Annotated in this window: 55 protein-coding genes and 3 tRNA genes (2 of these 58 cut by a window edge); 32 read left to right on the top strand and 26 right to left on the bottom strand. The window is 39.6% G+C overall.

Going from position 1 to position 57,671, the window contains the following annotated elements; genetic code table 11:
* Window positions 1-1,317, top strand: the 3' portion of a protein-coding gene (locus tag ACX0HA_RS02495; RefSeq protein WP_458843694.1) for a L,D-transpeptidase family protein. It extends 261 nt beyond the left edge of the window; only the last 1,317 of its 1,578 coding nucleotides appear in the window; its start codon lies off the left edge, out of view; its stop codon occupies window positions 1,315-1,317.
* A gap of 172 nt (window positions 1,318-1,489) precedes the next feature.
* On the opposite strand, the gene ACX0HA_RS02500 is transcribed toward ACX0HA_RS02495, so the two are convergent.
* Complete coding sequence (locus tag ACX0HA_RS02500) at window positions 1,490-1,801, bottom strand: winged helix-turn-helix transcriptional regulator (protein ID WP_458843695.1); 312 nt, start codon at window positions 1,799-1,801, stop codon at window positions 1,490-1,492.
* A 139-nt stretch (window positions 1,802-1,940) separates the two neighbouring features.
* Between ACX0HA_RS02500 and ACX0HA_RS02505 the strand changes: the two genes are divergently transcribed.
* Window positions 1,941-2,684, top strand: coding sequence for an SDR family oxidoreductase (locus tag ACX0HA_RS02505; RefSeq protein ID WP_458843696.1), 744 nt, complete (start codon window positions 1,941-1,943; stop codon window positions 2,682-2,684).
* An 83-nt stretch (window positions 2,685-2,767) separates the two neighbouring features.
* Here ACX0HA_RS02505 and ACX0HA_RS02510 read toward each other — a convergent pair whose 3' ends face one another.
* The 3 genes from ACX0HA_RS02510 to ACX0HA_RS02520 all read right to left on the bottom strand — a co-directional run bounded on the left by ACX0HA_RS02510 (window position 2,768) and on the right by ACX0HA_RS02520 (window position 4,313).
* Window positions 2,768-3,295: a C40 family peptidase gene (locus ACX0HA_RS02510; protein ID WP_458843697.1), complete on the bottom strand. Its 528-nt coding sequence runs from the start codon at window positions 3,293-3,295 to the stop codon at window positions 2,768-2,770.
* A gap of 135 nt (window positions 3,296-3,430) precedes the next feature.
* Window positions 3,431-3,718: a putative quinol monooxygenase gene (locus ACX0HA_RS02515; protein ID WP_458843698.1), complete on the bottom strand. Its 288-nt coding sequence runs from the start codon at window positions 3,716-3,718 to the stop codon at window positions 3,431-3,433.
* Window positions 3,708-4,313: an NAD(P)H-dependent oxidoreductase gene (locus ACX0HA_RS02520; protein ID WP_458843699.1), complete on the bottom strand. Its 606-nt coding sequence runs from the start codon at window positions 4,311-4,313 to the stop codon at window positions 3,708-3,710. Before ACX0HA_RS02520 ends, ACX0HA_RS02515 begins: the two co-directional genes overlap by 11 nt.
* A 102-nt stretch (window positions 4,314-4,415) precedes the next feature.
* On the opposite strand from ACX0HA_RS02520, the gene ACX0HA_RS02525 reads away from it, so the two are divergent.
* The 8 genes from ACX0HA_RS02525 to ACX0HA_RS02560 all read left to right on the top strand — a co-directional run bounded on the left by ACX0HA_RS02525 (window position 4,416) and on the right by ACX0HA_RS02560 (window position 11,758).
* Window positions 4,416-5,327 carry a LysR family transcriptional regulator gene (locus tag ACX0HA_RS02525; protein WP_458843700.1) on the top strand — a complete coding sequence of 304 codons (912 nt, stop codon included), beginning with the start codon at window positions 4,416-4,418 and terminating at the stop codon, window positions 5,325-5,327.
* A 67-nt stretch (window positions 5,328-5,394) separates the two neighbouring features.
* Window positions 5,395-5,826 carry an SRPBCC family protein gene (locus tag ACX0HA_RS02530; protein WP_458843701.1) on the top strand — a complete coding sequence of 144 codons (432 nt, stop codon included), beginning with the start codon at window positions 5,395-5,397 and terminating at the stop codon, window positions 5,824-5,826.
* Window positions 5,827-6,072: 246 nt separating this feature from the next.
* On the top strand, window positions 6,073-6,867 hold the full coding sequence (locus tag ACX0HA_RS02535) for a HipA family kinase (protein ID WP_458843702.1): 795 nt from the start codon (window positions 6,073-6,075) through the stop codon (window positions 6,865-6,867).
* Window positions 6,845-7,228 (top strand): DUF3037 domain-containing protein, encoded by a 384-nt coding sequence (locus tag ACX0HA_RS02540; protein WP_458843703.1) that lies wholly within the window; start codon window positions 6,845-6,847, stop codon window positions 7,226-7,228. The genes ACX0HA_RS02535 and ACX0HA_RS02540 overlap by 23 nt, the downstream gene beginning before the upstream one ends.
* A gap of 281 nt (window positions 7,229-7,509) precedes the next feature.
* On the top strand, window positions 7,510-8,064 hold the full coding sequence (locus tag ACX0HA_RS02545) for a helix-turn-helix domain-containing protein (protein ID WP_458843704.1): 555 nt from the start codon (window positions 7,510-7,512) through the stop codon (window positions 8,062-8,064).
* A 23-nt stretch (window positions 8,065-8,087) separates the two neighbouring features.
* Complete coding sequence (locus tag ACX0HA_RS02550) at window positions 8,088-8,534, top strand: response regulator (RefSeq protein ID WP_458843705.1); 447 nt, start codon at window positions 8,088-8,090, stop codon at window positions 8,532-8,534.
* Window positions 8,535-8,887: 353 nt separating this feature from the next.
* Window positions 8,888-9,487 carry a biliverdin-producing heme oxygenase gene (locus tag ACX0HA_RS02555; protein WP_458843706.1) on the top strand — a complete coding sequence of 200 codons (600 nt, stop codon included), beginning with the start codon at window positions 8,888-8,890 and terminating at the stop codon, window positions 9,485-9,487.
* 3 nt (window positions 9,488-9,490) lie between these two features.
* On the top strand, window positions 9,491-11,758 hold the full coding sequence (locus tag ACX0HA_RS02560; RefSeq protein WP_458843707.1) for an ATP-binding protein: 2,268 nt from the start codon (window positions 9,491-9,493) through the stop codon (window positions 11,756-11,758).
* A 68-nt stretch (window positions 11,759-11,826) separates the two neighbouring features.
* On the opposite strand, the gene ACX0HA_RS02565 is transcribed toward ACX0HA_RS02560, so the two are convergent.
* Complete coding sequence (locus ACX0HA_RS02565; protein ID WP_458843708.1) at window positions 11,827-11,988, bottom strand: hypothetical protein; 162 nt, start codon at window positions 11,986-11,988, stop codon at window positions 11,827-11,829.
* A 217-nt stretch (window positions 11,989-12,205) separates the two neighbouring features.
* Between ACX0HA_RS02565 and fumC the strand changes: the two genes are divergently transcribed.
* Complete coding sequence (gene fumC, locus ACX0HA_RS02570) at window positions 12,206-13,603, top strand: class II fumarate hydratase (protein ID WP_458843709.1); 1,398 nt, start codon at window positions 12,206-12,208, stop codon at window positions 13,601-13,603.
* A 171-nt stretch (window positions 13,604-13,774) separates the two neighbouring features.
* A complete protein-coding gene (locus ACX0HA_RS02575) occupies window positions 13,775-14,272 on the top strand; it encodes an N-acetyltransferase family protein (protein ID WP_458843710.1) in 498 nt (165 codons plus the stop codon).
* On the opposite strand, the gene ACX0HA_RS02580 is transcribed toward ACX0HA_RS02575, so the two are convergent.
* A complete protein-coding gene (locus ACX0HA_RS02580) occupies window positions 14,273-14,965 on the bottom strand; it encodes a DUF1003 domain-containing protein (RefSeq protein ID WP_458843711.1) in 693 nt (230 codons plus the stop codon).
* Window position 14,966: 1 nt separating this feature from the next.
* Window positions 14,967-16,049 (bottom strand): magnesium/cobalt transporter CorA, encoded by a 1,083-nt coding sequence (gene corA, locus ACX0HA_RS02585; protein WP_458843712.1) that lies wholly within the window; start codon window positions 16,047-16,049, stop codon window positions 14,967-14,969.
* 73 nt (window positions 16,050-16,122) lie between these two features.
* Here corA and hutI point away from each other — a divergent pair, with 73 nt between their 5' ends.
* Entirely contained in the window at window positions 16,123-17,358 is a 1,236-nt protein-coding gene (gene hutI / locus ACX0HA_RS02590) for an imidazolonepropionase (protein ID WP_458843713.1), read from the top strand.
* 118 nt (window positions 17,359-17,476) lie between these two features.
* Here the strand turns inward: hutI and ACX0HA_RS02595 are convergent, their stop codons facing one another.
* Both ACX0HA_RS02595 and ACX0HA_RS02600 read right to left on the bottom strand, forming a co-directional pair.
* A complete protein-coding gene (locus tag ACX0HA_RS02595) occupies window positions 17,477-18,922 on the bottom strand; it encodes a glycosyltransferase family 2 protein (protein WP_458843714.1) in 1,446 nt (481 codons plus the stop codon).
* Between the two features lie 260 nt (window positions 18,923-19,182).
* The gene (locus ACX0HA_RS02600; protein WP_458843715.1) at window positions 19,183-20,058 is read right to left on the bottom strand and encodes a hypothetical protein; all 876 of its coding nucleotides are present in this window, start codon (window positions 20,056-20,058) and stop codon (window positions 19,183-19,185) included.
* 102 nt (window positions 20,059-20,160) lie between these two features.
* Here ACX0HA_RS02600 and ACX0HA_RS02605 point away from each other — a divergent pair, with 102 nt between their 5' ends.
* Window positions 20,161-21,195 carry a formimidoylglutamase gene (locus tag ACX0HA_RS02605; protein WP_458843716.1) on the top strand — a complete coding sequence of 345 codons (1,035 nt, stop codon included), beginning with the start codon at window positions 20,161-20,163 and terminating at the stop codon, window positions 21,193-21,195.
* Between the two features lie 83 nt (window positions 21,196-21,278).
* On the opposite strand, the gene ACX0HA_RS02610 is transcribed toward ACX0HA_RS02605, so the two are convergent.
* Window positions 21,279-22,160 (bottom strand): cation diffusion facilitator family transporter, encoded by an 882-nt coding sequence (locus ACX0HA_RS02610; RefSeq protein ID WP_458843717.1) that lies wholly within the window; start codon window positions 22,158-22,160, stop codon window positions 21,279-21,281.
* Between the two features lie 144 nt (window positions 22,161-22,304).
* Here ACX0HA_RS02610 and ACX0HA_RS02615 point away from each other — a divergent pair, with 144 nt between their 5' ends.
* From ACX0HA_RS02615 to ACX0HA_RS02635, 5 genes are all read left to right on the top strand, one after another.
* Window positions 22,305-23,567: a DEAD/DEAH box helicase gene (locus ACX0HA_RS02615; RefSeq protein WP_458843718.1), complete on the top strand. Its 1,263-nt coding sequence runs from the start codon at window positions 22,305-22,307 to the stop codon at window positions 23,565-23,567.
* Between the two features lie 47 nt (window positions 23,568-23,614).
* Window positions 23,615-24,316, top strand: coding sequence for a hypothetical protein (locus tag ACX0HA_RS02620; RefSeq protein WP_458843719.1), 702 nt, complete (start codon window positions 23,615-23,617; stop codon window positions 24,314-24,316).
* Window positions 24,317-24,388: 72 nt separating this feature from the next.
* The gene (locus ACX0HA_RS02625; RefSeq protein ID WP_458843720.1) at window positions 24,389-24,955 is read left to right on the top strand and encodes a hypothetical protein; all 567 of its coding nucleotides are present in this window, start codon (window positions 24,389-24,391) and stop codon (window positions 24,953-24,955) included.
* 388 nt (window positions 24,956-25,343) lie between these two features.
* Complete coding sequence (locus tag ACX0HA_RS02630; protein WP_458843721.1) at window positions 25,344-26,015, top strand: ATP-binding cassette domain-containing protein; 672 nt, start codon at window positions 25,344-25,346, stop codon at window positions 26,013-26,015.
* A 63-nt stretch (window positions 26,016-26,078) separates the two neighbouring features.
* Window positions 26,079-26,678 (top strand): hypothetical protein, encoded by a 600-nt coding sequence (locus ACX0HA_RS02635; RefSeq protein ID WP_458843722.1) that lies wholly within the window; start codon window positions 26,079-26,081, stop codon window positions 26,676-26,678.
* Between the two features lie 59 nt (window positions 26,679-26,737).
* On the opposite strand, the gene ACX0HA_RS02640 is transcribed toward ACX0HA_RS02635, so the two are convergent.
* The 10 genes from ACX0HA_RS02640 to ACX0HA_RS02685 all read right to left on the bottom strand — a co-directional run bounded on the left by ACX0HA_RS02640 (window position 26,738) and on the right by ACX0HA_RS02685 (window position 37,245).
* Window positions 26,738-27,166 (bottom strand): protease complex subunit PrcB family protein, encoded by a 429-nt coding sequence (locus tag ACX0HA_RS02640; protein ID WP_458843723.1) that lies wholly within the window; start codon window positions 27,164-27,166, stop codon window positions 26,738-26,740.
* Between the two features lie 70 nt (window positions 27,167-27,236).
* The gene (gene bshA, locus ACX0HA_RS02645; RefSeq protein WP_458843724.1) at window positions 27,237-28,373 is read right to left on the bottom strand and encodes an N-acetyl-alpha-D-glucosaminyl L-malate synthase BshA; all 1,137 of its coding nucleotides are present in this window, start codon (window positions 28,371-28,373) and stop codon (window positions 27,237-27,239) included.
* 94 nt (window positions 28,374-28,467) lie between these two features.
* Complete coding sequence (locus ACX0HA_RS02650) at window positions 28,468-28,923, bottom strand: DUF1801 domain-containing protein (protein ID WP_458843725.1); 456 nt, start codon at window positions 28,921-28,923, stop codon at window positions 28,468-28,470.
* A gap of 68 nt (window positions 28,924-28,991) precedes the next feature.
* On the bottom strand, window positions 28,992-31,898 hold the full coding sequence (locus ACX0HA_RS02655; RefSeq protein WP_458843726.1) for a glycoside hydrolase family 3 N-terminal domain-containing protein: 2,907 nt from the start codon (window positions 31,896-31,898) through the stop codon (window positions 28,992-28,994).
* Window positions 31,899-31,983: 85 nt separating this feature from the next.
* On the bottom strand, window positions 31,984-32,466 hold the full coding sequence (locus tag ACX0HA_RS02660; RefSeq protein WP_458843727.1) for an ABC transporter ATPase: 483 nt from the start codon (window positions 32,464-32,466) through the stop codon (window positions 31,984-31,986).
* 2 nt (window positions 32,467-32,468) lie between these two features.
* Window positions 32,469-33,260: a (Fe-S)-binding protein gene (locus ACX0HA_RS02665; RefSeq protein WP_458843728.1), complete on the bottom strand. Its 792-nt coding sequence runs from the start codon at window positions 33,258-33,260 to the stop codon at window positions 32,469-32,471.
* Between the two features lie 8 nt (window positions 33,261-33,268).
* Window positions 33,269-33,715: an LNS2 domain-containing protein gene (locus ACX0HA_RS02670; protein ID WP_458843729.1), complete on the bottom strand. Its 447-nt coding sequence runs from the start codon at window positions 33,713-33,715 to the stop codon at window positions 33,269-33,271.
* Complete coding sequence (locus ACX0HA_RS02675) at window positions 33,715-35,046, bottom strand: 4Fe-4S dicluster domain-containing protein (RefSeq protein WP_458843730.1); 1,332 nt, start codon at window positions 35,044-35,046, stop codon at window positions 33,715-33,717. Before ACX0HA_RS02675 ends, ACX0HA_RS02670 begins: the two co-directional genes overlap by 1 nt.
* A gap of 30 nt (window positions 35,047-35,076) precedes the next feature.
* Window positions 35,077-36,033, bottom strand: a complete 957-nt coding sequence (locus ACX0HA_RS02680) for an MlaD family protein (protein ID WP_458843731.1) — start codon at window positions 36,031-36,033, stop codon at window positions 35,077-35,079.
* 72 nt (window positions 36,034-36,105) lie between these two features.
* Window positions 36,106-37,245, bottom strand: a complete 1,140-nt coding sequence (locus ACX0HA_RS02685; RefSeq protein WP_458843732.1) for an N-acetylmuramoyl-L-alanine amidase family protein — start codon at window positions 37,243-37,245, stop codon at window positions 36,106-36,108.
* 134 nt (window positions 37,246-37,379) lie between these two features.
* Between ACX0HA_RS02685 and ACX0HA_RS02690 the strand changes: the two genes are divergently transcribed.
* Both ACX0HA_RS02690 and ACX0HA_RS02695 read left to right on the top strand, forming a co-directional pair.
* A complete protein-coding gene (locus tag ACX0HA_RS02690; protein WP_458843733.1) occupies window positions 37,380-40,085 on the top strand; it encodes a putative LPS assembly protein LptD in 2,706 nt (901 codons plus the stop codon).
* A 22-nt stretch (window positions 40,086-40,107) separates the two neighbouring features.
* Window positions 40,108-40,488, top strand: coding sequence for a RidA family protein (locus ACX0HA_RS02695; RefSeq protein WP_458843734.1), 381 nt, complete (start codon window positions 40,108-40,110; stop codon window positions 40,486-40,488).
* Here the strand turns inward: ACX0HA_RS02695 and ACX0HA_RS02700 are convergent.
* The 5 genes from ACX0HA_RS02700 to ACX0HA_RS02720 all read right to left on the bottom strand — a co-directional run bounded on the left by ACX0HA_RS02700 (window position 40,469) and on the right by ACX0HA_RS02720 (window position 48,535).
* The gene (locus ACX0HA_RS02700) at window positions 40,469-40,843 is read right to left on the bottom strand and encodes a methylglyoxal synthase (RefSeq protein ID WP_458843735.1); all 375 of its coding nucleotides are present in this window, start codon (window positions 40,841-40,843) and stop codon (window positions 40,469-40,471) included. The genes ACX0HA_RS02695 and ACX0HA_RS02700 overlap by 20 nt on opposite strands.
* 4 nt (window positions 40,844-40,847) lie before the next feature.
* Window positions 40,848-41,699 (bottom strand): BadF/BadG/BcrA/BcrD ATPase family protein, encoded by an 852-nt coding sequence (locus tag ACX0HA_RS02705; RefSeq protein ID WP_458843736.1) that lies wholly within the window; start codon window positions 41,697-41,699, stop codon window positions 40,848-40,850.
* Window positions 41,700-41,851: 152 nt separating this feature from the next.
* A complete protein-coding gene (gene gap, locus ACX0HA_RS02710; protein WP_458843737.1) occupies window positions 41,852-42,853 on the bottom strand; it encodes a type I glyceraldehyde-3-phosphate dehydrogenase in 1,002 nt (333 codons plus the stop codon).
* A gap of 50 nt (window positions 42,854-42,903) precedes the next feature.
* Complete coding sequence (gene pfkA / locus ACX0HA_RS02715; RefSeq protein ID WP_458843738.1) at window positions 42,904-43,890, bottom strand: 6-phosphofructokinase; 987 nt, start codon at window positions 43,888-43,890, stop codon at window positions 42,904-42,906.
* Between the two features lie 208 nt (window positions 43,891-44,098).
* Window positions 44,099-48,535 carry a translocation/assembly module TamB domain-containing protein gene (locus ACX0HA_RS02720; protein WP_458843739.1) on the bottom strand — a complete coding sequence of 1,479 codons (4,437 nt, stop codon included), beginning with the start codon at window positions 48,533-48,535 and terminating at the stop codon, window positions 44,099-44,101.
* 200 nt (window positions 48,536-48,735) lie between these two features.
* Here ACX0HA_RS02720 and tsaD point away from each other — a divergent pair, with 200 nt between their 5' ends.
* The 6 genes from tsaD to ACX0HA_RS02750 all read left to right on the top strand — a co-directional run bounded on the left by tsaD (window position 48,736) and on the right by ACX0HA_RS02750 (window position 54,060).
* Window positions 48,736-49,758, top strand: a complete 1,023-nt coding sequence (gene tsaD, locus ACX0HA_RS02725; RefSeq protein ID WP_458843740.1) for a tRNA (adenosine(37)-N6)-threonylcarbamoyltransferase complex transferase subunit TsaD — start codon at window positions 48,736-48,738, stop codon at window positions 49,756-49,758.
* A 1-nt stretch (window position 49,759) separates the two neighbouring features.
* Complete coding sequence (locus ACX0HA_RS02730) at window positions 49,760-50,464, top strand: 16S rRNA (uracil(1498)-N(3))-methyltransferase (RefSeq protein ID WP_458843741.1); 705 nt, start codon at window positions 49,760-49,762, stop codon at window positions 50,462-50,464.
* 102 nt (window positions 50,465-50,566) lie between these two features.
* Entirely contained in the window at window positions 50,567-50,926 is a 360-nt protein-coding gene (locus tag ACX0HA_RS02735) for a DUF2200 domain-containing protein (RefSeq protein WP_458843742.1), read from the top strand.
* A 131-nt stretch (window positions 50,927-51,057) separates the two neighbouring features.
* On the top strand, window positions 51,058-51,696 hold the full coding sequence (locus tag ACX0HA_RS02740) for a DUF4159 domain-containing protein (RefSeq protein WP_458843743.1): 639 nt from the start codon (window positions 51,058-51,060) through the stop codon (window positions 51,694-51,696).
* A gap of 94 nt (window positions 51,697-51,790) precedes the next feature.
* Complete coding sequence (locus ACX0HA_RS02745; protein ID WP_458843744.1) at window positions 51,791-52,882, top strand: AI-2E family transporter; 1,092 nt, start codon at window positions 51,791-51,793, stop codon at window positions 52,880-52,882.
* A 2-nt stretch (window positions 52,883-52,884) separates the two neighbouring features.
* Entirely contained in the window at window positions 52,885-54,060 is a 1,176-nt protein-coding gene (locus ACX0HA_RS02750) for a THUMP-like domain-containing protein (protein WP_458843745.1), read from the top strand.
* 108 nt (window positions 54,061-54,168) lie between these two features.
* Here ACX0HA_RS02750 and ACX0HA_RS02755 read toward each other — a convergent pair whose 3' ends face one another.
* Window positions 54,169-55,584 (bottom strand): PQQ-dependent sugar dehydrogenase, encoded by a 1,416-nt coding sequence (locus tag ACX0HA_RS02755; protein ID WP_458843746.1) that lies wholly within the window; start codon window positions 55,582-55,584, stop codon window positions 54,169-54,171.
* Window positions 55,585-55,718: 134 nt separating this feature from the next.
* Between ACX0HA_RS02755 and ACX0HA_RS02760 the strand changes: the two genes are divergently transcribed.
* From ACX0HA_RS02760 to ACX0HA_RS02780, 5 genes are all read left to right on the top strand, one after another.
* Window positions 55,719-56,291, top strand: coding sequence for a hypothetical protein (locus tag ACX0HA_RS02760; protein WP_458843747.1), 573 nt, complete (start codon window positions 55,719-55,721; stop codon window positions 56,289-56,291).
* Between the two features lie 159 nt (window positions 56,292-56,450).
* Window positions 56,451-56,534, top strand: a tRNA-Ser gene (locus ACX0HA_RS02765).
* Between the two features lie 7 nt (window positions 56,535-56,541).
* Window positions 56,542-56,616: transfer RNA gene (locus tag ACX0HA_RS02770), tRNA-Pro, on the top strand.
* Between the two features lie 30 nt (window positions 56,617-56,646).
* A tRNA-Arg gene (locus ACX0HA_RS02775) sits at window positions 56,647-56,720 on the top strand.
* A gap of 628 nt (window positions 56,721-57,348) precedes the next feature.
* Window positions 57,349-57,671: the beginning of a hypothetical protein gene (locus ACX0HA_RS02780; RefSeq protein WP_458843748.1), read on the top strand. Its footprint extends 2,461 nt past the window's final position; only the first 323 of its 2,784 coding nucleotides appear in the window; it begins with the start codon at window positions 57,349-57,351; the stop codon falls past the right edge of the window.

Below are 57,671 nucleotides of genomic sequence, written 5' to 3' on the forward strand. Positions count from 1 at the left end.
TTTGCCGATGTAATCCATAACAGGGTGAATCAGCTGGACAGTGAAGGCCTTGAATTAAAGATACCTTATAAAGAAGAGCTGAACGCTGTATTTGACGACCCATCAGGCAAGCCCGACACCAACAGCGAATTACTGATAAGCTCAATGTACTTTTACTATGCTAAAAATGTGCTTGAAGGGCTTGATACCAGCAAGAGCCAGGAAGTTGGCTGGTACCTGCCACGTCAAAGGGTAGATTATGTTGCTTATCTTGATTCGCTTATGCTGGACCCTAAACTTATCAAGAGGGATGAGTCGGAATTATTCAGTCAATATTACAACCTTAAGAAAGGACTTAAAAAATACCGCGAAATAGAGAAAAAAGGAAGCTGGGGCACTATCGCCCTTGATGAAGGCGTAAAATCGCTTAAAGAAGGTGATTCTGCTACTGCCATAGTGCAGATACGTAAACGTCTGGCACTAGAGGGCTACCTGAAAAATGATTCAGGGAAAGCTGTATATGACAGTGAGCTGCTTGGCGGACTTAAAGCGTATGAAGAGAAACATAACCGTGTTTTCGACGGTAAAATTGGTCCTGCGATAGTAAGGGAAATGAATGTATCCATAAGCCAGCTTATCAAGACCATATCAGTAAATATGGAACGCTGCCGATGGATATCTCCCAATATGGACAAAGCACCTGAAGTAATTGCTGTAAATATACCTTCATACCGATTGGTATATTTCAAAAAAGGAAAACCGGTATTTACTTCAAGGGTTGTAGTTGGTAAGGAACTGAATAAGACCGTTGTATTCAGCGGTATGATGAGCTACCTTAATTTTGCCCCTTACTGGAATGTACCAACCAGTATATTAAATAAAGAGATCAAGCCGGGTATTGCTAAGGACCCTAATTACTTAGCAAAACATAATATGGAATGGCAAAACGGACGCGTGCGCCAAAAACCGGGAGGACAAAACTCTTTGGGTAAAGTAAAATTCATGTTCCCTAACAGCAATAATATTTACCTGCACGATACTCCTGCAAAAAGCCTGTTTAATCAGGATGACAGGGCGTTTAGCCATGGATGTGTACGTGTAGAAAAAGCCCGTGACCTTGCTATAATGATCACAAAAGAAGATGGCAATTGGACCGAAGCCAAAGTAGATAAAGCAATGAATGCCGGAAAAGAAAGTACTTATGTACTGAAAAAGAAAATACCGGTATACATCGCTTACTTTACAGCCTGGGCCGATGAGAATGGTAACATCGCTTTCTTTGAAGATATTTATAAGCGTGACGAAAGGCTGGCAGGACTGCTGTATGCCGCAAAATAGTTAGCTGAATTATCAGGTTATTGAGTTTATGTGTTACATTCAATAATCAAGTTTAAAATATAAAACAGGTTATTCCGGGATGCGAAAAGCATTGGGTTTAACCTGTTTTGCTTTTATATATTTAGCAATACAGCATCTTGTCTGTACCTAACATATTAAATTTTGACACCAATTACCTTTCGCCAATTATTATCTCCCTGTGTTTTGTCCCCCAGGCGGCAAGATCATGAATAATGTCTTGTAGCGACCAGCCATATTCTGTTAAATTGTAATTTACAGTTACCGGCTGTGTATCCATCACAGTACGCTTTATCAGCTTGTTCAGCTCCAGTTCTTTTAGCTCCTTGCTTAGCTGTTTATTAGAAATTCCGTTAAGATCATTCAGCATCTCCGAAAATCGTCTTTCGTTATAATAGCACATGGACGATATGATGGAAATTTTCCATTTCCCACTTAATACATCCATTGCATCATGTATTGCCATGATGCTTTTTTTATGGCACATAGTTTCTGTCATAAGTTACCTGGTTACCCAAAAGTTACTGTTACTTTTAGTTATTAAGTTGCAAAAATAAATCAAATAGCGATAAGTTTGTATCACAATAAATTTAAATTTTCTAAAAATGAGTTTACAAAATAAAAACGTGATAATAGCAGGCGGGACTACAGGAATTGGACTGGCAACTGCAAAAGCATTCATTAATGCAGGTGCTAAGGTGTTGATTACAGGCAGGAACAGTGCCAATCTTCAAATAGCAGCCGATGAGATCAATAATGCAAATTTAAAAACCCTGGTTTCTGACACTTCAAATCTGGATGATATTTCGGTTCTGGAAAAAGCAGTAGCAGAGAGCGGAAATAAAGTAGACGTACTTTTCCTTAATGCCGGCATAGCCACATTTACGCCTATTGAACTTACTACTGAAGCTGATTTTGATGCACAATTTAATACTAATGTCAAAGGGCATTACTTTACACTTCAGAAATTACTTCCGCACCTTGCGGATGGCGCATCGGTAATATTCACATCATCGGTAGTAGCGACGGGTGCAGGTATAGGAAGCAGCGTTTATTCTGCCACTAAAGGGGCTTTAAATAAAATTGCCCAGATAGCAGCCAATGAATTAGCAGCAAGAAAAATACGTGTAAATATTGTAAGTCCGGGACCAATACAAACACCGGGACTCGAATCTGTAGTACCTGTTGAAGCTGTATCACAACTTGCTGCCGCTACCGCGCTTCAGCGTGTTGGTAGCGCCGATGAGATTGCAAATGTGGTACTGTTTTTAGCTTCAGATGCTGCAAGCTATATTTCAGGAACAGAGCTGGCTGTTGATGGTGGTTATTTAACCTATGCCCTTAAATAAAAAAGCGGTACTCTGAAAACACCGCTTTATTATATAATGCCGGAAGATAGAAAGTCTTCCGGCATTTTTTTGTTAATGATTTTCTAAAGCTTAAAAGGATCAATACACTTATAGAATCGTTTAGTGTACATGTCTGACCCCAATTCGCTTATGGTAACAGCCATTTCTTTACCTGATGAGGAGTGGATGAATTTAGACTTCATACCATTGGCTTCGCAGATGATACCAACGTGACCAACCGATTTTGTATCTCTATATCCGTAAAACACCAACACATCCCCCACCCTGAATTCTTCAGGTTTTAGCGGTTTGCCAAGATTGGTAAACCCCGACGAACTTCGCGGCAATTCCATATCAAAATGTTTGAAGACAAAATTTACAAAACCTGAACAGTCAAAACCATTTTCAGGACTACCACCTGCATAGCAGTATTTAGTACCCATATACTTTTTAGCGAATGCTACTATCTCTTCGCGTTTAGCGGTTTCAGCAGTGGTTTTGGTCTCCGTAACAACAGTGGTTTTCACAGGCTGTGACACCGTCACTTCTTTTTTGCAAAAGGCAAATGTAAGCGCCATTGCCAGCAGTAAGGGAGTTTTGTACATTTTCATAGGCTTATAGTTGAAATTCGATATAGCCAAAAATCAAACCATTATGCCGCATTAAAAAGTTAATTAACCTTTCTCAAACAAAAAAGCTGCTATTCATAACGAATAACAGCCCTCTGATTCCCCACAAATAATAATTTAAATTTTTACAGTTTTATAAACCGTCAATGGTTCTGCAAGCAATGATACGGAAGCTTCTACAAACGCCATAAAATGCGGCGTTTTGGTATGCTGTTCAAGACTTTCGGCATCCTGCCATATTTCATGAAAAACAAAGACGTTTGGCGACTCCGCTACCTGATGCAGGTCGTATTGAATACAGGCTTCCTCTTTGGTAGAACCTTCAACCAATTGCTGTAGCAGGGTTTGCATTTCATCTGCCCTGTCAGGAAGGGCTTTAACGATTGCTGTGATATTAATTTGCATATTCTTTAATAAAAAGGTTTTCTAAATGGCCTTTGTACGACCCCATTAATCCGTCGATATCTGGATTTTTCATAACATCGTGAAAATGCAATGATGGTAATGGTTGCAAACCTGTAAAGGCATTCATTCGGTGAAAGCCGTAAAGCACTCCGTCATCAACGCTTCTTTCGTTAAAGAACTCACCCGGTAGGGTAAAAGCTTCTTTAGGTGCATTCCACGAAGTGGTAACCATATATTTACGGCCATGCAGCGTTCCTCCAGTTCCGTAATTAATAGCAGGATTAGCCGATGTACGTCCGTCACTGTTATAGATTCCGTTCGCATGGCCTTCGGTAAATACCACATCGATGTATTTCTTAAAATCGTGCGGCAGTTGGAACCACCATATTGGTGTATGGTAAATAATCACATCGGCCCATACGTATTTGGCAACCTCTTGTGCAGGATCATAATCGTCGCTTATATTAGTGACCTTAACCTCAAAACCTTCGTTATTGGTAAAGAAATCAAGTGTATGGGCAGTAACCGTATCGTTGAACTTACCGCCTGAATGGCCAAAGTTCTGGCCTCCGTTAATAATGAATATCTTAGTCATAATATGTATCTAATGTTTAACGGTACAAATTTACAGCAACATTAACTATTATAAAAATAAGATAATTTATACATTTGCATCATAATTATAATAGTTATAGCCATGGTAAATCTAGAATGGTACCGCACTTTCAAAGCTGTATATAAAACCGGAACCCTTACAGGAGCTGCACAGGAGCTGTTTATTTCGCAGCCCGGTGTAAGCCTGCATTTAAGTTCGTTAGAGAATTATACCGGATACAAACTCTTTGACCGAAAAGGACGCCGCATGGCCCCTACCGAACGTGGTAAAGCCTTGTATAACTTTATAAACGATGCCCTGACCAAACTGGAAGAGGCCGAAAAGAATTTTCAGCGCAGTACTGAGAAACATACGCCAACCATTAGTGTAGGTATGTGTTTTGAAACCTTTCAGATCACGCTGGAACCTTACATAGCTACCCTGCCTTTTAATGTTATTATTCAGTTTGGGGAATATCCCGAAATGATCGAGAACCTTGAGAAAGGCATACTCGACCTTATTATTACCCCACAAATGGTACTAAGCAAGGATGTTGAGTATGAAGCTTTCAGTAAAGAGACCATAGTGATGGTTGGTGGCAATGACATTGATAAAGATGCGCTGAATACCATAGCCTCTCAAAACGACCGCAATGCCCTTGAAGTCTGGCTGAAACAGCAAAAATGGTACGGAACTACCGGCGATATGGAACACCTGCGCCGTTTCTGGCAACTGAATTTTAATAAATATCCTGATTTCAGGCCGAATTATATTGTTCCTAACCTCAATTCTATCGTGCGCTGCCTGGCGAGTGGTATAGGTCTTGCTGTAATTCCCGACTTCTTATGCCGACGCGAAATTGAAAGCGGACAAATACAGCTTATTTGGGAAGGTGAACCTAAACTGACCAACACCCTACATTTTGCGACCCGCAAAAAAACAATTTATGCAGATGAAATCGAAGTAATCAAAAATATCTTTAAGGGAGAAACGGTACTGGCAGATATGGTTTAACCTGCCATTAACTAATTGCTATATAATTGTTTGGTATTTTTATATATTAAAAACAAATCAACCGATTATGAAAGATACATATATAGCTGAAACAAAGGTATCCATAGATGCTCCGGCAGATAAAGTATGGAAAGCACTTACAACGCCTGAGCTTATTGCCAAATACTTCTTTGGCACAAAAGTCACTACCGACTGGAAGGAAGGCAGTACTATTACATACGAGGGAGAATATAACGGCACTCAATACAAAGATAAAGGTGTTATCAAAAAGTTTGAACCTAATAAGGTCTTTGCTTCAACATATTGGAGTTCAATGGGCGGTAAAGAAGACACCCCTGATAATTACAACCTCGTGACCTACACCCTTGAAGAAGGCCACAACAAAACGATACTGCATCTAACGCAAGACAATATAGCGACCGATCAGGAAAAAATGCATTCACTTACCAACTGGAACAGCGTTCTGGCAGAATTGAAGAATGTTGCAGAGATGTTGTAGCATCTTCTTAAAAAAAAAAAATAAAGGCAGAATACATTTCTAAAATTGTATTCTGCCTTTTCTTTTTAATAAAACCTAAAGTGTAACATTATTTTTCAACCACATGATTTCCAAACTTTTGACTCATGTTAATTTTGCGCATGAAAACGGCGTTTTTGGCACTTTTGTATGATGTAAAGTGCACTATTAAATTAGCAAAAATTCGGTATATTTACACTTCAATAAAAGCAGAAAAGCCTGTAAAATATGGAGAATGCACCGCATCTGCGTACGGTAAACGTTACGCGATACCTCACCCCCCTTCGTGAAGGCGGCTCACTGCCTGCCCTTGCCGAAGCTGACGACGAATTTAAATATGTACTTAAATTTAAAGGTGCCGGTCATGGCACCAAAGCCCTTATAGCCGAGTTGCTTGGCGGCGAAATAGCCCGTATACTAGGGCTTCCCGTGCCGGAACTGGTATTTGCCAACCTTGATGAAGCCTTTGGACGTACCGAAGCCGATGAAGAAATTCAGGACTTACTGCAAGGCTCTCAGGGACTTAACCTGGCATTACACTACCTGTCGGGGGCAATAAATTTTGACCCTGTGGTTACCGCTGTAGATGCTAAGCTTGCCTCACAAATAGTATGGCTGGATGCTTATATCACTAATGTAGACAGGACTTTCCGTAATACGAACATGCTGATATGGCATAAGGAATTATGGCTGATAGACCACGGGGCGAGCCTGTACTTTCACCATTCTTTCAGCGACCCTATCGGACACGCCAAAAGTCCGTTTGCACTTATAAAAGACCATGTGCTCCTGCCCCAGGCCTCACTTCTTGGAGAGACCGATGCCGAATATAAAGCTCTCATTACTGAGGAAACAATACGCGCTATTGTGAACCTCATCCCTGATGAATGGCTGCAATGGGAAGAACTTGAAAAGTCGCCCGAAGAGATCAGGGAGGTATATGTAAGCTTCTTAACGACACGATTAGAGAATTCAGCAATCTTTGTAAAACAAGCTACCGATGCAAGAGAAGCACTTATATGAGTATGCGGTAATTCGCGTGGTACCAAGGGTTGAGCGCGAAGAATTCATAAACGCAGGCGTAGTCCTGTTTTGTAAAAGACAGAAGTTTATTAAAGTTTTATTTACCATAGATGAAGCCAAACTAACCATACTATCGCCTGATGTTGATATAGACCAGATACGCCTGAACCTGGAATCATTCCAAAAAATTGGCAGTGGAGCCAAAAATGGTGGCCCAATAGCCTCCATGGAAGTACCGGAACGCTTCCGATGGCTTACTGCTGTGAGAAGTTCGGTAATCCAGACATCACGTCCGCATCCCGGCTTATGCACCGATTTGGAATACAGAGCTCAAAAACTGTTTGAAGACTACGTTTTATAGGTATTTATTGTTAACCTCTGACTAATATTAAAGGTGTTCAAATAGAGTTTTATAGCTTTTTTCTTATGAAATTTTACACTGTTAAGCAAGAAACTTCAAAATGTAAGATTCCTACATTCTAATCATAACAATTTAAAAGCCAATCATATATTTTGACTATTAACGGTTATTAGTAGTTGTAATATTACAATATGAAACATAAATGTTACAATATTATACACTACTCCGTAAATGTTAAAAATTTATTTTAATTTTACTTACTTATAAGCAAGGCACTATACATGGAACTTTACATAAAATACAATATCGACATGATGTGTAAAGTCCTGCTGCAGCAACAGCTGGATAAATTCAATATAGACTGTAGGGTGACTGAACCGGGATATGTTAAGTTCAAGGAAAACATACCTATGGAAACCTACAACAAGCTCATTGATTCACTCAGGGAGTTTGGCATTGAGATCGTAGATAACCAAAAAAGCATACTCGTACAAAAGATAAAAAATGTTATTATAGAAATGCTGTATGCCGATAAAGGTGTGCAATCACTTAAAATATCGTCTTATCTCTCGGAAAAATTGGGAGAAAGCTACAGGACACTTTCACAAGTGTTTTCTGAGGTGACTTTTATATCTATAGAAAATTTCATTATTTTGCATAAAATTGAACGTGTAAAACAGCTACTGCTGACGGAAAACCTTTCGTTAACGGAAATTTCCTTCATGATGAACTACAGCAGTGTGGCTTATTTATCACAACAGTTTAAAAATATTACCGGGGTTACACCCACCGCGTTTCAGAAAATCATGAAGCAAAAACGCTACACAGAAGTTTAAAACCAGTATAACACAAACAATTAATGCGACCTACAACACTGCACATAATGCTTGCCGACGACGATGAAGATGATCGCTTGTTTTTTAAGGAAGCCTTTGAAGAAGTTAAAATAAACTACAGGATATCTGCCTTCAATGACGGAGAACAACTGATGGATCATCTGTATGATACCGCTAACCCATTACCGGATATTATTTTCCTTGACCTTAACATGCCAAGAAAGTCCGGTATTGAGTGTCTTAAAGAAATAAGGGCAAATGAGCGCCTTCAAAAGATATCGGTAGCTATTTATTCTACATCTTCATCCGAACAGGATATTGAAGACACATTTGTGTCAGGCGCCAATGTTTACATCAAAAAACCGAATGACTTTAACATGCTGAAGAAAATATTAAGCGATGTGGTTCATATCAACTGGCAATACATCACAGACGGACTAAACAAAGACAGCTTTATATTGAGCTTATAGAAGTCGCAAAATATATAAAATAAAAAAAGGTACCTGCCCCCCAGCTCGGTACCTTTTTTATTTGGTCTTAAAATAATGCTTTCGCTTTATTTTAAATTGCTACAAATAGTCTTAATAACTATTTCCAACAAAGCAAAAATACGTTAGACTCTAAATTATGTATTACAGGATTTTACAAGTTGTGTTATAACATAAAACAGGAATGTTTTAATTTAACACATAACCTCCTAAACACCTTTAAATCCTACATGTTGATTACTAATATGTTTCATAAAGTTTTAAAAAAACCGACAGATTTAATATCCGATTTAGGTATATTTGTTTTACATACATTCATAAATTACCACTTCATAATGAATACCACAACAATCCCTTCATTTCTTGACAATCTGCGTACGGCTACATCACAATCACATATAAATCTGGAAGCATTGCCAATATCAGCATCCATAATGAATCCCGAAGTAACCAATGCTGAATATGCCCTGTACCTACGCCTGATGTATGATGTAGTTAAAGATGCCGAAGACAACATTTTCCCTGCTATCGCAGCAGTTATTACCGATCTTAAAGAAAGAAACAAAGCATATTTACTGGAAAAAGACCTTAAGGCTCTCGGCAATTTTACCGAAAGCAGCTCAAAGCCTGTAAGCAGTTTATTAGACAATCCTTCTATCGCTTTTGCACTGGGAATCATGTATGTAATCGAAGGATCATCACTTGGCGGAAGGGTTATACTAAAGAACATCAATGCCGCTCTTGGACATGATATCGAAAATGGCGCTGCCTACTTTGGCGGATATGGAGGACAGACCGGAAGCTACTGGAAAAATTTCCTTGGCATGCTGACAGAGTATGAAACTGAAAACAATAACGCTGATGAAATCATAGCCGGTGCCGATTATGCTTTTAATGCCATAAGCAGGCATTTTTCAGAAAATACCACAAAATAATTTATGCAGATAAAGGATATTGTAAACAGGGATATTGTAAATCTCACCAACTGCGAGCAGGAACCAATTCACATTCCGGGCAGCATACAGCCGCACGGTTTTATACTTGGTCTTAAAGAAAGTACTTTTGTTATTGATTATTGCAGTGCTAACTGTGAAGCATTCATAAGCATAACCCATAATCAGTTACTTGGAAAGTCTTTTAACGAGGTATTTGGTGATGAGGCTTTGGCCGAATTAAAGCACTATATCCTTAAAGATCAAATGCTTTCTTCATCGCTGCTGAACGTTCAGCTGGCCGGTGAAAATTTCCTTTGCACAGTACACTTTAGTAACGGCATATACATACTTGAAGCTGAACCTGTAAGCAGGGATGACAAGAATGTAAGTGATGTTTATGACCAGACATCACAGTTCCTGCTGTACATGCACGACACCCATACCCTTAAAGAACTGTGCCAGCTTGTAGCAAACGGAACACGCGAAATTACAGGATATGACAGGGTAATGATCTATCGTTTTGACAAAGATTATAACGGAGAGGTATTTGCCGAAAGCGTTCGCGATGATCTTGAGCCTTTTCTGGGGTTACACTATCCGCATACTGATATTCCGCCGCAAGCGAGGGAATTATACATGAAAAACCTCCTCAGGCTTATTACAGACATCAACTATACTCCTGTTCCTATTTACACAATTGATGACTCACAAGATAAGAATCTTGACCTGAGTTTATCCATACTGCGCAGCACCTCACCTATCCATGTGCAATACCTGCACAACATGGGCGTTGGCGCTACCCTCACAATATCGCTTATTTACAAGAAAAAGCTTTGGGGGTTAATTGCATGCCATCATTATTCTCCAAAGAACCTAACACCCGAAATACGCCTTGCCGCACAGCTACAGGGACATTTCATCACTTCACAAATTGACCTTAGGCAATCTACCGAAGAGTATGAAGTTTCGCGTAAATGTAATGAAGAGCTTAAAAAACTGAATACTTTCAGCCTTACCGGTAAAGATTCAGGCAAATTCAACGACCTCATAAAAGCCGAAGGCATAACTGAGCTGTGTAATGCTGCAGGGGTAGCCATAGTATTTAATGGTGCCGTATATAAAAATGGCATTACCCCTACTGACGATGAACTGCAAAACATGGCCAACTGGCTGGCTGCCTATACCCATAACAGTTCTTTTTATACTGATAAACTTGTAGATTACTTCCCCAACAAACTGGAAATGTGCGGACAAACATCCGGACTTATCTATAATTCGCTGGATATGGAAAGTAACAACTGTATTATGTGGTTCAGGCCGGAGACAAAAACAGAGGTTAACTGGGCTGGAGACCCCAATAAAGCGATTGTTAAGGACAAGAACGGATTATCACCACGTAATTCCTTCAAGCTTTGGAAAGAAACTATAAGCTGTACAAGTAAACCGTGGTTACAACCCGAAATCATTACAGCTTCAACGTATGCCAACAGCCTTCAGCGTCAGATAAACCTATTGACAATTTCCCTGGAAGAAGAAAAATACCGTAAACTGAGTGAACTGCTGAAAGAAACCAATTCTGAACTTGAAAATATTAACTGGATAAGCACACACGACCTTCAGGAACCTTTGCGTAAAATCCAGGTTATTTCCTCAAGGATACTCAGTAAAGAAAAAGAGATATCAGAGAATGTTCAGGATGCCATACAACGCATGAACAGTTCTGCCGGAAGGATGCAGACACTATTGGTCGATATATTAAAATATACCCGCCTTAAACATACTGATGATGCTTTTGAAAATGTAAATCTCAATCAGCTTATCGATGAGTTAAGGGATGAAATGGGCGAAACACTGAATGAAAAATCGACAACGATACATTCAGCAGAACTTCCTGTAGTAAAAGGAGTGCCATTTCTTCTAAAACAGCTTTTCTCTAACCTTATCACCAACTCTGTAAAGTATAGTGCCGAAAACAGGGCTCCTGAAATAAACATCACTACAAGCCCTGTACCCATGACATACAATGGAGAGGATAATGGATTTTACAACGTGATCCATTTTACAGATAACGGTATTGGCTTTGAACCTCAGTTTGCCGAATCAATCTTTAATATTTTCACCAAACTGCACACAACAGATCAATACAAAGGATCGGGTGTTGGGCTGGCACTATGCAAAAAAATAATGCAAAACCATCAAGGGTATATTACAGCAGTAAGCACGCTGGGCGAAGGCACTACCATAAGCCTTTACTTTCCTTTTTATGAATAGCAAACAGATACAAATAAAAAAGCCCTGATAATGTTATCAGGGCTTTTTTATGTGGAAAAAAATTGAGATTACTCTTTATTTTTTTTCTGAGCGTTTCTTTCTTTAATAAGTTCGATAGCACCACCAGTTACCCAGTACATTACAAAAGGTACAAGGAACATCATTAACCAAAAACCGATTGAGATTATGGTAAGAAAAGCTAAGAAACCTAAATATTGTGTAAATTCCATTTTTCTGATTGTTTGAATTCAGCCCCAAATATAGGGCGAATATTTATTTTAACCAACAACTGCAAGGTAAAATCATTATAAATTATTTAGGAAATCATTTTTTAAACCTGCTTATAATGCTTATTTTTGGCAGGCTATTTAAACTGCCGTACACACATACAGGCATTTAGATAGCTTACCTTATAACAAACAAATACAACAATAAAACATTCTGAAAATGGAATACAGGATTGAAAAAGACACCATGGGTGAAGTAAAAGTACCTGCAGACAAATACTGGGGTGCACAAACTGAACGTTCAAGAAACAATTTCAAGATAGGCCCTTCAGGCTCTATGCCAAAAGAGATCGTTGAAGGCTTTGCATACCTTAAAAAGGCTGCTGCTTATGCTAACCATGACCTTGGTGTGCTTTCTGCTGAAAAACGTGACGCTATCGGACAGGTATGTGACGAGATCCTTGCAGGCAAACTTGATGCTGAGTTCCCATTGGTTATATGGCAGACAGGCTCTGGAACACAGAGCAACATGAACGTGAACGAAGTGGTGGCTAACAGGGCTCAGGTGCTTGCCGGCGGCAAAATTGGCGAAGGCGAACCTGTACTTAAAGCTAACGATGACGTAAACAAGTCTCAGTCTTCTAACGATACTTATCCTACAGGCATGCACATTGCTGCATACAAAGCTGTTGTAGAAGTTACAATACCAGGAGTTGAAAAACTTCGTGATACGCTTAAAGCTAAGTCACAGGAGTACATGAATGTGGTAAAAATTGGTCGTACACACTTAATGGACGCAACTCCCCTAACTCTTGGGCAGGAGCTTTCAGGTTATGTGGCACAGCTTAATTATGGCCTTAAAGCCGTTAAAAATACGCTTGCACACCTTTCAGAAGTTGCCCTTGGGGGTACAGCGGTAGGTACAGGACTTAACACACCGGAAGGTTATGATGTGAAAGTAGCTGAGTATATCGCTAAATTTACAGGACACCCTTTTGTAACTGCTGAAAACAAATTCGAAGCACTTGCTGCTCACGATGCAATCGTTGAGACACATGGAGCATTAAAAATGTTGGCTGTTTCTCTTAACAAAATAGCAAACGACATCCGTATGATGGCATCTGGCCCGCGTTCAGGAATTGGTGAAATCTATATCCCGGAAAATGAACCTGGATCGTCTATCATGCCGGGCAAAGTGAATCCTACACAGTGTGAAGCGCTTACTATGGTTTGTGCACAGGTAATGGGTAATGATGTAGCAATCACAATCGGTGGTACACAGGGTCATTACGAACTTAACGTATTCAAACCGTTGATGGCTGCTAACTTCCTGCAGTCGGCAAGGCTTCTTGGTGATGCATGTGTTTCGTTTGACGAGCATTGTGCACAGGGTATTGAGCCAAACTACGGCCGTATCAAAGAACTTGTAGACAACTCACTTATGCTTGTTACAGCACTTAATACTAAGATTGGTTACTATAAAGCTGCTGAAATAGCTCAGACAGCACACAAAAACGGAACTACTCTTAAAGATGAGGCAGTACGTTTAGGTTATGTAACCCCTGAAGATTTTGATGCTTGGGTTAAACCTGAAGAAATGGTAGGATCACTTAAGTAATCCTTCATCTATTATATCTAAAGGCTGTCTGAAAAGATGGCCTTTTTTATTTATAACCTAATAATTAGCCATAAAGAACACTAAGGTGGCACTACTGCCACAAGCTTAGTGTTCTTTATGAAAAAGCCTGGTGTACCTTGTGGTTAAAAATGCTTATTATTATATTTGAGGATGCAAACAAATATCCGCCTTGCTGAAGTCAAAGATCTATGGGAGATTCTTGAAATCATAAACCACAATATCCTGCACAGTACAGCAGTGTATGACTATGAACCAAAATCAATAGATGATATGCAGGTTTGGTTTCAGGAAAGACAACAAGATGGATTTAAAGTAATTGTTGCTGAATATGAAAATGCAATAGCAGGTTATGCCGCCTATGGTATTTTTAAGCCAAAGGCAGGTTACCGGTTTACTGTAGAACATTCGGTTTATGTCTCTGAGAATTTTCACGGAAAAGGTATCGGCAAGCTATTGATGGCAGAACTAATTGCTATTGCAAAAGCAGAAGGCATCCACAGCATGATAGGCGTTATTGATGCCGACAATGCTTCGAGTATTGCTTTTCACAAACAGTTTGGATTTAAAGAAACCGGATTTCTTAAAGAAGCCGGATTTAAATTCGGACGCTGGCTGGATGTTACCTTTATGCAGTTGATATTGGAGTAGTTACTTCTTCTCCATCCTTGCAAGGATGTCATTCATCATATCGATCTGCACTTTTTGTATCTCGATAAGTGATTGTTCCTGGTGCAATATCAGGTGATCCAACTTTTCATGCAGCATGCGTATTTCCAGTTCCGATTTCAGGTTGACCATATAGTCGTTCTGTGCCTTTTCACGGTCTTTTTCGCTCTGGCGGTTCTGGCTCATCATGATAACAGGTGCCTGCAATGCAGCAATACAGGAAAGAATAAGGTTTAGTAATATAAATGGATAAGGATCGAAACCTTTATTTAGCAATATGAATACATTTAATGCGATCCACCCTAACAGGAATCCGACGAACATCAGGATAAACGTCCAGCTTCCGCCAAAGGTTGCCACCTTATCGGCCACACGCTGCCCAAAAGTTGACTTTACATCCTCATCATCAGGGTTGTCAGACAATAGCTTGTCATTTTTGAGGGCATCCACCACTTTGGTCTCCATTTCAGAAAGCTCTCCTAATTCATGCTCTAAAAAATCAGAGATGTACTTCGCCCTGTACTGGTTTAGTTCACCTATTGACAGGCTGCAGGTATCGTCAAAATGCGGAGCATCTTTTTTTATCTCGTCAAGTATAGGCTGGCGCACCAGTTTGGCAGGTACTTTTTCTTTATTTGAAAACTCTCTTCCTGATATATCGCTTATAAATTTCATATTAAAACCAGTCTTTCTTTTTAAAATATATTGTCATGCATATCGCTATAAACCCCATGCTGCCTAACACCCAGTAATAGCCATTCTCTGTACGCAGCTCAGGCATATTGTCAAAATTCATCCCATATACACCCACTATAAATGTCAAAGGCATGAAAATTACCGAAAATATGGTTAGGGTTTTCATTATTTGGTTCATTCGCTGGCTTTGTGACGAAAAATGAAAATTAGAAGCACTTTCAAGTGAAGTGAGGTCATAATCGACCTGATCGAGCATTTCAAGGCATTTTTGGTGCAGGCGTGCAAAGAATACATGTGTCGACTTACGTATCGTATCATACTCATCATCTTCATCTTTAGCACTCTTCAGGTTATAAAGTGCATCACGGAGTGGCGTGATAGAGCGCTTGATATAATTCAGCTCATCGCGACTTTTTTCCACACCTGTTATAAAATCACTCTTGTTACTTACTTTACCGTCGTGTAATGCTTCCACTCTGTCTTCAAAACGCTCGATGGTAATAAAGAAATTCTCCATGATGGCATCAAGCATAAGATATAGTAAATAGTCATTTTTCTTTTTGCGCACTATACCCCCACCCGTACGGATGCGTTCACGGATATGCGCAAAGTAATCGCTCTTTTTTTCCTGGAAAGAAACAATAACATTGTCTTTTAAAAGGAAGCTAATCTGCTCTGTTTTTATATTTCCGTCTTTCTCTTCCTGCAAAACCGACTTGACGCTAAAGAATAAAACATCACCAAATTCTTCAATACGTGTACGTCGGGATGTATTAAGTATATCACCCGTTATATAAGGTTCAACATTAAAAAAACCTGTAATTCTTTGAATTAAGTCAACATCATTCAATCCATGGATATTCAGCCACTTGACATCATTTACCTGAAGTTCGTCTTTACACTCCGAAAACACCCTTTCCAACGCAACATTTCTGTATTCTTCGTAGCCTTCTTCATCAAAAACAAAGAGCTGCATCTCAACAGGATCGGTTTTATACTCACCGGTATATTCAAAATTATAGGGTTGTACCTTGCGTACCTTGCTGTATTTTATTCTTTTCACAGTACAGTATTTCTTTACTATAAATATAGGCGTTTTTTAAAAATCCATTCTATTTTTACAAAAAGTTTAATTCATGAAAACCCTAATCACAAATATTAAAGAATTACTGCAAATACGAGAGGCAGGAGTGACTAAAGTTTCCGGAAAAGAAATGGCTGACCTTCCGTTACTTAACAACGCATGGCTTGCCATAAAAGACAACCTTATCGACAGCTTTGGTACTATGGACAGCTGTCCTGAAACCACAGGATATACTGTTATTGATGCCACTGGAAAAGCCGTTCTGCCCGCCTGGTGCGACAGCCATACACATATTGTATATGCAGGCAACCGTGTTACTGAGTTCGTAGACAGGATAAACGGACTTACCTATGAGGAAATCTTTAACCGTGGAGGCGGAATTCTTAATTCTTCAAAAAAACTGAACGAAACCAGCGAAGATGCTATTTATGAGCAGTCAAAACATCGCCTTATAGAAGTAATGCAACAAGGAACAGGTGCGGTTGAAATTAAATCAGGCTACGGACTTACAGTCGAAGGTGAACTTAAAATGTTACGTGTCATCAAACGTCTGAAGGAAGAATATCCTATAGCCATAAAAGCTACTTTTCTTGGTGCGCATGCCTTCCCTGCCGAATATAAAGAGAACCACAGCGGCTATATTGACCTTATCGTAAACGAAATGCTGCCGAAGATAGCCGAAGAAAAACTTGCCGATTATATAGATGCCTTTTTAGAAACAGGCTACTTCTCGATCGAGGAAACCGAACGTATTATGGAAGCTGGTAAGAAATATGGTATGCCGGCAAAGATTCACGTAAACCAGTTTACTGCAATTAACGGAATCGAAGCCTGTGTAAAACACGATGCGTTGAGTGTAGATCATCTTGAGATCGTCACCGATGAAGATATTGAAGTGCTAAAAAACAGTAACACCATGCCCGTGGCATTGCCTACCTGCTCATTCTTTATCAGTATTCCGTATACTCCTGCGCGCAAAATGCTTGAAGCAGGGCTACCTCTGGCACTTGCTACCGATTTCAATCCCGGTACAACTCCATCAGGCAACATGAACCTCGTTGTAGCGACTGCATGCATAAAAATGAAGATGACCCCGGAAGAGGCTATTAATGCGGCGACCATCAATGGAGCATACGCAATGGGACTAAGCGATACTCACGGCAGTATTACCATAGGAAAGAGAGCCAACCTTATCATTACTAAACCGGTCACCTCATATTACCAATTGCCTTATGCTTTTGGAAGTAACCTGATTGACACTGTAATAATTGAAGGGAAGACAGTATAAAATATCCAGAAAAGCATTATCTAAACTACTACTCGCTTTAGAGTAAAATGACAAGGAGCTTTCTCAAAAATGAGAAAGCCCCTTGTTTTATACCCTGATTCTTTTAAAGTGAACCGGTTTATGAAATATTCTTTTCCTGCACCAATTCTCTGGTAAGCCAGCCGCTGCGGCCCATTGTGGCAATTGCATAGGGCGTTATCCAGAACAAACAAAACGTATAGAGTATACTGTAGGAATAGGCCCAGAAAGCACCTTTTACATTATGTTTTTTGGAATAAAAAATTACTGAGAAGCTCGAGAATATCAATATACTTACCAATGTGGTACTTAAGAACAGTAGCGGATGCGTTACAACAAAAAGAAGCATTAACGCAATAAGCGGATAGGCCATTACAATTCTTATAAACTGGTTGATGAACAGAAGCCTGGCGCCAAACCTGCTTCCTTCACGAAACCTGGCAAATATGAATTTTGACATCATTATGTTCTCTCTTATATTGCTCCTGCCCCATCTTATAAACATTTTAGAAAGCCCACTAAGTTTTTCAGGAACATTAGTAAGTACAACTGCATTTTTCTGAAACACTACATGATGTCCCTGTTTAAGTATCATATTAGTCATCGCCCTGTCTTCCCCTATATTAGAAGGCTGTCCCATGAAGCTTTGATCAATCCATTCTTCAAGACAGTTAAACACAGCCACTCTTTTGTAAGCTGCCAGTGCACCCGGTGTACACATTACCGACCCCAAAGCACTTTCGGCAGATCGCATGAACTCAAAGCTCATGGCAAAACTAACATTAAGCATTTTAGGAATAATAGCTTTCTTATTGTTTAGCACACGTACGTTTCCGGCAACTGCACCACAATTCTCATCCGTCACAAAAGGGCTTACCAGATTGCGCAATGTATCAGCCATTACTACAGAATCACTGTCTACAGTTACAAAAACCTCTCCCTTACCCGATTGGAAACCACGGTAAAGAGCATGGCGCTTGCCTCTGTTTTCCGGCTGCTGGCAGATGGATATCCTGTCACCTAATTCAGCTTTGGCGCGCTGCATCCATTGCCATGTATCATCTTTACTACCATCATCTATAGCCATTATTTCGAGTTTGGCTTCAGGATAGCTGCTTTTGACAAGGCTTACCAGCGTATCAAAGACCAGCCTGCCCTCATTGTAAGCAGGCACAATTACGGTACATACCGGCAATTGATCATCTGGTACTGACTTGATGAGTTTGTACTTAAAATAAAGAACTATATTGTATATGAAAAAGCTAACCTGGAATAAGAACAGTGTTCCGGTAAGCACTAATAGTGCGAAACCCCAAGACGTTGCCATCCTGTCCAGATTTAATTGCTCAAACTCGTCTTTCAAAAAATAAAAGGCTACGGTGGCCCCTATGAGCAGGGAAAAAGTTCCTGCCAATACAAAAAGTTGTTTTCTGCGCTGTGCTTTCAACTGTTGTATAATAAATTTTCTTTGTGGTTTTTCGGCAATGTTTTCTTTTACCATCTCTATTGATGGAAGTGTCGGGGTAGTTTCGGTGTAATTTAGCATTATAGGTGTGTTTTTAGAAATAGGCTTTTGGAAGCATAACCCAAATACCAAACACTATACCTTTTTAACAAACCACTGTATACCAACAACAACGGTAAACTACAATCTCTTGTTACCCATTTTTTTTCTACACTTTTTCGCATATTTCCACACTTTCCCCAAGCAATGCCAACGATGATAGCAGCTCATGAAGATATTTGTTATATGCAAAAAGGGGCTGTCCTTTTGAGACAGCCCCTTTTAATTATTCTAAAATCTGATTATCTCAGGTTGAAAGTTGTGTTGCCAACAAGCTGGCCTTTATCGAATACATTTACAGTATAAAGTCCTTTAGCAAAGTCTTTTCCTGAAATTGTTTCTTTAACTTCCATCGTTTTGTTTTCGTAAATAGCATTAGTAATAAAGCTGTACGTTAGTGACTGGTCACCAAATGCCTCAGTAGCTTTATCTCCTATTACATTGTTTTTAGGGTCGATAACCTGTACATAGTACATTTTGTTACCTGCAGCTGCAACTTCGTTAGCCGCAATTGTAAAAGTAACCTTGATCACATCAACTCTGCTAGCTTTGTCTGTCTGTATCAGTTTACCTGAACTTCTCTCTTTATACGGCTGTATATGAAGATTTAAAAGTTGAAGTTTAGCTGCTCTCTCAACAGTTTTAGAAAGCTTCTCGTTTTGCCCTACAAGAGTGTCATTAAACCTCTTAGACTCACCAAGAGCCGTTGCAGTACTGTCACGTTGTGTAGTAAGTGTAGCGTTTTGCTCCTTAAGTGCAGTGTTTTGCGCAATTAAGTCATCGTACTCACGCTTAAGTTTACGATAATCATTTTTGTAATGTGCTAAAGAAGCAACATCACCTTTAGATTTTTTCACCTCTGCAAGAAGCTGCTCAATTTTCGCGCGCTCTGCTTCAAGGTCACCTTTAATGGCAGAGTTGTCCGCAATAGCTGCATCATAATTTGCTTTTGTCTCCTCAAGATCATGAATAAGCTTGTCTTTTTCAGACATAAGCGTTTTCTCTGTTGTCTCGCTGTCTGTACTCATTTTGTACATGTAAGCAAGGCTTCCCGCTAGTAATATGGCTAATATTACTATAATAGCCTTTAAACTAGAATTACTTTTTTGATTTTCCATTGTTAAAATATTTTTTCCAAATTTATATTAATTTTGATTTGCCAATAGTATTTTAACGAAAATTTAGGGGAAAATAGTATTTTTGAATCCAACAAAAACAACATGGAAAACATCATAAGGTTCACTGTTAACGACCAGACTAAATATACTGCTCAACGAAGCGGAGAAATCAAATTTGGAGAAAGGATACTTACTATCCCCAAAGAAGCAAGTGTACCCGAATTCCTAAGATCCAGCGAAGCCGAATATGTACTTTTAGGTATCCCTGAAGATATTGGGGTGCGTGCTAACTTCGGAAGACCTGGCACCGCATCAGCCTGGGAATCAACGATAAAAAGTATCGTAAATCTTCAGCATAACAAATATGCCAAAGGGAGCAATCTTGTAATATTAGGACAAATCAATGTTACTGAATTGATGACCGAAGCAGCAACCCTGGATGCTACTACCTTTGAAGGACGCAAAAAACTTTCTGAACTCGTAGACAAGCTGGACAAAGATGTTGCCCACGTTGTATGCCAGATAGTTGCAGCAGGAAAAACCCCGATAATCATTGGCGGAGGCCACAACAATGCCTACGGAAATATTAAGGGTACGGCATTGGCAAAAGGCAAACCCGTTAATGCCATTAACTTTGATGCACATACCGATTTCAGGCAGTTGGAAGGCCGCCATAGTGGTAACGGATTCTCTTATGCCTTTGAAGAAGGCTTCCTGAAAAAATACTTTATTTTCGGTCTGCATGAGAACTACACTTCTAAAGCAGTGACGGAAAATATAAAGAAATATTACGACCGCATTAAATTCAATACATACGAGCAGATAAGTGTTCGCAAAGAAAAAAGCTACTCTGAGGAGATGGCACATGCCCTTGGATTTATTGAAGATGATGCTTATGGTATAGAAATCGACTTGGATTCAATCCCCAATGTTGCAAGTAGTGCCATAACACCTACAGGATTCAGCGTTGAGAAAGTAAGACAATTTATTCATTACCTTGGACAGCATAAAAATGCTGCTTATCTGCATATCTGCGAAGGTGCACCCGATCTTGATAACGAAAAGAACAATCACCTTACCGGAAAGCTTATCGCCTACCTGATAACGGACTTTATGAAAGCGAAATCGGATATTTAGATTTTTAGATAGTTTGATTATTTGGACTATCGAATAACCAAAAAATCCATCAATTCAATCGTCTAACTATCTAACAATCCTTCTTAATGATGATGTCCATCAGGCTCAATGTGAATCATTACCTCAATAAATTGCGGTAATACCTTTTGGATATGATCTTTAACAGCATGTGATATGGTATGCCCTTCGGTTACCGATAAATTACCGTCTACCCAAATGTGTAGGTCGGCATGGTTTAGCACCCCCATTTTTCGGGTGTGGCATTTCTCAACGTTGGTAACCCCATTTATTTCGGCAGCAAGTTCACGTACCCGTTCATTAAGTGCCGGATCAAGGTCTTCATCAAGAAGTTCCCCTATTGCCGGCCTTGCAATCTGGTAGACATTAATCAGGATTATTGCACTTGCTAAAAGAGCCGCATAATCATCTGCTGCCTCATAACCTTTGCCTCCTATAAGCGAAATACTGATACCTATAAAAGCAGCTGCCGATGTTATGGCATCGCTCCTGTGATGAAAAGCATCAGCTTTAATTGCTTCGCTATTTATTGCAATTCCAACTTTTTTCACATAACGATATAATATCTCTTTGGTAGCGATAACAACCAGTAATATGATCAGTGTATAAGCTTTCGGGCTTTTATGAGGTGTCATGATATTATGCACACTCTCTTTTCCTATTACAAAGGCGGCAACAGTAAGTGCAAGAGCAATCCCGATAGCAATAAGTGCTTCGGCTTTTCCGTGTCCGTAAGGATGGTCTTCATCCGCAGGCTTGGAAGCCCATTTAAGGCCAAGCCAAAGCATGCTTGAAGTAAAGATATCGGCAGTAGACTCAATAGCATCGGCAATAAGAGCATAAGAATTACCAAATATACCTCCCAATGCTTTTAATATTGCAAGTATACCACTGACAACTATCCCGACAAATGTTGTTTGCAGACCTTTATTTTCAGTTTTTGCCATAACTGTGCTGTAGATTGAGAGTAAGAATTTGAGCCGGTAAAAATACGCCTTTAAAAGCCCCGACGGTAAAAACAAACGGTAATTTTTTTTAGCCTATCTTTGTAGCATCTTTGCGACATCTGTAAAGAAATAAATTACATTTAAATGACATTTGAAGAGCTTAATCTAATACGAAATATACAACAGGCCCTGACAGAAGAAGGTTACAAAAGCCCTACTCCTATCCAGGAACAAGCCATCCCAATCATACTTGAAGGAACCGACCTTGTAGGCTGTGCGCAGACAGGCACAGGAAAAACAGCAGCTTTTGCGATCCCTATCCTTAACTCACTGCACCACATTGTAGGTTCATCTAAAAAAGTAAAGCATATCCGTACGCTTGTAGTTACACCTACACGTGAACTTGCATTACAGATCGGCGAGAGCTTTGACACGTATGGTAAATATACCAACATCCGCCAGCTTACTATTTTTGGAGGTGTTAACCAGGTTCCGCAAACGGACCAACTTAAACGTGGCGTTGATATTCTTATCGCAACTCCGGGAAGGCTATTAGACCTGCACAAGCAAGGCTTCATAAACCTTGACCACCTGCATACGCTGGTACTTGATGAGGCCGACCAGATGCTGGATATGGGATTCATCAACGATGTAAAGAAAATCATCAAGCTTACTCCTGATAACAGGCAGACACTATTGTTCTCGGCTACCATGCCGATTGCGATCCGTGAGCTTGCCGATAGTTTCCTTACCAACCCGAAATATGTTTCGGTTACACCTGTATCATCTACTGCCGAAAGGGTAAAACAACAAATATACTTTGTAGATAAAGGCGACAAGCGTAAGCTTTTATACCACCTTATCCGTAACGAGAACCTAAGCAACTTACTGGTATTTAGCCGTACTAAGCACGGTGCTGACAACGTTGTAAAAGCACTAAAGAAAAACGGTGTTGAGGCCGGTGCCATACACGGCGATAAATCACAGAGTTCAAGACAGCGTATTCTTGATGCTTTCAAAAACAAAGAAATTCCTGTACTGGTAGCTACCGATATCGCCGCACGTGGTATTGATATTGAAAACCTGCCGTATGTAATAAACTTCGACCTTCCTAACATCCCTGAAACCTATGTACACCGCATTGGCCGTACGGGAAGGGCCGGAAATGAAGGACTGGCAATATCTTTCTGTGGTAAAGATGAGCTTCCTTACCTTAAGGACATCGAAAAGCTAATCCGTATTAAGATCAAAGTAATAGACGGACATCCTTTCCCTTATGCAGATGAAGTTCCCGGAGCTAAACCTGAAGAGCAGAAAAAGCCCGACCTTCGCAATAAGAATAAGCAGAATCAGAACAACTCAAGAAAGTCTGAAGCTTCTAAAAAAAATAAAAGACGCTGGTATTAATACCGGCGTTTTTTGCGTTATAGTGTTAACAATCAAAAACCAACACCATGAAACGATTAGCTTTTATTATCCTGATGACGTCCTTACTACTCTGTTCATGCTCAAAAAAAGAGAATTTACAGCCTGAAAAGAAAACACAGGACACTATAGTAGTAAGAGATGAACAGAAGGATGATTATTATGCTAAAATCATAGAGTATCGCCTGGTTATTGCAGAAGATACTTCTAAAACCGGAATAGTTTTTTTCCAGAATAAACAAGGAAAACTACACTTAGGTTTGGGGTTAGGTATGGCAAGCCAGAAAAGAAAATATATAGAAAACAAACCTTATCGTTTACGATATTTGGAGGTTAAAAAACTTATGCAGGAAGCAGCGAAAGATTTTGACACGAAGTCTCTTGAAGATGTAGGCATTGGATTTCTAATAGAAACAGGTGACCTCGCAATTGATGTTTCGCGCAACTATTATAAAAAATATGGCAATACTGGAAGAATCACCTGGGTTCAGATTGGACCAAAAAAAAGAGAAGAAATCTATGAAATACTGATAACGTCGCGTGCCGGCCAGGATCTTAACTCACTTCTGACTCCTTTCGGAAAAAAAATTGACAAGGTTACCCGCGCTGAACAACTTCAGTTTCTACCTAAAGAGGCTATAAATTATTATACAACTTATGAAACTGAAGCATCACAAATACCCGAATTCATTATGGATGCAGGATTAGATTTTAGTGTTGTTGATAAATAGCACTGACTTTGAGATCATTCATTTTTTAAATCAGCATATTTAAATTATTTTCGCCTTCTCAAATTGAATCTTATGAAATACCTGATAATAGCCTTTATACTTGTTACCAATATGGCTTGGGCACAAAAAAAGCCGACTGCTAAAACCAAAAAGCCTGCAACTACAGCCAAACCCGTTGCGCAGAAGCAGCCTACCGAATGGGACGAGCTGGACAAAACCTTCGTTGCCTTTATTAAGACACTGGAAAACCAGGACAAAACAGCTTTTGACAACATAGCACTGGTACAGGTAGATTGCGCCGAATGCCCGGGAAGTGGCGAACAAGGTGATGTAACCCATTTTGTACCTTCTGACGTATTCTATATTACCGTAGCGGCAGATTTCAAAGTTTCTCCTGTTTATAAAGCACTTACAAAAAGAGGTTATGCTTTCAACAGCATGGTACTAAAAGATTTCAAGCCATCGTTCATACCAAAAGACGGGACAGGATCTAAAGACCTTAAAGTATATGAAGTATGGGTTCCAACCTATAAACCGGATGAATTATCAAAAGGGCATCCGGGATCAAGCCATGCTTTCCAGTTTGTGAAAGTTCACGGGGAGTTCAGGTTCTTTGGCCTTACATCTCAGATATTATAAAATAAGCCGGTTTAACACCGGTTTTTTTTATGCCAACACAATACTTTTACAGATTAAACTTACGTTTATTAAGAATCAATTGATACTTTTGATTTATGGCACAACTCAACATAAGAGCCTTTTGGGAATATTACCGCGTAACAACGGCCATAAATTTGGTATTCTCAATAATAATGGCTTTTTTCTCCCAAAAGGCATTTTGGTTTCCAATACTGTTCGCCTCTTTTGGAATCGGAGTTGGGATTTTATTTTTCAACTATTATTATAAGAAACAGTATTATTTTTACCATAATCTAGGGTACACCCGAAGGCAGCTCGCCCTGAACACTTTTTTTGTTAACCTGCCAATCGTAGCGATACTGCTGGCCATAATCCAGCTATTCTGATTATGCAGCAACTTTCAATTAACGAATTAACAAAGAACTTCAATACAAAATCTGTTTTGGATAGCATTGCTTTGGAATGCCGCACAGGAGATATAGTAGGAATCTTTGGCCGTAACGGAAGCGGAAAATCGACACTGCTGAAGATACTTTTCGGAACCATGAAAGCCGACAGGATTCGAATAAGGATAAATGAGAAACCCATCGAACCTGAAGAGATCATTCCTCAGCAACAAATCGCCTATCTCCCCCAGGATTCATTTCTGCCAAAGAGCATTAAGGTCCGTGACATCGTAGCATTGTACTTTACCAATGGCGATATACAGGACAAGATATTATATGATCCCTTGGTTACCCGAATGGCAAATACCAAAGCAGGTAACCTTTCGTTAGGTGAAATCCGTTATTTTGAGCTGATGCTTATCGGTACGCTCCCCCACCCCTTTATAATGCTCGATGAACCTTTCTCAATGGTAGAACCGTTATACAGGGAAAAGATCAAGGAAAAACTGTTAAGTCTCAAAACGACCAAAGGAATCATCATGACTGATCATTATTATAACGACATTCTGGAAACAGCTACCAATTGCCTCCTTCTAAAAAACGGACGATTGATACCGGTTTCCAATGTTGATGATTTGGCGGAATATGGTTATCTTTCAGCATCAAACCAGTAGAATAAAAAAAACTATTATATTTTTCATCACCCTTTTGACTTTCATTAACGCAAAATGTCTATTATGAAAAGGCTTATATTTATAATTTACCTGCTTGCTATGGTAGCCTGTAAAAAGGAACCGAAACATGAACGTTCTGTTTTTTATACATTCGAAGCATTAAGGGAGCATCTGAAAAAACAACCCAATCCTGATAATATCCCCCTTCCAATTGCATTACATGAGTACTATTCTATTCACAATTTCATAGTAGATTCAATTGGAAATCTATATTATTTCCAACATGATATACCCTTGCTTCCGGGATGTGGTACCGGATATGATGAAGATAGTTATCCTGCTAAATTTATCAATCTTAAACCGGAAGAACTCATAAAGATTTCATCATCAGAGATTGAACTATTTATAAAAAGTAAAGTCTTAAACGACACTGTTTATGGTAACCAGAAGATTCTTTTTATTGGTAGCGAAAAAGACACTTTTCAATCCCCCGACTTTTCAAAAGTTATTGGAATTTTGGATAATGATGACAGGACTTTATTATTAAGACGCATAACCCAAGAAGAAAGCGAAGTCTTAAATCATAAAAAAAAGAAAATTCCATACGATTATCATTTGATCAAATGGCATTCTGCCAGAACAACTTTCAAAAAGCATTATTAAAAAGAAAAGCCCCAAACTACTAAGTAATTCGGGGCTTGATATATTTTCAGTATAACTATTTACTCCACTACCACCTTATCGGTTTTAGCTACAACAACAATGCAATAAGGCGCAGTAAGTGCCATGGTAGCCATACCTTCCGGTTTTGTCTCAACCGTGCTGATGATAGCAGTGTTATCCTCAATAGTCACTTTCCTTACTCCAATGCTGTAACCGCCAGAATTCTTTTGGCCCATGAACAAGGCTATTACATTATTTTGGGAGAAGTCAATGGTTGGGACATTTGTCCAGCCCAGTTCTTTATAAAGCTTTACCAGCTCATCGTGCGATTTGATAACCACAGTAGATTTCTGGTCACGGCCTCCGTACGAATCCTGCTTCAGTATCTCAAAGGCAACGGCAGCGTCTACCTTTATATTATTTACCACATTAATACTACAACTTGTAATTATTACAAGCATTAGGCAAAACGTAATTACTTTTTTCATAAGGTTTGATTTAATGATTTATAACATCATTACATTTTTTATGCCACTTTCATTTATAGGCAGATTTTTCTTATTTACTGTGCATTTTAAGTGCCTTGCGATATAGTCTTTCATACATCGGCATCACGTTTTGTATGTCAAATTCCTGGGCAACCTTAAGTGCATTCTCTTTGAATTCAAGCAGAACCTTATCGTCAGACAAAATAGAAATCGCTTTTTGCGCCATACCTTCTACATCGCCAACATCGCCAAGATAACCCGAAAAACCTTCTTTATTCACTTCAGGAAGACCTCCGGTATTACTCGAAATTACAGGCACACCGCTGGCCATAGCCTCAAGTGCCGCAAGTCCAAAGCTCTCCGTTTCAGATGGCAGCAGGAACAAATCAGAGAAGCATAATATCTTACCTATTTCGTTGCTGTTCCCGAAGAAAATAACCTTATCGGAAATACCCAACTGTTCGCAAAGCTCTTCTGCAGGGCCTTTTTCAGGGCCATCACCTACCATCATCAGTTTCGCAGGCATTACCTTTTGTATCTCGTTGAATATTTTTATCACATCAGGAATGCGCTTCACTTTCCGGAAGTTACTGATATGCGTAACTATCTTCTGAGTTTCTGTCGCCATCAGTGAACGGTGGCATTCCGAATTGGCATCAAGGCGATTTTTGTCTATCTCAATGAAGTTAGGAATAACCTCAATTTCCCTTTTAATATCAAACAAACGGTAAGTAGCGTCCTTAAGATCCTGTGATACTGAAGTAACAATATCAGAATGGTTGATACTGAAACTCACTGCCGGCTTGTAAAACGGATGATTGCCTACAAGCGTAATATCGGTACCATGAAGTGTAGTAACCATTGGTATCCTGATACCCTGTTCTTTCAGCATCTTTTTAGCCATATAGCCTGCATAAGCATGCGGAATAGCATAATGAACATGCAGCAGCTCTATATTGTACAGTTTTACCATATCTACCAGCTTACTGGACAATGCCAGCTCGTAAGGCTGATAATGGAAAAGCGGATATTCCGGCACGTGTACTTCGTGGTAATGGATGTTTGGATTAAGGAGTGCGAGCCTGACCGGCTGGCTATAGGTAATAAAGTGTATTTCGTGACCTCTGCGTGCGAGTTCCAACCCTAATTCTGTGGCTACAACACCGCTACCTCCAAAGGTTGGGTAACATACTATTGCAATTTTCATAAAGTGATGTAATAAAGTAACGAAATTACATAAAAAAAACAGGCAAAGCCTGTTTTTAGTCTAAATTAACCGTAATAGTTATCTGTCAAATATTTTAACGCTTTAGGTTCTTTTCATAAAGCAAAATCCACTGTTCGGGGGTCATTTTCGCAACCAATTGACCAATCAGCTCAAAGGGTATCGCTTCGGGTTTCTTGAAACGGATACAGCTCTTGCCCATATCAAGCTTATACTTGCTATGATTAGGAAACTCAGCAACAAACCAGTCGTATAAATCCTTATCGGCATATACGCCCATATGGTATAACGCAATAAAGTTCTTTTGGGAAGCGATACCCAAAAATGGAAGCGGCTGTTTAGGGTCGCAATGGTATCCCTGCGGATACATACTGTGCGGTACCGACCATCCTAACATACCATAACCAACACCTTCACTAAAACCTTTCGGTAGGTTAGCAACAATGGCTTCACGTAATTTCATCATGGGTGCTTTTCTTTCTTCAGGAATAGCCTCCATGTATTGATCTGCTGTATCTACTTTATATTGCATAACTAATTGTTTGGTTGTCTGTTGATAATGAGCTTCAAATAAAAAAATCTACACATCAACAAATAAACTTACTCTATAATAGCTTCCTGAATTGCCTTCTGGATATCTTCCCTGATATTTTCTTTAGACAGCTTGTTATCTCCTGCTTCAGGATATGTACGGTTAGACAGGAATATATATACAATTTCTGTTTCAGGATCAGCCCACGCCATGGTTCCGGTAAAGCCGGTATGTCCAAAGCTCGATTTCGAAACGCAGCCACATGTAGGTCCGGATTTCTCAATCTGCGGCTTATCAAAGCCAAGTCCTCTCCTGTTTCCTTCTTTACAATTATAACAGGTATTGAATGTGTCGAACGTCTGTGCAGAGAAATATTGTTTTCCTCCATAATTACCTTTCTGAAGATACATTTGCATGATCTTGGCAACATCCATTGAATTCGAGAACAATCCCGCGTGGCCGGCAACACCATCTTCCATAGCGGCAGCCATATCGTGCACATACCCCTGAATCTCGGTATATCGGAAATAATTATCTATCTCTGTTGGAGGTATGTTACACATATCCCAACGACGCAGCGGATTGTATGACGTATAGGCAGCACCCAGCGGCCTGTAGAAATTATCATACGCCAGTACATCAAGCGGTTTGCCTGTTTTTTTTTCCAGATATTCTTTTAAAAGGATAAATGAAAAGTCGCTGTATTTGTATTCTTTTTTCTTAAGCAGTTTACTGTCAGCAATACGGGCTACAATAGTGTCCTGATATCCTTTTATAAGGAACAGGTTCTCGGTTACCTGATTAGGGAATTCAGGGCTATAGGAGTTTTTGTACAACAGAGAATCCGGCTGCTTACTGCTGTTTAATGTTTCCTGGTAAAATGGCATCCATGGCTGGAAACGCGCCTGGTGCAGCAACATATCTTTTAATGTAATGTGTTTCTTATCGGTATGATTCGCAAAAACAGGCAACATATCGCCTAACTCCGAATCAAGCTTTACCTCTCCTTTATCATATAGCTGCATTATATTTGGCAGTGTCGATAAGACTTTCGTTAGCGACGCAACATCATAAATATCAGAATTCTTAACCTTCACATCATTGGCATACGTGTGATAACCAAATGACTTTTGATAAATTACTTTACCCTTTCGCGCAACAAGCACCTGAAGTCCCGGTGTCATCTTTTCGGAGATGGCTCTCTGGGCAATCATATCAATTTTACTAAGCTTCGCCGAACTCATAGCTACGTTTTCAGGCGTTGTAAAACCCAGTCGGTTAGTCGTTTTGGTATACAGGCCGTCATTAAGTTTAAATGAAGAAGCAATAGTTACCGGCAGCTTACCTTTTGAGCCTACAGCGCCAAAAATAATCTCAGCAGCAACCGTTTGTGCGATTGCATTATTCTGATAAGCAAGGACAACCGTTTTTATGTTGCTAAAGCTCTTTATTGGGTTAAGTGAATAAGGCTTTGCGAAATGAGTGAATATCACGCGTTTGTTCTTAGCAATTGTATCAAGCCACGTGAGCTCTTTAGCTGATAAGTCATGCTTTTTCCATGCTCCGTCAGCTTTATGATATCCCACAATAACAGTCGAAAAATCTTTTAGTTTAGCAGTTAGCAAATGTAGGCTGTCTTCCTGTACCTCTGTAACTTCGGCATACTTCTGTATCGTATTAAGAAACACCGAACCGTCGTCATCACCCAATTTTACGTAAGCGATCTTCTCGTTCTCAAGCGCCATAACCGGTACGGTTTCCTGTTCATTCTTTAATACCGTAACCGCATTTTCATACAATTGATAGTTCAGATCGTCATACTCATGACCATTCAACTCATTGTATAGATTCTTAAGATCAATAGGCTTATAGTGGTTAAGCCCTCCCCTGTATTTGTAAGCCAATATTTTTTTAACCGATAGTTGTAAGCGTTCTTCAGACAAAACACTGTCAGTATAGGCCTGACGGAATTTTTCAATTGCCACGGGTACGTTTTCAGCAAATAGTAACACATCGTTACCCGCAAGGAATGCCTCAAGGTCAATATCACCCGGCTGCATGTAACCACTTGCACCTTTCATGTTAAGTGCATCGGTAAATATAAGCCCTTTAAAACCTAATTCTCCCTGAACAATGTTTGTAACAACATTGTATGACAGCGAAGTAGGATAATTTGGCATAGGCTCAATACTGGGCACATTAAGATGCGCTACCATTATACTTGAAAGCCCTTCACTGAATAATCGTTTGTAAGGGTAAAATTCGACATCATTAAGGCGCTCTTTTGTAAAATTAAGGAATGGTAATGAGTGATGTGAATCAGTGGCTGTATCGCCATGTCCGGGAAAGTGTTTCCCGGTAGCAAATACACCCTGGCTCTGAATACCACGCATAAGTGCCGAAGCCCTTTCTGTCACCATCAGTTTATCTTCACCAAAAGATCGGTTACCGATAATTGGATTTGAAGGATTTGTATTTATATCCAGTACAGGCGCAAAATTAAAATGGATTCCCATTCTTTTTGCCTGTATAGCCATCTGCTGGCCCATTTTTTCGATAAGTTTCATGTCCTGTATAGCACCAAGCGTCATATTCCACGGATAACGATAGGTAGAGTCAAGCCTCATGCTTAATCCCCATTCCGCATCAATACCAATAAACAGAGGCACTTTAGATTTTGCCTGAAAGCGATTGGTTAGCCTCGCCTGCCTTACAGGGCCACCCTGAAAGAAGATAAGCCCGCCAATCTTATAATCAGTAATAAGCTTGTCAACTCCTTTTTCATGTGCAGCGTCTTTGTTAGAATAAGCAGCAACCATAAAAAGCTGGCCAACCCTTTCTTCAAACGACATACCTGTATAAATGCTATCCACCCATTTTCTTTCGGCGTCAGAGCTGTAATCACTAAAAATCTTTGTGTTCTGTGCCGATGCCAACTGAATGGCGAACAGGAAAACTATTACGAAAAACCTCATTAAATATTGTATTTTTTTTAAACAACAAATCATCATTACCTGTTGCTAATGATGATTCTTATAGTGTCTTATGTGAAATTACGTTTTAAAAAAAGCGGCTGTGCCAACTTTCTCCCGCGGGAACTTCCCAAAATTCCTGCCATTCACCAACCGTATTTACCAGATTATTGAAAACTATGGTATTTGCCGATACCGCTTTTTCTTTAGCCATCTTCTTGAAATCGATAAGAGGCTTATAAGCAATGTGATCACCAAGCTTGAAGGTAACATTCATTTTATCCAGCAGGTCTACACCAAATTTTTGCTCCAGTGCCTGTATATATTGTACAGAAGAATCTATAGAGCAGCCTGTAGCAGCCTGAGTGCCCTGATTTATCGCTATAATGATGAATCGGTTATATTTTAACTGGTAAGAAGCCTCAAGACCGGCACCATGTGCTGTCCAGTTCTCCAGAAATTCCTGAAGCGACTTCTCAATTTCGGCAACCTCTTCATCAGAGAATTTCCTGTTAGATTGGTAAATCCAGATTCTGGATTCTTCCGGCAATGTATCAAACGGTACGTACATAATTATAAATCCTTTGCATTGGCAATAAGCTCTGCCACATCCATTACTTTAATATCGTGCTCCCTGTTTTTGGCTTTTACACCATCAGTAAGCATAGTGTTGCAAAACGGGCATCCAGCAGCAATAATATCAGGTTGTGTCTCAAGGGCATCTTCTGTCCTCTCAACATTTACATCTTTATTGCCTTTCTCAGGCTCTTTGAACATTTGGGCACCACCGGCACCACAGCAAAGACCGTTAAGCTTAGAGCGTTTCATCTCTACAAGTTCAGCATCCAGCTTTTCCATAAGGTCACGCGGAGCTTCATATATATTATTCGCACGTCCAAGGTAGCAAGGATCGTGGAAGGTAATTTTTTTTCCTTTAAACTGGCCTCCTTCAATAGTAAGCCTTCCGTCATTAAGTAATGACTTCAGGAATTCGGTATGGTGCACTACTTCATAGTTACCTCCAAGTTCAGGATATTCATTTTTAATGGTATTAAAACAGTGAGGGCATGCAGTCACGATTTTCTTCACCTCGTAAGCATTAAGCACCTCAATGTTAGTCATTGCCTGCATCTGAAATAAAAATTCATTACCGGCTCTTTTCGCAGGATCGCCGGTACAGCTTTCTTCTGTTCCTAAAACGGCAAACGGTACATTGGCACTGTTAAGTATCTTTACAAATGCCTTAGTTATCTTTTTCGCCCTGTCATCAAAGCTTCCGGAACAGCCTACCCAAAACAAAACTTCAGGCTGCTGGCCTGTAGCCATCATATCGGCCATTGTTGGTACTGTAAAATTATCAGTCATAGTATTCATTATTCGTCCTTACCGTCATCAAAAACCTGAATTGTAACTTCTTTATCAACAAGATCGGTAAATTTACCTCTGTAACGGGTCGCTTTCACAAGGTGATTATCAATCCAATGGTAGTTACCCCCTCTTGGCTTGCCCATCACCATCCCATGGTATTTAAACCCATGTTCTTTAAGCCATGCTTCGGTCACTTCCCTATGGGCTTCAGTGCGTGAAGTGAAAAAGAAGATAACATGTCCTTCATCATACCATTTGTTAAGCGTTTCAAGCGCATCCGGATACACTTTGGCCGTAACCATTCTTTCCGGTTCCTCATTCGGTATATCGTCACAAATAGTACCATCAATATCAATAAGGTAATTTTTGATATCTGCTGGTAATACCGGACTTAAATGTTCACCATTCTCAGTAATAGGCTGAAGATTTTTGTCGATGTCTTCCGTTTTCATTATGCTTCGTCTTTCCAGTTTAACCTGTCCATCTGGCTGTATTGCCAAGGGGCACCATTGTTTTCTATATTCGTCATCATACCGTTAAGCTCTACCGGTGCAGCACTCTGTTCCATCACAAGATATCTTCTCATATCCATAATAATAGAAAGCGGGTCAATGTTTACCGGGCAGGCTTCAACACAACCATTACAGGTAGTACAAGCCCAAAGCTCTTCAGGTGTAATATAATCGTTAAGCAGCATCTTACCATCATCAACAAATGTGCCTTTATTTTTATCGATATTCTTTCCTACTTCCTCTAACCTGTCACGCGTTTTCATCATGATGTTACGCGGCGATAATTTCTTGCCTGTAATATTTGCAGGACAAGACTCAGTACAACGCCCGCACTCAGTACAAGTGTACGCGTTCATCAGTTGAACCCAGTTCAGATCCTGAACGTCGCTTGCGCCAAATTTTTCCGGAACAGCGCCTTCTTCCATTGGCGGTGCAGCGGCAAAAGGATCAGCATTAGGATCCATCATCAGTTTTACCTCATTGGTAACCGACTCAAGATTTACAAATTTACCTTTAGGTTTAAGGTTTGCAAAATATGTATTAGGGAAAGCAAGTAAGATGTGAAGGTGCTTAGAGTAGTACAGGTAATTCATAAATACCAATATACCTACTATGTGCATCCACCATGCAGCTCTTTCTATGATAATAACAGTTCCTTCAGACATTCCATCAAATATAGGCGCTATAAAGCCTGATATAGGGAATGCGCCCGCCTGCGCATAATGATGAGCCCCTACTGACTGCAGGTGTCCATCTGCAGCATTCATGGTAAGGAACAATACCATCAGTATTGTTTCGAAATATAGAATGTAATTGGCATCGCTTTTAGGCCATCCGTTCAGATCGCTATGAATAAACCTTTTCAGTTTAATGATATTCCTTCTGATCCAAAATACGACTACCGAGAAAATAACGCCAAAAGCAAGAATCTCAAAAGTACCGATAAGGAAACTGTAAAAGCCGCCCATAAAAGAGAACAGCCTGTGTGTACCAAAGATACCGTCGACAATAATTTCGAGTAGCTCAATATTAATAAGGACAAAGCCAACATAAACCACAATGTGCAATATACCCATTACAGGTTTTCTTACCATTTTTGATTGTCCAAGAGCAATCATGGCCATGTTGCCCCAACGCTCTCCAGGATTATCAAAACGGTCTACATTACGGCCAAGTTTAATGTTGCGGATCAGTTTTTTTACATTGATTGCAAAATAACCAAAGCCAACAGCAAGGATTATAACAAAAAGTATATTATCTATGTAACTCATATAGTAGTGATTGCTATAAAATCGATCGGTCTATTTTTTTTCCTCGACTACTGTTTCGGTGTAGGGCGTAGCTTTTTTACCAAATACAGAGAAATGAACATAACGTTTAGGATTAGCTTTAAAATCAGCTAAAAGTTCTTTCAGCTCTTTAGACGCACCGTTTAAGTTATTATACATAGCGTCGTCCTTCATTAACTTTCCAAGCGTACCTTTCCCTGAGTTAACTTCATTCATAAGATTGTCAACCTTAGCCAGTGAACCCTCAAGGTTCCTTACCGTTTGCGCAATATTTGCTGCATCAATAGAATCTGACAATTTTGCAAAGTTAGCACTTGTACGGTTAAGATTCTTCATTGTAGCATCAATATTACCCCTGTTACCGGCAAGCGTTGCATTAAGTGTACGGGCCGATTTGCTGAATTCCTGCATTGTCACGCTCATTTCAGCTATCGCAAGGCGTAGGTTAGCCTGTGTCTTTGGATCAAGTACGTTTTTAAAACCATTCAAAAGGCTGTCAGCAGTAACAATAGTGGATTCAACCTTTGTTTGTAATGGAGCTAACTTATCTCCTACTGAAGAAAGCATGTCCGGTTTCTCACCACTTTTCAGTTCTCCCCCATCCGCAGCAGGCTGCTGGTTTTTCATATCCGGAACAATAGCTATTTGTTTTCCACCAATAATGCTTGGCTTATACATTACGGCGCTGCTTGTTGATGAAATAGGAAAATCGGTTTTCACCTGCATCTCGATCCTAAGCTTTCCGCTTGTCTGGTCTATAAATGCTATATTGGTAATCTTACCAACAACAAGGCCATTAAGTGTTACGGGAGCCGATGGAGACAGCTCTTCTACGTTATCATAGGTAACGTAATATGTTTTGTAAGAATTAAATAAATCTCTGCCCATTAAAAAGTAATAGCCCCATATAAATAATAATATGGATGATATAACTAAAACTGCGGTCTTAACTTCTCTTGATATTTTCAAAACGGATAATTTTTTAACAAATGTAGGACAATAATTTTACAAAAATGTGAATAATACTTTAAAGGTTGCCTGTTAATTTTTTTTAAGAGCCTCTTCAATTTTTATTCTTTTACCATCCTTAAAAGGAACTATAAATGCCGATGAATAGCCCTTAGCCTTGGCCTCGGCTAATAAAGTTTTTGCCTCGGTGTAACTTGTGGTCTCACCATAAAAATATTTTATCACAGATGATGAAGCATCTTTTGTGATATTTTTAAGACCATTGAAATTAGAAGGTACGAGTTCAAGGCTTTTACCGCTCGCTGCGATCTGCACCTTAAATACAGGCTCATCAGATGACTCAGCCACCGGATTATTCTTCACCGGTTTTTCTTCTCCCTTAGGTTTTGGATCTGCCTTTGTATCCGGTTTTTCAACAGTATCTTTATAATCGTTATTATCAACGACACCTCCTGATACAAAATATTCCCTTTTATAACCTATTATCGCTTTTGCGATAGCTTCAGCAAGCTCATCCTGGCCATCGTCTGAATTAAGATATTCACCTTCCGGTTTGTATGAAAGGAATCCTAATTCAATAAGAATGCTTGGCATGGCCGTTTTATGAAGTACCCAAAACGGTGCTCTCTTCACGCCTCTTTTCTTTCTTTTAAGATCATCGGTGAAATTTTCCTCAATCCTACTGGCAAGATCAATGCTTTGATCCCTGTAAGCTTCCTGCTGAATAGTTATACCAATAATAGACTCAGGAGATTCAGGGTTGAATCCTGCATATTTGACCTTATGGTCTTTTTCAAGATTGATAACACTATTCTCCTTTTTAGCAACCTCTAAGTTGGAAGCGCTCTTAGTGCTGTCGAAAACGAAAGTCTCAGTTCCAAACGCAACTTTGTTCTTTTCACCATTACAGTGAATAGAAACAAAAACATTTGCTTTAGCCTTATTGGCAATATTAGGCCTCTCATCAAGTTCAATAAAAACATCTGTTTTCCTAGTAAAGATCACATCGACCGATGCATCCTTTTCAAGGATTTTTCCAACCTTCAGCGCCACGTTAAGGGCAATGTTTTTTTCTACAAAATCATGATATGTAGCCCCAAAGTCTTTCCCTCCGTGTCCCGGATCAAGAACGACCTTAAATTTAGAGCTGTTTTGTGCCCACGAAAAGCTGCAAAAAGCAATAAATGTAAAAAAAACCAGTTTAAATTTCATGTCCCCTCTCATGTTATATTAGATATTATGCTGCTAATGTTATAATTACATTTAGTGGTTAATTTTGCTAAATTTATTGTAAGTTTGACACTTCGAAAATAAGCCACATTTTTACAAAAATAGTATTAAAACCGTTGCGTACAAACTTATTTCATATCGTTTTATTATCAATTTTCCTAACAACAGGAAGCTTGAAACTTTCAGCACAGGAAACCCGCACAAAAAGCACTCCGGTACCCGCTGAAAAACAGAAGAATACTCTCCCTCTCACTCAAAAGAAGCAGGATTCAATAGATCCCGCTAAAGAGGTTACGGTTTCTGTAGACGATACCATTAAGAAGAAAAAGAACGGCCTTGATGGCATCATCAAACGTACAGCAGAGGACTACGAAAAGGTAGACCAGGTAAAAAAAGAGCTTGAACTTTATAATAAAGCCGAATTATTCTATAAAGATATAGAACTTAAAGCCGGCAAAATTATTATGAAGTATGACAAAGACGAAATCTTTGCCGGAAGGATAAAAGACTCGTTAGGTAATTACAGCCAATATCCTTATTTCAAACAGGGCAATAATGTAGTAGAAGCCGATTCCATTCATTTTAATACCAAGACAAAAAAAGCCAGAATATGGAATTCGCGATCTGACCAGGGTGAATTCAGGATAAAAGGTGAAATCACGAAAAGGGAGAACGACTCGGTATACTATATTAAAGGTGCTCGATTTACAACCTCAAAAAACATTGATAATCCCGAATATTACTTTTATGCCAACAAAATCAAATTTGTACCAGGTAAAAAAGTAGTTGTCGGCCCTACAATAATGTACATTGCCGACGTGCCTACCCCATTGGGAATACCTTTTGCTTTTTTTCCGATGAGCGAAAAAGCAGTTTCAGGTCTTCTCATACCTACATTTGGAGACAACAACCAGCAAGGCTATTATCTACAAAACGGGGGTTATTACTTTGCCCTGAGCGATTATTATGACCTTGCCATAACCGGAGATTATTATACCAACGGTAGCTATGGACTCCGTTTCCAGTCCAGTTATGCCAACAGGTACAAGTATAACGGAAATGTATACATAAGATACGAAAACATAATTAACGGAGAAAGAGGACTTCCGGGCTATCAGCGTGCTAAAAACTATAACATACAGTGGTCACACTCCCAGGATGCTAAAGCTAACCCTAACTCGAGATTTGCCGCACAGGTAAACCTTGGTTCGAGTAAGTATTACCGAAACTCATTGAGCATGGATAATATTGGTTCAACTATGAACAATACCCTGAGTTCATCTGTTACCTACTCAAAAACTTTCCAGACCGTACCGGATGTCAATTTCTCCATAGGAATGACACACAACCAAAATACAAATACCGAAGTTATAAACATGACACTGCCTACATTTCAGGCTAGTGTAGGCAAGATATTTCCTTTTGCTCCGGGCGATGGACCAAAAAAAGGAATTTTTAAAAATATAAACCTTCAGTATAGTGTAAAGGCTGAAAACAGGATTGCTACAACTGATTCCCTTTTCTTTAAAAAAGAAATGTTTGACAATGCCAAAATCGGGATGCAGCAAATTATACCTTTAAGCACCAATTTTAAAGTATTCAAGCATTTTAGTGTCACTGCAAGTTCTACATATCAGGAAAACTGGCTTATGAATACCATAAAAAAAGAATACAATCCCGATACTAAAAAAGATACGATTATAAACCTGAAAGGTTTTGATTCATTCAGGACATATAATTTCTCTTCAGGTGTCGGCACGACCATATATGGTACATATAGCTTTGGCGACAACAAGAAAATACAGGCCATTCGCCATGTAATGCGTCCTAATGTAACCTATACTTACACTCCTAGCTTTGACAGGTATTATGAAACCTACAAGAGTGATGCCACCGGAACCCGTACCAAAGAATATACAAGATTTGAAAACGGTATGTATGGTACCCCAAGCAACAGGGTTTCAAATCTGGTCACCATCGGCGTGAATAATACCATAGAGGCCAAAGTAAGGAATGATGATGAGAATGATCCTGATGCAGAGCCTAAAAAGGTACTGATCCTGAATAACCTTAGCTTCAATACAAGCTATGACATCGCTAAGGACTCAATAAAATGGGCACCTCTGAGGATATCTACAGGAACAAACCTTTTTAAGGAAAAAATGAATATTAATGTTGCCGCTACTTTAGATCCTTATGCAATAGACAAAGAAGGCAGGACCATTGATGTATATAACATTAATAACGGTGGAAGCCTTTTTAGGCTGACAGGTGCCAATTTTACGCTAAACTATGCAATCAGCAGTGAAGACGATAAAGCTGACGGTAAAAATAAGGATAGTCAAACAACCCGTAACGGTGGCCGCGAAGATGATCTTTTTGGCAGGGCTACAAATATGAACGATAGCAGGACCAGCATGTTTGATGATGAAGATGAAGACACAGACATCGAAAAGGACAAAAGCGAAGGCAAGTTCTTTAACGCAAAGCTTCCCTGGGATTTAAGGTTTGCCTATACCCTTACCTATTTTAATAACAACCGTGAGAATAAGATCGTAGGGAATTCCATAATGGTATCGGGTAATCTTGATATCACACCACGTTGGAAAATGGGCTTCTCATCCGGTTACGACTTCGTACAAAAAGGTGTAACATTCACTCAATTGCGATTTGAAAGAGACCTTTTAAGCTGGAGAATGGACTTCAACTGGGTTCCTATTGGGCCTAACTCCTACTGGGGCTTTTTCATAGGTATTAAATCGTCTGTGCTTAGCGATATCAAGTATGACAAACGCCAGATTCCGGACAGGCAGTTACAGTAAAAATATTCAATTCTACATATTCATGAAAAAAATCATCTTTACCGATAAGGCTCCGGCTCCAATCGGCCCATACAGCCAGGCAGTAGCATTTGGCAACATGCTTTATACTTCAGGCCAGATAGCACTACACCCGGAAACAGGCGAGCTTGTTACCTCTGATATCGAAACCGAGACCAAACAGGTTATGGAAAACATGAAAGCGGTACTTGAGGCAGCCGGAACTACATTTGAAAATGTGATCAAGTCAACCATCTTCATTAGCAACATGGATGATTTCGCCAAAATAAACGGTGTTTACGGTGCTTATTTCAACGAAAAAACCGCTCCTGCAAGAGAAACGGTTCAGGTGGCAAAACTGCCTAAAAACGTTAATGTGGAAATCTCTATGATTGTTGCGCTATAGCAATCAGAAATAATTCAGCTGAGGCAGGGTTTGTGGCGATAGGCACACTGTGCACATCACAAACCCTGATCAGCATATTAATATCTGCCTCATGAGCGTGGCTTGCTAAAGGGTCTTTAAAAAAGAACACCATCTTAGTCTTTCCTTCAGCCACCCTCGCAGCAATCTGCGCATCACCTCCTAATGGCCCGGAAAGCATTTTCCTCACCTTAAATCCGGCTTTTTCAGCTTTGCTCCCTGTTGTTCCTGTAGCGATGAGCTTAATATTCTCACTGATGAGTATATCCTTATGTTTGTTGAGGAACTGAACCATTTCGGCTTTCATACCGTCGTGGGCAATGATGGCAACTTCCATTATATTATTTGTTTACTTCATGGTATTCAATAAGTCCGTCAATCGGTCTCCTAAGCACATTTCCAAGTACAAGGCCATTTTTGGTCAGTACTTCAGATAGTTCAGCTTTCAGATAAAAAGCTATAGAGCCTATAAAATGCACAGGCACTTCTTTAGCATTTTCGAATTGGGTAATATAATTATCGACAAATACCTGCATAGCATCAATAATTAGTGCCTTAATAAAGGCATCATCTTTATGCTGGATAAGGAATTTAGCAAATGTAGCAAGGTAAGCATTTGGGTTAGGCTCTTTGTACAGGTTATGCTTGATAACATCCGGGTCAAGATTGTATTCCGATTCAAATTGTTTTGCCAGTTTAGCCGGCATTTTATTGAAATAGTAAGCACGTATAAGATCACGGCCAAAACGGTTTCCGCTGCAGTCATCCATTGCAATATATCCTAACGACTGAACTTTCTGGATCAGCTCTTCTCCGTCAAAATAACTGCAGTTAGATCCTGTACCAAGGATACAGATGATTGCTTTCTCATTATTTGGGTTTGTAGCATACGCTGCTGCATAGGTATCTTCTTTTACGGTAATCTCAGCATTAGGAAAAAACTCCTGAAAGATCTCTTTCATGAATTTTTTCATCCTGTCTGTACCACAACCGGCACCATAAAAATAAAGTGCAGTAACCTCGTTCCTGTTATTATAAATATCAAAACGGGCTTCAAGACGTTCTAAAGCCTCTTTCCTGTCTATAACTTCAGGGCTAAGGCCAAGTGTTTGGGTGTTAAAAAGCTTATTCCCTTCTTCATCAAGTGCAATCCAATCGGCTTTTGTAGCACCACTGTCTACTAATAATTTCATTTTATTTGGGTAAGTTTGAGTTAAGTTTGAGTCTTGTTTACTTATGCAACTACCTTAACAGGTTATATTTGGGTTAATCGAACGTTAAGCAGTTACAGTAAAAAAACAAAGCCCCGCCTTCCTTACAAAAAGCGGGACAAAGTTATAAAATATTATAGAGATGCAATATGCACCGACAAGTCTATAAGTTTGCTTGAATAGCCATACTCATTATCATACCATGAAACGATCTTGAAGAAGGTAGAGTTAAGCCCGATACCTGCTTTAGCGTCTATAATGCTCGTTCTTGAGTCTGACACGAAATCCTGAGAAACAACATCATCTTCAGTAAATCCAAGAATACCTTTAAGATTAGTCTCTGATTCTTTTTTAAGAACTGCCATGATCTCCTCATAAGTAGTTTCCTTTGCTACTTTTACAGTAAGGTCAACTACAGATACATCAACTGTAGGAACGCGGAAAGACATTCCTGTTAGTTTTCCGTTAAGCTCAGGAATTACTTTACCTACTGCTTTTGCAGCACCTGTTGATGATGGAATAATATTTATGCTTGCAGCACGTCCGCCTCTCCAGTCTTTTCTTGAAGGGCCGTCGGCTGTCATTTGAGTAGACGTTGTAGCGTGTACTGTTGTCATAAGCCCTTCTACGATACCAAAGTTGTCATTGATAACTTTAGCCAGGGGAGCAAGACAGTTAGTAGTACAAGAAGCGTTAGAAACGATAGTATCTGCTGCTGTAGCTTTCTCATGGTTAACACCCATTACAAACATTGGAGCGTCAGCTGAAGGGGCAGAGATAATAACTTTTTTAGCACCACCAGTAATGTGAGCCTGCGCTGTCTCTATAGTTGTGAATATACCTGTACATTCTGCAACTACATCTACACCTACTTCATCCCACTTAAGGATTTTAGGGTCTTTTTCAGCAGTTACCCTTATATGTCTGCCGTTTACATAAAGCTGTCCGTCTTTAACTTCAACAGTTCCTGCAAAACGTCCGTGTACTGAATCATATTTTAACAGGTAGGCCAAATGGTCTACATCAAGAAGGTCATTAATTGCTACTACTTCAACATTGTCCCTGTTGAAGGTTTCGCGGAACACGATGCGGCCAATACGACCGAAACCGTTGATTCCTAATTTAACTTTTGTCATTGTGAATAGATGTTTTTTGTTGTTTTTGAATAGAATATTGTGAATAGAATTTATATCGAAACGATGTCTGATACTCTTATTAGTTCTTTGTCCACTTGTGATTTGCCTTTTACAGCCTGCTCGAGCGGAACGAGCACTATTTCGTCTCTTATAAGGCCGGCCATATAATTTGACTCTCCTGCCAAAAGACTCTCCACAGCCTTAACACCAAGCCTGCTTGCAAGCACCCTGTCAAAACAAGATGGTGCACCACCACGCTGCATGTGGCCTAATATTGATACACGCACGTCATATTCAGGCATGTTTTCTTCTACATAATCTTTAAGCTCAAATGCATTCTTGCCTATTTTATCACCTTCGGCAATAACTACGATACTTGAAGATTTACCTGATGCCTTACTCTTGCGAAGTGAATCAAGCAGCCTGTCAAGCCCCATATCCTCTTCAGGAATAAGGATTTCTTCAGCTCCGGCACCAATACCTGCATTAAGCGCAATATGTCCTGCATCGCGCCCCATAACCTCTATAAAGAAAAGCCTGTTGTGCGAACTTGCCGTATCACGGATCTTATCGATAACCTCAACAACCGTGTTAAGGGCAGTATCATAGCCTAAAGTATGGCTGGTTCCATAGATATCGTTATCAATGGTACCGGGGATACCTATAATTGGAAAATTGAATTCTTTATTGAATATAAGGCCTCCGGTAAAGCTACCGTTACCGCCTATTACTACTAAGGCATTAATTTCGTTTTTCTTTAAGTTTTCGTGAGCTTTCATACGTCCTTCGGCTGTCATGAATTCTTTAGACCTTGCCGATTTAAGGATGGTTCCACCTTTGTTTATGATATTGTTAACGCTGCGGGGGCCCATCTCTTTGAAGTCGCCTTCTATCATACCCTGATAACCTCTGTAGATACCTGCACATTCTATGTTATGATATGCACATGTACGCACTACAGCCCTGATAGCGGCATTCATTCCGGGTGAATCCCCTCCTGAAGTAAGCACGCCTATTTTTTTTATGTTAACTGACATTTTTTAGTATTTGATTGTAAAATTAATAATTTAATATGATTTATTTATTCGATTTTGCATTCCATTATCAAATCTGCAACATTTCAAACGTTTTCGTTAATAAGTTTTTCTTAAATATGTCTTAAATAAACTTAAAAAGCAGGTAATTTCTAAGTGAAATACCTGCTTTTTTTAATTATGTAAAATTTTATCTGCTTTTAATTATGAATTATTCCACTTCAGGAATCCTTTCCGGCTCCTTTTGTGGGGTATTCGTTTTTTTCTTATTCCTGTTCTCCATAAACTTGATATATTCAGGCGAAAGGTCAGAATCGGGTATCTGGTCGCTGTCACTGCCAACTTCCTTATCTTTTTCGCCCGCAAATATTTTTCGCCATAATTCATGAAGCGTATCAAAGTCAAGCTCATAAGTAAGCCCGACTCCCTGTGTATAGTTAATACCTTCTCCAAGGAAGTTAATATCGTTCTCACGGTTGAAAACCCTACCCTTAAAAGTATTATCATCGTTAAGCCTTATCTGCGCCTCTACGTTACCCACAATCTGGGATTGATTCACCCCTCCTATAGGTACACCCACCTGCCCGTTTATTGAAATCCTGTCATTTATTTGCGATGAAACCGTCAATCCAACCTGAGAATTCGTTTCCACATATGGGTTCTTAGTGGCATTCGTATAGTTGAAACCAATATTTACTTTAGCATCATCTCCATCTTCAGAGAAAACATCATTTAACAGGCTGCTGGCACGTTCGAACAGGTTACCTGCCACAGCAGAGCCGGCATCCATGCTGTTAGGGCTCACGAAACTTCCGGTAGAAAGCAACGATAATGCCTGGTTTTGCCTTGCATTCATATCGCTCAGCCTGTATTCCAAATCTGATTTTAGTACCGAACTAACACCGGGGAAATTAATAAGGAAATCGGGTTCAGGATTAGTCAGGTTACCGGTAAGTACAATTACAACCTCAACAGGTATATTCCTGTTGAAGGTCGGCGCTTCCAGTAATACCGAAGGATTCGCCCTCGTAGCATATACAGCCTCGAGGTTCAGCCTGGCACGTTTAGGGTCACCCTCCCAGTTTATAGTTCCTCCTGGTCTTACCGTGAACTTTTTATCTAATACGCCCCCATATTTAAAGTTGTAAGTTCCTTTACGTACTATGTAGTCACCCGTCATATTGAACTTCCCGAGCGTATTGATCTCTAATAAAAGAGTACCATCTCCTATGGATGTAAGGCTGTGTCCGGTATTTTTATCAATAATAACTTCAAGCTTGGCATCAGGTGTAATATCAACATCGAATTGCATTTCAAGCCCTTTAAAGGTTTTTGACTTATCTTCTGTAACTAGACCTTTACGCCTGTCTGATTCTTCTTTAGGACTAAGGAAATCTATAAATGCCGCACTGTTCCCTGTCGCACCCGTATTGTTTATAGGTATCTTGATATCCGTTCCGGGAGCAGATTTCGCATCGACTTTAATAAACAGTGCATTTACAGGGCCATCTATAGTAGCGCTACCTTTTATAAAAGCCGTACCGTAGTACAATGCTTCATCAGAATCCTCTGTATCCAGTACCAATATCCTGTCAGATTCAACACTTATATTATCAAGCTCCCAGTCTTTAAAGAACTTATGTTTAACATCTCCCTTGAGTATTCCCTTTGTTTTGTATTTGGTATCAGTAAGTTCTATATGTGCAAAAGATATCTTCTTTTCAGAGATGGTAACCATTGCATTTTCCTCAAAATTATAGTCGGTATTGAGGTAACCCACGTTCAGCCCTGCCTTCTTAAGGTACATGATACCGTTAATTTCGGGATTCTTCACATTGCCAACAATCGCTGCCCTACCCGAAGCTTTACCCCTAATCTCTTTGAATACCGACTTAAGGAATACCTGCAGTGGACTGATGTCAAAATCACTAAAATTAGCATCGAGCGAAAGCAGGGTTTGCTTATCTATAATTTCTATTGCCCCACGTGCATTGAAGGTTTCGTTGTCGTTTCTTGAAAGCGTAGTGTTAACGTTGAATTTCCTGAACGACTTGTCTCCGGTTACCTGAAGGCTAAGATCACCAAGATCAAACTTGTTTATTTTTAGCGTATCGATAGTTAACGAAGACGCCGGCTGGAATTCCTGCTTATTCTGTTTTAAGCTGACTTCCCCATTAAGCCTTCCGCCAAAACTAAGACTATCGAGTGATGGAGTGATCTTGTGGAGGTCGACATCGGCAAATGTAAGCTTCAGGTCTTTGTAATCTTTCCCTTTAAGAATACCTGCCAGTTCCACTTTTTGGTTATTGTGCGACATCGTAAGCTTATCAACTTCAAAATCAGTAAGCTTTTTATTGAAAACGATCTTGTTTTCTTCTGTATCATTCTCATTGATATACCACAGGTAATTCTTGAAATTAACCTCTGATTTCTTGAAGCCAACCACCGATTTATTATCCTTATCGATAGTATGGTAAAGGTTTAGATTAAAATAGTCTTTCGCCTCTTTTCCTCCTTTGAACTCAGAACGCAGGTAAAGTGTATCGTTCTTGGTAACATTCACAATCTTGAAATCCGATATCTTATAATTCTTCATGCGAATGGTATCCATGCTCACATAGGCATTATACAGGGGATTCCGGTTATTTACATCAATTTCTATATTATCGAACTCATTATTGAATGCCGTTATAATAGGCGAATCAAAAGACATGACAAATTCACCCTTATCGGCATTGATACGGCCTTTGAGCACGGTATTATCCCCTACAACTATATCGGGATTGATAATCTCAACTATCTTATTGTAAATGGTAAAGTTGAAATCAAAATACTGTCCTTTCTTAACCTTATGCGGCAAATAGTTAGTATAGAGGCTTCCCAAAGCATTCTCAACCAACTTAGGCACCTCCTTAATATCATACAGACCTGATATCTGGCCCTCGATTATATCTTTAGAATCAAGCGTTACCGTTCTTACATTATTTTCATCATAAGATGCCTCTACCGTAAAGTCATCAAAGAAATAACTGTCCTTACTGTTCTGGTAAGAAAGGCTGTTGATATGAAGGGTTCCTGCCAGGGTATTAATACTATTTCCGCTGGCATTAGCAACAATGTTACCTTTAAATACAGACAGTGTATCCTTCTTCATGAAATTAAGCAGATGAAGGTCGGCATAGTCAATCTGTGCATTGAAATCGTATTTGTTTCGGTTCTTACTCAAATCAAGCAAGCCGTCAAACGACATTCTCAGATTAGGATCATTACTGTTTACAACACCATTAAAATAAGGCCACTTAAATTTACCGTCAACAGCAATTTTCTTGTAGTTATACTTATTGACTACAAATTGGGCAATATCTCCTTTAACACTTGTGTTGAGGGATTTTTTATTGAAGCCCTGCCCATCAACATCAATGTGAAGTGTGGCAAGCCCAAACATCTTATTATCAATCACTCCGCCCACGTTGAAGCCTTCAAGATCGATCGTACCTAAATATTTAGCTGTGTCCGGCTTGTTATAGTCTTCAACAGAGAGATTGGCCGTAGCTTCTCCCAGCTCCGACATTATGTAAAGATTTGTCGAAAGGTCTTTTTTGGTAAGAACTACATCTCCCACAAGATCTATACGCCCAAACTTTTCAAGAATGACAGGTAAGCTTTTACCTAAGATCCTTGGCATTATGTTCTTCAGATTACTGTAGTTTGAGGTAACCCTGTCAAAATTCCCGTTCATGTAAAAGCCCGGTCCCTGCTTATCGAACAGATGCCTGAAATTTATCGAACCAATGATCTCTGAGTCTTTATTATCCAGCAATTTAAGGTCATGCAGAACAAAATCATTCATAGGGCCTGTAAGCCTTGTAGAAAGATAAAACTTTTGGTTTGGACCAAATTCATTATAGAAATAGTTCAGTTCGTTAGACGATACTGTAGCCCTGTCTATCTTGAAGTCAAATTCGACACGATTGATAAAATCTTTCATGTCGTTCTTGCCATACGTAAGCTTTACCGCACCCTTTAGGGCCGATTCGCTGGTTACCAGCTCAAGTTCATCAAGCTTTATATTAGTTTTGGAATAGGTAAATTTAGCTTTAAGGTTCTCGACAAAAAGCTTTCTGTGATCGAGTAGTGAGAGTTTTTTTATATCGGCAGTTACATCGCTCCCTTTGATATAAAAATCACCTAATTCGCCATTAAGTTTTTTAAAATCGAGTATACGTGGCGTTACAGCATTCTCATTAGTAAGACGGAATCGTCCGTTAGTAACATACAGGTTGTCAGTCTTTAACCTGAATTTACCGCTACCGGGCTTTCCATTATCAAAGCGTTTCACAAAAACATCAAGGTTTGATGTTTTTTCGCCTTTATAGGTTTTCATGTGAAAATTCAGCTTATCGGCCCTTATGGACCCAAACCTCAGCTTACTGTCAAGAAATCCCCGGGCATTAAGAATATTAGTCTGCAGCCTGTTTGCAGAAACAAGCGTATCTTTGTGATGGTCAAGTATCAGTACGCCTTTGAGTTTGACACCACCAAATACCGATACTGCGATCTTCTCGATTTGAATGTTGGTACCAAAGTCTTCATTAAGCTTGTCGGTAGCGTAGTGGGCAATCTTTGTTTGTACAAATGGTAAAGACAATGCAATACCCAACAGTAGCAGAAATACGATAATTCCAACTATCGTCCTGATAAGTATTTTTTTAAATTTTTTGATACTGCTATTTGTTTTAAATTTGTACGCTGGCTGCCATGGCTAATATTCAACAAAAATAGGAATTTTTACAGTTGTTAAATTCGCTTTAAGCCTTTTTTATAATACCAAATTTTGTGCCCAAAATTATGCCGCAAAAACCTACATACATATTATCTATAGAAAGTTCGTGTGACGACACGGCTGCTGCCGTACTTGAGAACGGTAAAGTACTGTCTAATGTTGTTGCCCGTCAGGCAATTCACGAAGAATATGGCGGTGTTGTACCTGAGCTTGCATCCCGTGCACACCAGCAAAATATTGTCCCTGTTATTGATGTCGCACTTAAAAAAGCAAATATCGGTAGGGAGCAGATCAGTGCGGTGGCCTTTACACAGGGGCCTGGACTGATGGGATCGCTGCTTGTGGGCAGTTCCTTTGCAAAATCCATGGCACTGGCTCTGGATGTTCCGCTTATTGCCGTAAACCACATGCAGGCGCACATACTTGCCCATTTCATCGATGAAGAAGGCTTCGACAAACCCGAATTTCCTTTCCTTGCCATGACCATCAGCGGCGGACATACGCAGATCGTAAAAGTGAACAGTTTCTTTGATATGGAAGTAATCGGCGAAACTACAGATGATGCCGTGGGTGAAGCCTATGATAAAAGCGCCAAGATATTGGGGCTGCCTTATCCGGGCGGACCGTTAGTTGATAAATTTGCACAGGAAGGCAATCCAAAAGCATATCCATTTACCAAACCGAAAGTTCCCGGACTTAACTTTAGCTTTAGCGGACTCAAAACCCAGATTTTATATTTCGTACAGAAGAATGTAGCTGAAAATCCTGATTTCATAAAAGAGAACATGAATGACATCTGTGCATCGATACAGCATACCATCATCAATATTCTTATGGATAAGATCAAGCTTGCGGTTAAGGAAACCGGGATCAATAGGGTAGCTATTGGTGGTGGTGTTTCGGCTAACAGTGGCATACGCAGCACATTGAAAGATGCCGAGAAAAAATACGGTTGGAAGACCTTTATCCCTAAATTTGAATACACTACCGATAATGCCGCAATGATAGGCATTGTAGGCTATCATAAATACCTTGAACATCAGTTTAACGATGCTTCAGTAACCTCAAAAGCACGAATAGAATTATAATATGCAACTATTCTTTAACCCCGAAATACAGCCTGATACAATCACTTTTACTTTCGACAAGGAAGAAAGCAGGCATATTGTAAAAGTGCTCCGTAAAAAAGAAGGTGACACCATACATATCTCTAACGGAAATGGGCATCTGTTTACATCAGAGATTATTTTCGCCAGCGAAAAGAAATGCGAAGTAAAAATAACAGGCCATCAGTTCTATGAACCTATGCCCTATTCGCTTCATTTGGCAGTGGCACCAACAAAAATGAACGACCGCTACGAATGGTTCCTTGAAAAAGCAACCGAAATAGGCGTCAGCGAAATCACCCCAATTATCTGTGAGCACAGCGAACGCACTAATTTTAAAGCAGACCGTTTCGAGAAGATAGTACAGAGTGCCGTAAAGCAGTCCCTACAGTTCTATATGCCCAAACTTAACGAGCCCGTGCCCTTCAATACTTTTATAAAAGAGCAGCACGAAGGGCAGCTTTTTATCGCACACTGCGAAGAAACCGAAAAACGCCTGCTTAAAAATACCATCGAACCCAAAACACAGGTTACCATACTTATAGGGCCTGAAGGTGATTTTTCAACCAAAGAGATCAATCTGGCATTGCAGCAAAATTATATTCCGGTATCTTTAGGTAATACCCGCCTGCGTACCGAAACAGCGGCCGTTGTAGCAGCACATAGTGTGGCTTTTGTAAACGAATAGTCAGTTTACGGTCACAGTTTACAGTCGTTCTGTCATTTCGACCGGAATGAAATGGAGTGGAGAAATCTAAGATTTTATTTTATCTAACTGAAATTGTTCAAAATGAATGACAAAAATTACGAAAGAATATTAAAAATGTCCTTTGCGGGTGTGTACCCACATTACATTACCAAAGCAGAGAAAAAAGGACGCACCCAAGCAGAAGTTGACGAAATTATCTTCTGGCTGCTTGGCTATGATGCACAAATGCTCCAGCAACACCTGGACAACAAGACCAATTTTGAAGACTTTTTCACGAAAGCGCCAAAGATCAATCCAAATGCTTCAAAAATAACAGGTATGATCTGCGGATACCGTGTAGAAGATATTGAAAATCCGTTAATGCAGCAGTTCCGATATCTTGATAAGCTGATTGATGAACTGGCGAAAGGAAAAGCTATGGAGAAGATACTGAGGGGATAGAGATATTTGACTTTTACGTTCTGTCATTGCGAATGAAGCGAAGCGGAATGCGGCAATCTTAAAGATTGCTTCGTCCTCCTCAATGACGTAAAAAAGAATATGTTTCCTATATTTACACCACAATCACTATTATGAAAAAACTGCTTTACATACTGCTGCTTGCTCCTGCCCTGCTTAGTGCACAGGAAATCGCAGTACTAAAATACTCTGGTGGTGGCGACTGGTACGGTAACCCTACCTCCCTGCCTAATCTTGCTAAATTCTGCAACCAGAATATCAATACCAGGATAAATCCTAAAACCGCAACGGTAGACCCCGGCAGCGCCGATATCTTTTCCTATCCATTCATTCACATGACAGGGCACGGAAATGTGGTCTTCAGCGATAATGATGTGATAAACCTTAGAAATTACCTTACTTCGGGTGGTTTCCTGCATATTGATGACAACTACGGTATGGATAAATACATCCGCAAGGAGCTTACAAAAGTATTTCCTGATAAAGAACTGGTAGCTGTTCCGGCGAGCCATGCCATTTTTAAAGGGCCATTCTCATTCCCGCAGGGCATCCCGAAGATACACGAGCACGATAACAAGCCGCCACAGGCCTGGGGAATTTTCGTTGAAGGCAGACTGGTGCTACTCTATACCGTTGAAACCGACCTTGGTGACGGTTGGGAAGACCAGGAAGTACATAATGATCCTAAAGAAGTACGCGAAAAAGCCCTTAGAATGGGTGCTAACATAGTAAACTATGCCTTTAATAACTAAAGGCATTTTTTATACCATAAACTCAGATTACTGAAGCAAACCACCCGTTCTTTGTGATTTTTTTTATACATTCGGGATATAAAACCAACTCAACATGCTAACTTCTAAAATTATCGCCAACGGTATTTTGCGTGCTTTGGCCGTTATTGTAGGCTGCTGCCTTTTGCTGTATCTGCTATATCAGGTACAAACAGTACTACTTTACATTTTCATAGCACTAATAGTAAGCATGATAGCTACCCCGATCATTAATTTTCTGGAACGCAAGTGCAAATTTGGGCATACACCGGCTGTGGCTGTTACCCTTGTATTCTTACTATTGCTGCTTATAGGCTTTATCATGCTTTTTGTTCCGCTTATCATTTCGCAAAGCCAAAATTTATCCCTGCTTGATATCAATAAACTCGAACAAGACCTCGAAGAGGTTCTTGTAAATGTAAATACTTATTTATCAGGACACAACATAGACACCCAGAAACTTATAAAACAAGCCGATATCACGTCTAAACTTGACTTTGCTTTTATTCCCAATTTTATCAATTCATTGCTTGGCATACTTAGCGGTTTTGGTATCGGGCTGGCATCAGTCATTTTTATTACCTTCTTTTTCCTTAAAGACAAGGAACTGTTTAAGCGTGGTGTCAGGAAAATACTTCCAGATGCACATGAGGAAAAGATTCTCAATTCAATCCGTAAGACCAATCACATGCTGAGCCGTTATTTCATTGGGCTTATCATTCAGATGTCCTGTCTTTTTGTGTGTTACCTTATAGTATTGCTTATCTTTGGTGTAGAGAATGCATTCATCATTGCATTCATCACAGCATTACTGAATATCATTCCGTACATCGGTCCGTTAATTTCTTCAGTTTTGGTTATTATCCTTACAATGTTGGGTAATATAGGTCCTGAAACACAAGGAGAAATGCTGTCTACCACACTCTATGTTTTCATTGGATATTGTGCTGCTCAATTTATAGATAACAATGTGACATCGCCACTTATCTTTTCGAATAGTGTCAATTCACATCCGCTTGAAATATTTATAGTAATTTTGGCCAGCGGATTTTTATTCGGCATACTGGGAATGATCATAGCGATACCGTTATACACTACTATAAAAGTAGTGGCTAAGGAATTTTTCCCTGATAATCCTGTAGTCAAAATACTTACCAAAGACATATAATTTTGCTTTTAAAGAAATTTTTATCGGAAGAGGTTCAGCAATTCATTAAAGACAATACCGGAAAACCCGTGACGCAGCTTGCCTTGCAGAAAAATCCTTTTCCCGATATGGAATGGACAGAAATCATTGGCCAGATCGCTGCACGTGAAAAGGCTAAAGAAAAGCTGCCTGAGTGGTTTGATACAGATAACATTATCTATCCTTCAAAAATTTCGGTAGAACAGACATCCTCAGAGATTACCGCAAAATATAAGTCGGGATTGATATCGGGCGAAAGCCTCATTGACCTTACCGGTGGTTTTGGCGTAGACGATTATTATTTTTCTAAAAGGCTTAAGCATGTAATGCATTGTGAGCAGGACCTGCACCTATCCTCTATCGCAAAACATAATTTCGAAATGCTTGGCGCTACTAACATAGAATGCATGCCGGGCGACAGCACCGACACACTGGATATCTTAAAAAAGCATTCGGACTGGATATACATTGATCCTTCTCGCCGTAATGATGCCAAAGGCAAAGTCTTTATGCTTAAGGACTGCCTGCCCAATGTACCCGAGCATCTGGACACTTATTTTAAGCACGCACACAACATACTTATCAAAACCGCACCTATACTGGACATTAGTGCTGGATTGGGTGAACTGCATTCGGTTAAGGGTATTCATATAGTTGCCGTAAACAATGAGGTAAAAGAACTGCTTTGGATTCTTGAAAACGGCTTCAGGGGCACACCGGTACTTACTGCCATAAATCTGGTTAAGGATGGTGAAGACATCTTTACCACTTCTTATGAACCGGCAGATGAAGCACCTTACTCATTACCCAAAAAATACCTTTATGAACCCAATGCTGCCATAATGAAATCGGGAGCGTTTGATGCAGTGGCACACCACTACGACATAGGCAAACTTCACAAACACACACAGCTTTACACCTCTGATGAGCTCATTATCTTCGAAGGCAGGCGTTTTGTTATTGATGAGATCGTTCCATACCAAAAAGCAGAAATGAAAACCCTGGAAGGTAAAAAAATGAATGTAACCGTGCGTAACTTTCCGATGGCTGTAGAAGACATCCGTAAGAAATGGAAAATTAAGGATGGTGGTGATACTTATGCCTTCTTTACTACAAATAGTAAAAATGAAAAAGTGGTTTTAGTTTGCACTAAAGCATAAGAGCGAGTTCCTTCAATATTTTTTTGGAAACCTTATTACTAAAAATAAAACCTACAAGGTCGGCAAGACCTTGCAGGTTGTGTATTGTATATGTACAAGCTATAAAAACTATTCAGCAGGCATTAACCTGAACACCGAACCTTTTTTATCCTCAACTGCAACGTAGATATAACCATCAGGTGCCATGCGCACATCACGCAGACGGCCGATATTCTTCAGCAGCTTTTCCTGCCCGGTAATCTTTTTACCATCCAGATAACACAGGTTAAGGTATTTAAAACGAAGCGAACCTACCAGCAAAGCACCTTTCCATGGTTTATACCTGTCTCCCGTTACAAAAGCTGTTCCCGATGGTGCGATTGAAGGCAACCAGTACAACAAAGGTTCCTGAATGCCGGGTGCCGTAGTTTTGTCAGTAATCGTAGTCCCGTTATAATTAATACCATAACTCGTAACAGGCCAACCATAATTTACAGAAGGCGTAATGATATTGATCTCATCGCCTCCCCTTGGGCCATGTTCCGTTTCCCATAATTCGCCTGTCGAAGGATTAATTGCCATTCCCTGAGGGTTTCTGTTACCATAACAATATAGCGATGTTGGCTTGCCCGATTTATCTTTAAATGGGTTATCGGCAGGTATCGACCCATCAGCATTTATCCTGTGTATCTTTCCAAGGGCATTCTCCAGGCTTTGCGGATTTTGTCTTTCGTTACCCCTTTCGCCTACCGATATGAACAGATAATTATCCTTATCAAAAACCAGTCGGCTGCCGTAATGATGCCTTGTTGACGCATACGGCAAGGCTTCGAAAATTATTTTTTGCTCAATCAGCTTATTGCCATCCAGTTTTGCCTGCATGACAGCCGTTGTCGCTTCGTTGCCTTTAGGTTTTGAGTATGAAAAATATACCAATCGGTTTTTTTCATACCTCGGATGCAGTACAATATCCATCAGTCCGCCTTGCCCCTGTGCCATAACATCGGGGACACCTTTAATCTCGGTATTCTTTCTGTTCTTCACCTGATATAGCTTTCCTCCCCTTTCGGTTACCAAAAGGCTGCCATCGGGCAAAAATGCCATACCCCACGGCACAGCAAGGCCTGTAGCGATGGTATCCAGCTTCACAGTAAGCTTATCGCTTTTAAAAATATTCGTTTTAGGTTCATTATCAAAGTCGTATGCAGCCCTGTTTTTTATACCGTTCAGTATATAATCCGCCAATTCTTCGATCTCCGTTTTACTGAATGTTTTCTCAAAAGCAGGCATACCCTCATTATCATAACCTTTGGCTATACCTTTTACGAGATCCGACAAAGTTTTGCCGTGTTTCCAGTCCCTGTCGGTAAAAGCATCCATTTTCTCACCGTGGCAGCTGCTGCAGTAATTCTGGTAGTTTTCCTGAGGCGTTCTTTCCATAATTGCAGCCGGACGAACAGCTTCATATTTTTTTATGTCTTTAGAACAAATGTAAGATACTCCGCAAAAGAGCAGCACTGGCAGTAAGTAAACAGATTTTGGCATAAATGTTATTTTAGATTCAGATGTCGGAATACCAAAGCTATTACATTTTGGATCGTAAAGCATAATCCTTTATGCAAAAAGTAACAGCCTTTACCATTTTGATTATATTTGGCCTCCAATACATTCAAAATTAAATGAAGAAGCTTTTATTATTACTGGTTTTAGGTTTAAGTTTTACTGCCAATGCTCAGAACAAAGACTGCGATTATACGGTTATGAGCAGTGAAGACGGTAAGGAAATTAAATCGACAAAAGAATACCTTATGTATGAAAAGGTATTTGCCGGTACATCCCAATTCATATTCTTTTCACTAAGTAATAACGATGGCATACCTGTGCTGAACTTCCAATTATTGGCAAAAAGTAAAGAATTCCCTAAAGTATATTGTCTTGACAAAGCCTCAAAAATATATATCCAGCTTACAAATGGCAAAATAATTACACTGATAAGCGCAACACAAGATCAGTGCTCGGGGCTTATTTATGACAGTAATGAAAAAAACAATTTAAGGGTTCTTACAGGAAATTTCATGTTTACTTTAGGCTCTCTAGAAGAACTTGAAAAAACTTCGATCTCATTTATCAGGGTAAAATATGTAAATGAAACCGTAGATTATCCTGTAAAATCCGAATTGAACAGTGAAAGCATGAAACAAAAATATGCTCCGGATGCTTATTTTATAAATAACCTTAAGTGCATTCAATAATATTTTAAAAAAATAACAAACACTATAGTCCTGACTGTTAAAGACTTTAAGTAAACGTTATAAAAAAATCAAAAAAACCTTTAAAAATAGTTGCAGATAATAGAATCATCTGCTACATTTGCAACCGCAAAAAGGGTCAAACCTGTTTGTTTTTAAAGAGGAGAGGTGCCGGAGTGGTAACGGAGCAGATTGCTAATCTGTCGACGAGTAATCGTCGCCAGGGTTCGAGTCCCTGTCTCTCCGCTTCTTTCGGGGTGTAGCGTAGCCCGGTCATCGCGCCTGGTTTGGGACCAGGAGGTCGCAGGTTCGAATCCTGCCACCCCGACAAATTACCGGAATATTGATCATTGATCAGGGTCGCGTAGCTCAGCTGGATAGAGCACCTGCCTTCTAAGCAGGCGGTCCCAGGTTCGAATCCTGGCGCGATCACAAAAAAAACCCACTCAAACGAGTGGTTTTTTTTGTACCCAAAAATTGCCATTTCTTGGATCAGTAGCAAAAGTTAGAGATTATGCAAAAAGATTGGATAATGTATAGGAGTCATCTCAAATTATTTGATGGTAAAGTTCTAATTTTATTGTCACATTTCTACCCAACTTTTCAGATTGATCCAGATTGATCCAGTATCACGCTATAGCGTGACGAACCCAGATTCACATTCTTACTGTGTTTTCAGGGATTTCCATGTTTATTACTTGCCATTATATCTTTTTATTTAATTTTACCGATATAAAACGAGAGATTTCAACCCTAACTCATACATTTTCTATACTTAGCAATATTAAAATACCTTTCTGCCCCACAAATATGAACCGATAAACAAAGACAGCTTTCCTTTGGTGGTCAGTACCAGTAATGGGAATACTGTACCAGCTTCGGATGGTGGAATCAGAACTACAAAACCTAACTGTTATAAGCTATGAGTAAGATAAGCGTATCTATGTCATTAACCTGATGTCAAAGCAATACAGCAGAAAAACAAAACCCAGCAGAAAATTTTCGGATTCAACTATAAAATTCAGTACTATTACAGTAAAATTCAGTAAAAATTTTAAGTATGACATTAAATATTAAACCGGTAAATATAGGGGATAATAATTCGTCTTCGGATAACCTTAGTGTGGGTGGCAATATTATAAATGATAATTTCGAACAACTGGCTGATATGGCAAATAATGTAGGCCGTAGAGTATTTCTGGGTTATGTGGAAGCAGACACAGTTATTAATACAATTCTGTTTATAACAAAAATGAATGCCAGAGTAACGGAAATATCTGAAAAAGAAACGCCGGTACTCCTGTATATCAATAAATATGTATTATCCCCTGAAGATGCAGGCTTAAATACAAGCTCGCAAACTACGATGGTACATTCATGCCT

Source organism: Flavobacterium hauense (assembly GCF_054457175.1).

What these genes read in the sequence shown, in the direction of transcription:
- ACX0HA_RS02500 (WP_458843695.1), bottom strand. Translation starts at nt 1,801, where the DNA reads ATGGCAATACATGATGCAATGGATGTATTAAGTGGGAAATGGAAAATT.
- ACX0HA_RS02505 (WP_458843696.1), top strand. Translation starts at nt 1,941, where the DNA reads ATGAGTTTACAAAATAAAAACGTGATAATAGCAGGCGGGACTACAGGA.
- ACX0HA_RS02510 (WP_458843697.1), bottom strand. Translation starts at nt 3,295, where the DNA reads ATGAAAATGTACAAAACTCCCTTACTGCTGGCAATGGCGCTTACATTT.
- ACX0HA_RS02515 (WP_458843698.1), bottom strand. Translation starts at nt 3,718, where the DNA reads ATGCAAATTAATATCACAGCAATCGTTAAAGCCCTTCCTGACAGGGCA.
- ACX0HA_RS02520 (WP_458843699.1), bottom strand. Translation starts at nt 4,313, where the DNA reads ATGACTAAGATATTCATTATTAACGGAGGCCAGAACTTTGGCCATTCA.
- ACX0HA_RS02525 (WP_458843700.1), top strand. Translation starts at nt 4,416, where the DNA reads ATGGTAAATCTAGAATGGTACCGCACTTTCAAAGCTGTATATAAAACC.
- ACX0HA_RS02530 (WP_458843701.1), top strand. Translation starts at nt 5,395, where the DNA reads ATGAAAGATACATATATAGCTGAAACAAAGGTATCCATAGATGCTCCG.
- ACX0HA_RS02535 (WP_458843702.1), top strand. Translation starts at nt 6,073, where the DNA reads ATGGAGAATGCACCGCATCTGCGTACGGTAAACGTTACGCGATACCTC.
- ACX0HA_RS02540 (WP_458843703.1), top strand. Translation starts at nt 6,845, where the DNA reads ATGCAAGAGAAGCACTTATATGAGTATGCGGTAATTCGCGTGGTACCA.
- ACX0HA_RS02545 (WP_458843704.1), top strand. Translation starts at nt 7,510, where the DNA reads ATGGAACTTTACATAAAATACAATATCGACATGATGTGTAAAGTCCTG.
- ACX0HA_RS02550 (WP_458843705.1), top strand. Translation starts at nt 8,088, where the DNA reads ATGCGACCTACAACACTGCACATAATGCTTGCCGACGACGATGAAGAT.
- ACX0HA_RS02555 (WP_458843706.1), top strand. Translation starts at nt 8,888, where the DNA reads ATGAATACCACAACAATCCCTTCATTTCTTGACAATCTGCGTACGGCT.
- ACX0HA_RS02560 (WP_458843707.1), top strand. Translation starts at nt 9,491, where the DNA reads ATGCAGATAAAGGATATTGTAAACAGGGATATTGTAAATCTCACCAAC.
- ACX0HA_RS02565 (WP_458843708.1), bottom strand. Translation starts at nt 11,988, where the DNA reads ATGGAATTTACACAATATTTAGGTTTCTTAGCTTTTCTTACCATAATC.
- fumC (WP_458843709.1), top strand. Translation starts at nt 12,206, where the DNA reads ATGGAATACAGGATTGAAAAAGACACCATGGGTGAAGTAAAAGTACCT.
- ACX0HA_RS02575 (WP_458843710.1), top strand. Translation starts at nt 13,775, where the DNA reads ATGCAAACAAATATCCGCCTTGCTGAAGTCAAAGATCTATGGGAGATT.
- ACX0HA_RS02580 (WP_458843711.1), bottom strand. Translation starts at nt 14,965, where the DNA reads ATGAAATTTATAAGCGATATATCAGGAAGAGAGTTTTCAAATAAAGAA.
- hutI (WP_458843713.1), top strand. Translation starts at nt 16,123, where the DNA reads ATGAAAACCCTAATCACAAATATTAAAGAATTACTGCAAATACGAGAG.
- ACX0HA_RS02595 (WP_458843714.1), bottom strand. Translation starts at nt 18,922, where the DNA reads ATGCTAAATTACACCGAAACTACCCCGACACTTCCATCAATAGAGATG.
- ACX0HA_RS02600 (WP_458843715.1), bottom strand. Translation starts at nt 20,058, where the DNA reads ATGGAAAATCAAAAAAGTAATTCTAGTTTAAAGGCTATTATAGTAATA.
- ACX0HA_RS02605 (WP_458843716.1), top strand. Translation starts at nt 20,161, where the DNA reads ATGGAAAACATCATAAGGTTCACTGTTAACGACCAGACTAAATATACT.
- ACX0HA_RS02610 (WP_458843717.1), bottom strand. Translation starts at nt 22,160, where the DNA reads ATGGCAAAAACTGAAAATAAAGGTCTGCAAACAACATTTGTCGGGATA.
- ACX0HA_RS02615 (WP_458843718.1), top strand. Translation starts at nt 22,305, where the DNA reads ATGACATTTGAAGAGCTTAATCTAATACGAAATATACAACAGGCCCTG.
- ACX0HA_RS02620 (WP_458843719.1), top strand. Translation starts at nt 23,615, where the DNA reads ATGAAACGATTAGCTTTTATTATCCTGATGACGTCCTTACTACTCTGT.
- ACX0HA_RS02625 (WP_458843720.1), top strand. Translation starts at nt 24,389, where the DNA reads ATGAAATACCTGATAATAGCCTTTATACTTGTTACCAATATGGCTTGG.
- ACX0HA_RS02630 (WP_458843721.1), top strand. Translation starts at nt 25,344, where the DNA reads ATGCAGCAACTTTCAATTAACGAATTAACAAAGAACTTCAATACAAAA.
- ACX0HA_RS02635 (WP_458843722.1), top strand. Translation starts at nt 26,079, where the DNA reads ATGAAAAGGCTTATATTTATAATTTACCTGCTTGCTATGGTAGCCTGT.
- ACX0HA_RS02640 (WP_458843723.1), bottom strand. Translation starts at nt 27,166, where the DNA reads ATGAAAAAAGTAATTACGTTTTGCCTAATGCTTGTAATAATTACAAGT.
- bshA (WP_458843724.1), bottom strand. Translation starts at nt 28,373, where the DNA reads ATGAAAATTGCAATAGTATGTTACCCAACCTTTGGAGGTAGCGGTGTT.
- ACX0HA_RS02650 (WP_458843725.1), bottom strand. Translation starts at nt 28,923, where the DNA reads ATGCAATATAAAGTAGATACAGCAGATCAATACATGGAGGCTATTCCT.
- ACX0HA_RS02655 (WP_458843726.1), bottom strand. Translation starts at nt 31,898, where the DNA reads ATGAGGTTTTTCGTAATAGTTTTCCTGTTCGCCATTCAGTTGGCATCG.
- ACX0HA_RS02660 (WP_458843727.1), bottom strand. Translation starts at nt 32,466, where the DNA reads ATGTACGTACCGTTTGATACATTGCCGGAAGAATCCAGAATCTGGATT.
- ACX0HA_RS02665 (WP_458843728.1), bottom strand. Translation starts at nt 33,260, where the DNA reads ATGACTGATAATTTTACAGTACCAACAATGGCCGATATGATGGCTACA.
- ACX0HA_RS02670 (WP_458843729.1), bottom strand. Translation starts at nt 33,715, where the DNA reads ATGAAAACGGAAGACATCGACAAAAATCTTCAGCCTATTACTGAGAAT.
- ACX0HA_RS02675 (WP_458843730.1), bottom strand. Translation starts at nt 35,046, where the DNA reads ATGAGTTACATAGATAATATACTTTTTGTTATAATCCTTGCTGTTGGC.
- ACX0HA_RS02685 (WP_458843732.1), bottom strand. Translation starts at nt 37,245, where the DNA reads ATGAAATTTAAACTGGTTTTTTTTACATTTATTGCTTTTTGCAGCTTT.
- ACX0HA_RS02695 (WP_458843734.1), top strand. Translation starts at nt 40,108, where the DNA reads ATGAAAAAAATCATCTTTACCGATAAGGCTCCGGCTCCAATCGGCCCA.
- ACX0HA_RS02700 (WP_458843735.1), bottom strand. Translation starts at nt 40,843, where the DNA reads ATGGAAGTTGCCATCATTGCCCACGACGGTATGAAAGCCGAAATGGTT.
- ACX0HA_RS02705 (WP_458843736.1), bottom strand. Translation starts at nt 41,699, where the DNA reads ATGAAATTATTAGTAGACAGTGGTGCTACAAAAGCCGATTGGATTGCA.
- gap (WP_458843737.1), bottom strand. Translation starts at nt 42,853, where the DNA reads ATGACAAAAGTTAAATTAGGAATCAACGGTTTCGGTCGTATTGGCCGC.
- pfkA (WP_458843738.1), bottom strand. Translation starts at nt 43,890, where the DNA reads ATGTCAGTTAACATAAAAAAAATAGGCGTGCTTACTTCAGGAGGGGAT.
- tsaD (WP_458843740.1), top strand. Translation starts at nt 48,736, where the DNA reads ATGCCGCAAAAACCTACATACATATTATCTATAGAAAGTTCGTGTGAC.
- ACX0HA_RS02730 (WP_458843741.1), top strand. Translation starts at nt 49,760, where the DNA reads ATGCAACTATTCTTTAACCCCGAAATACAGCCTGATACAATCACTTTT.
- ACX0HA_RS02735 (WP_458843742.1), top strand. Translation starts at nt 50,567, where the DNA reads ATGAATGACAAAAATTACGAAAGAATATTAAAAATGTCCTTTGCGGGT.
- ACX0HA_RS02740 (WP_458843743.1), top strand. Translation starts at nt 51,058, where the DNA reads ATGAAAAAACTGCTTTACATACTGCTGCTTGCTCCTGCCCTGCTTAGT.
- ACX0HA_RS02745 (WP_458843744.1), top strand. Translation starts at nt 51,791, where the DNA reads ATGCTAACTTCTAAAATTATCGCCAACGGTATTTTGCGTGCTTTGGCC.
- ACX0HA_RS02755 (WP_458843746.1), bottom strand. Translation starts at nt 55,584, where the DNA reads ATGCCAAAATCTGTTTACTTACTGCCAGTGCTGCTCTTTTGCGGAGTA.
- ACX0HA_RS02760 (WP_458843747.1), top strand. Translation starts at nt 55,719, where the DNA reads ATGAAGAAGCTTTTATTATTACTGGTTTTAGGTTTAAGTTTTACTGCC.